Source organism: Pseudosulfitobacter pseudonitzschiae (assembly GCF_900129395.1).
Taxonomy (GTDB): Bacteria; Pseudomonadota; Alphaproteobacteria; order Rhodobacterales; family Rhodobacteraceae; genus Pseudosulfitobacter; species Pseudosulfitobacter pseudonitzschiae.
Genome location: NZ_FQVP01000003.1, coordinates 109,816 through 162,986, shown reverse-complemented (window position 1 = coordinate 162,986; position 53,171 = coordinate 109,816). Strand labels below are relative to the sequence as shown.

Sequence of the window (53,171 nt, the reverse complement as noted above, 5' to 3'; positions counted from 1 at the left end):
GGTCAGATGCTGACGTGCATCTCCAGGCTGGAATCCATCGAATTGATGTACTCGGGCGGCAGCTCATCGATTTCCAGCGCATTGGTGCGCTCGATGATATTCACCAGCGCAAAGCTGTCATCGGGAAACCGTGCCCCCAGCAACAACCGCGTGTAGCTGAGCGGGACAAGTGGCGTGCCTGCCTTGCGCGCGACCGTGGTGTGGATGTGATCAAAGCGCAGCCCGTGGTTGGCGGCGATCTCGTGAAAGGTGCCTTCCATGATGTCACCGACCAACGGCCCGCCCGGCAACGCTTCGAGCGTGCGCCCGATCGAACTGCTTTGCCATTCCCAGCCGAACCATGTCGCAAATGACGATTCACGTCCCACATCGACGCAAACCCATTGCCGGTCGTTCGGGCGAAACACCATCGCATAGGGACGCACGGGCTGAAAGGCGGGGTGTTCGATGTTGCCGCCGGACTCGGCCCAGCATCGCACGCTGTTGCGCAAAAAGTCCGACCCTTGTACCCAGATTTCGGACAGGGGCCGCTGCTGCAGGAAAAACCGCCAGTCGCCCTCGGACTTGGCGATCCTCAGCATCCCGTATTCAAAACCAACCTCAGAGCTGAGCCACGCATTCCCGCGCGACAGCAAAGTTTGGGCTTCGGTCAGTGCGCTGGCACCGCGTTCGGTCAGTTCGTAACGCCGGTCCCTGATTCGAAACAGCTCGAATCCCTTGGCTTGCTCTAGATAGGTTATGTGCCGCCGCACCGTTTGACGGGTGCTACCCAGTTCTTCCACAGCCCGAGTCAGATTTAAATGGCGCGCCAAAGTTGTAAATGAGCGCAGCATTTCAAACAGTAGTGGTTGATGCTCGTGCAGAAAATTCGTAGGCCTGCGTGTGATTTGAGGGCTCCCTATCCATCACTTTCACCATCAATGGTGCATAAATCACTCATTGGTGCAATATAAATATACCACAAATGTAAAAATCTAGGCACTTGATTATGAGCAATAATTCTTGGATCACTGCCCAAGTTACAACCGGAGGTACTAAGACAGATGTCTCATCCTGTAGATATTCATGTTGGCCGTAAGCTAAAACAGGCTCGTACGTTGCGCCGTATGTCGCAAACTGATGTCGCTCGCCACCTGAAACTTTCATTTCAACAAATTCAAAAATACGAAATTGGTTCCAACCGCATCGCAGCAAGCCGTCTTTATGACCTGTCGCGTATCCTCGACGTCCCCACATCCTATTTCTTCGAAGGCCTGCAAGATTTCAACGACACTGCAGTCCGCGATCCTGGACTGGATATCGTAAGCGCGGTTGCCTCGATTGACGACGAACAGATCAAATCGCGGATCGTCACCTTTATCGAAGACGTTTCCGGGCGCACTGTGGCCAAGTCTGCCTGAAGATCACCCAACCAACGCGCGGCGCATCAGGTTCAGCCCTGCCACAAGCAGCACGAACAGCGTCGCGCGACGGAACACCACCTGGTCAATCCGGTCCATGACCTGACGCCCACAGAACATACCGATCAGCGCCGGCACGATCATCACCGCACTCAGCGGCCAGGTCGCCGCGTTCAGCACGCCCGACCCGATGTGCGCCCCCACCAATGACACAGCCCCCAACCCATAGATCACGCCCTGTGCGCGCATCTGGTCGTGTTTCTGCGTGCCAAGTGCCGTCAGATACATCACCGTCGGCGGCCCCCAGATCCCGGAGATGCCGCCAAGAAACCCCGCCACCACGCCAATGATCACCTCGAACGTGGTGCTTTGCCCGTTCAACGTCAGCGTCCAGCCAACAATCTGCATCAGCGCAAAGCACGTGACCGGCACGCCAATGATCAGCAACATCACCTGCATGGACAATACGCTGACCAGCTGCGCACTGAGGATCAGCACAACAGCGCCAACCATCAGATAGACTTTGAACTTGGCAATCGACTCCCACGCCGCACGCGGCCCCTGCCGCAGCGCCTGAATGCCATTGGTCGCCAGCGTTGGCAGCATCAGCATCGCAAGCGCCAGATCCGGGGCCAGGAACGTCGATAACCCCGACACAAAGATCATCGGCATCGCAAAGCCCACAACGCCTTTGACAAAGCCCGCCAGGATCGCGATGGCCACGGCAAGGCCCAGTTGGGTCGGTGTCAGCAGTGTCAAAAAAATGTCCATGGGGACGCTATACCATCCTCATTTTCCGCTGCACCCGCAAAAACATCGCGTAACTTTCGATCAAATTGACGCACGCACACGCAAATAAGTTGCGCTGCACCTGCGAAGGAACTATCTCATCCGGCAAGCAAGCAAGGGGATATGAGCCATGGCGCACGATGGACAAGACATGACTTCGGCCACTTCGGTGATTCTGGACGATCTTTTGAAAAAGACCGCCGACGCAATCGCACCGGTCGATGCGATTCTGGAAACGGCCAAGGACAAGCTGCGCGGCCTGCTGAGCAAGGACGGCCGCGTGTCCGCTGCCCTTGTCGAACAGAACCAGACCGCCGCACATGGCCTGGCCTGGTTGGCCACATATGTTCAGGCCCTGCACCAGATGCAGAAATGGGCGACGGCCCTGACTGAAAATGGCCAGTTCGGCGAGGTGGAAAAGCTGATCCTGCAAATCGGGGTGGGCGAATATCTGGGCCAAATCCAGGGCGGCATCCCGATGAACCAGGGCGAAATCCTGCGCCCGCATGATCTGGGTCTGACCGCGAATGACATGGCGGACCTGTCCGCGCCTGCCACCATGGCGTTGATCCAGCACGGCAACACCCAGGCCGCACGCCTGCGCCTGGTCGCACTCATGCAGGAACGCAACGCCGAGATCACCGTCGGCGTCACCGGTCTGGATGACGAACTGGAAATGATCCGTGAACAGTTCCGCCGCTATGCGCTGGAAAAGGTCGAACCCTTTGCCCATGACTGGCACCTCAAGGACGAGCTGATCCCCATCGAGGTCATCAACGAACTGGCGGAAATGGGCGTCTTTGGCCTGACTATCCCCGAAGAACATGGCGGCCTTGGCCTGTCCAAAGCATCGATGTGCGTGGTCTCGGAAGAGCTCTCGCGCGGCTATATCGGCGTCGGTTCGCTGGGCACCCGCTCGGAAATTGCCGCCGAGCTGATCATCGCGGGTGGCACTGATGCGCAAAAGGCCAAATGGCTGCCTGCCATCGCCTCGGGCGAGACGCTGCCGACGGCCGTGTTCACCGAACCCAACACCGGATCGGACCTTGGCTCCCTGCGCACCCGCGCCGTCAAGGACGGGGACGACTACAGGATCACCGGCAACAAGACGTGGATCACCCACGCGGCCCGCACGCACGTGATGACCTTGCTGGCGCGGACCGACCCGAACACGACCGACTACAAAGGCCTGTCGATGTTCCTGGCCGAGAAAACGCCCGGCGACGATGCCAACCCCTTCCCCACCGAGGGCATGACCGGCGGCGAGATCGAGGTGCTGGGCTATCGCGGCATGAAGGAATACGAGCTGGGCTTTGACGGGTTCCACGTCAAAGGCGAGAACCTGTTGGGCGGCGAAGAGGGCAAAGGCTTCAAACAGCTGATGGAGACCTTTGAATCCGCCCGCATCCAGACCGCCGCGCGTGCCATCGGCGTGGCGCAATCTGCGCTGGATATCTCGATGCAATATGCCCAGGACCGCAAACAATTCGGCAAATCGCTGATCGAATTCCCACGCGTTGCCAACAAGCTGGCGATGATGGCCGTCGAGATCATGATCGCGCGTCAGCTGACCTATTTCAGCGCCTTTGAAAAAGACCAGGGACGCCGCTGTGACGTCGAGGCCGGCATGGCCAAGCTGCTGGGGGCCCGCGTGGCATGGGCGGCGGCCGACAATGGCCTGCAAATCCACGGCGGCAACGGCTTTGCGCTGGAATACAAGATCAGCCGCGTGCTGTGCGATGCGCGAATCCTCAACATTTTCGAGGGGGCCGGCGAAATTCAGGCACAGGTCATCGCGCGGCGTTTGCTGGGATAAGCCCCGTCAGACAGCCCGTTTAACGGGCACAGCGCCCAAATGCACCGCAAGCTTCCGCGCATATGCTGCACTTGCAGCATATGTCGCTTGTGAGGTGCCCCGCGACCCTCTACACCCGTTGGCATGAAACATGCCCGTCTCAATCGCGAGAAATGGATCAACGCAGGCATCACCGCCCTGCGCAGCGATGGTCCACCGGCATTGCGCGCCGAACCACTGGCGCGTCGTCTGGGCACGACCAAGGGCTCGTTCTACTGGCACTTTACCGATGTCCCGGCCTTTCACGAGGCCCTGCTGGATCACTGGAAGACCCAGGCCTTTGCCGATGTGGTCGCCCTGCTCGAAGCTGACGGCAACGCCGCGACCCGCCTGCAAGACTTTGGTGCCCATGTTCTGGACGACACCACAGCCCCTGCAATCCGGTCCTGGGCGCAGGAAAACAAAGACGCGGCAGACGCGCTGGCACAGGTGGATGCCGAACGGCTGACCTATATGGCGACCCTGTTGTTGCAACTGGGCCTCAAGAACCCCGATTTTGCCCGCGCCGCCTATGGCGCGCTGATCGGGATGCCGATGCTGCCCAAATCCAAACGGCACGATTCCGCCAATGCCTATACCGCCTTGATCGACCTCGTGCTGGCATTGCGCTAGTCAGCGCCATGCGCATTGCCCTGATACTCGCCCTGACCTTCGCCGTGTCCTGCAAAGCAGATGAAACCGCCCGCGCCTACGGTGCCGGTGGCAAGACATGGACCCTGACCGAAATCGACGGCCAACCGTTCAATGCGATGGCCTCGCTCAGCTTTCCCGAGGTCGACAAAATCGCCGGGCGCGGCCCCTGCAACGGCTTCTCTGGCACGATGTCGGTGCCCTACCCGTGGTTCAAGACCGGCCCGCTGCGCAGCACCCGCCGCGCCTGCCCGGCACTGGGTGACGAGACGCGCTATTTCACAGCCCTTCAGGACATGACCCTGATCGAAGTGTTGGGCGACGTGATGATCCTGAAGAACGAAAAAGGCCGCGAAATGATGTTCAGAGCCGCCGACTGAACGCCTCGACAAACCGTGCACGGGCCACAGGCAAGGCGCGGTTGCCCTGATCGGCAGCCAGATGCGTCTCCAGGAAATATCCGGTGGTCCGCAGCCCCTGGACAATCTCTGCGTCCGGCGCATCGCCACGGCCACGCAGCACCTCGGGCAGGGGCAGCATCCGGTCCACCCATTCACCCGCCCCCTCTGCCGACACCGCCCGCCCTGACCGGGGCGAGACATAGACCAGCCCCTCGGTCGCGCCAGTGACCGCGCAGGCCGACAGGTCCAGCCCGTATCCCATCTCTTCCAACAGCGCCAATTCCCACCGCAAATAGGCCAGCGGCCAGATCTCGTTCTGCCCCATCAGATCCAGCAAGGCTTCGGTCCGCCGGTACAGCGGCGCGTGCACCTCGCGCTCTGGCAGGCAAAAACACAACAGTGACGTCACCGCGTTCAGCCCCGCCAGCGACAACCGGTCGCCCATCGCCTGCGCGGCGCGGCTGCGCACGGGTTCTACTGTAAAGCTGCCGATGTGATCCTCAAGCCGCGCACGCCATGCCACGTCAAGCTGTGCGCCCGGTTGCAGGATCGGTGCAATCTTGCGGCTGGTCCCTCCGCGCACCACGCCCGCGTGGCGGCCGCGATCTTCGGTGAACACCTCGATGATCACCGATGTCTCGCCGTGTTTGCGCGCGGCCAGCAATATGCCTGTCCCCCGCCAGTCCACGCTCAGGCCAGCCCGTCGTGATCCAGCAGATGCCGCCCCGCGCGGTCCTCGACCTCGACCACCCACAGGTCAGGATCGAAACCGCGCTGCCGCGTCACCACCGCGTCAACCTCGGCCTCGGCGCCGCGCGCCAACTCCGCCCAGACGCGCGCATCGCTTTGCAAGTCAAAACTGCGGTGAAACACCACCGCCTGCCCGTCCAGCGTGTTCAGCTTGACCAGAACCGCGCCGCCCGTGTCATCGCCATGCGACACGACAAAACCCGGTATATCGAACAACCGCAGCCGCGTCAGATAGGCATCAACCCAGAACCGTGCAGTCAAACGGCTCATGGCTTCATCTTGCCCGATAAACTCCCCCCGGAGGGTCGGTTGGCCAAGAGATCAGGCGTTGCCATCTTTGAAATCCAGCCCCATCTGCGAATACCGCTCGGCCTCTTCCTGCCACTTCTCGCGCACCTTGACCTGAAGGAACAGGTGCACGCGACGGCCCAGAAACTCTTCCAGCTCGGCGCGGCTGGCCTTGCTGACAGATTTGATCGTCTCGCCCTTGTTGCCCAGAATGATGCCCTTGTGCCCCTCGCGGCTCACATAGACCACCTGATCAATCCGTGCGGTGCCGTCCTTGCGCTCTTCCCAGTTCTCGGTCTCGACCGTCAACTGATAGGGCAATTCCTGATGCAGCCGCAGGGTCAGCTTTTCACGGGTCATCTCGGCGGCGATCATGCGCATGGGCAGATCGGCAATCTGGTCCTCGGGGTACAGCCACGGGCCTTCGGGCAATTGACCGCCCAGCCACGTGCGCAGCGCATCGACGCCAAAGCCCTTCTCGGCCGAAATCATGAAGGTTTCGACAAAGGCGTAGCGGTCATTCAACTCCTTGGTCAGCCCCAGCAGAACCTGCGATTCCACGCGGTCGATCTTGTTGATCGCCAGCGCGACCTTGCGGCCTTCGCCAACGGTCGCCAGCCCCTCCAGGATGCGCTCCACGCCCTCTGTGACGCCACGGTGCGCCTCGACCATCAGGACCACCACATCGGCGTCCGCAGCCCCGCCCCATGCGGCCGCAACCATAGCGCGGTCCAACCGGCGGCGCGGCTGGAACAAGCCCGGCGTGTCCACGAACACGATCTGCGCGTCACCCTCGATGGCGACACCGCGAATACGCGCGCGAGTGGTCTGGACCTTGTGGGTGACGATCGACACCTTGGCCCCGACCATGCGGTTCAACAGGGTGGATTTGCCGGCGTTCGGCTCTCCGATCAGGGCGACGAAACCGGCGCGGGTGCTCATTTGGTTTTCTCCATTTGCGCCAGCAATGCGGCGGCGGCGGCCTGTTCGGCCTGACGTTTCGATTTGGCGGTGGCCTGCGCGCTGGCCCCGTTGGTCAGCTTTGCAGCAATCGTGAAAACGGGCGCATGATCCGGCCCTTCGCGGTGCACTTCGACATAGCGTGGCGGCTGCAACCCTTTGGCCTGCGCCCATTCCTGCATCGCAGTCTTGGCGTCGCGGGCGTCGGCGTCGACATCGTTGATACGCTTGCCCCAGAGCCGGATGATCATCGCCTGCGCCACGTCAAAGCCCGCGTCCAGATAGACGGCGGCAATCACAGCCTCCATCGCGTCGCCCAGCAGCGCCTCTTTGCGGCGCCCACCTGACAGCATCTCCGACCGGCCCAGCCGCAGAACCGCACCCAGATCGATCTCGCGGGCCACATCGGCGCAGGTTTCCTTGCGCACCAGCGCGTTGAACCGCGGCGCCAGCTTGCCCTCGGCGGCGTCAGTGTCCGCCTCCAGCAGCGCCTGCGCCATCGCCAGCCCCAACACCCGGTCGCCCAGAAACTCAAGCCGCTGGTTGTCGCCGCGCGTGGGCGACGACATCGACGCATGTGTCACGGCCTCGGTCAGCAGCGTCGGATCGGCGAACTCGTGTCCGATACGGTGTTGAAAGTCTTTGAGCTCGCTCGAAATTTTCATCAATACGCCTAGTGAATACCCTTGAAGAACCGGTCGCCGCGCCAGGTCCAGAAGAACAGCATCGACCGCCCCGCGGACGAGAACATGATCCGGTCCGCGCGGCCAATAAGGTTCTCATATGGCACGAAACCGACGCCACCGGCCAGTTGCGAAAACCGACTGTCAAGCGAGTTGTCGCGGTTGTCACCCATGAAGAAATACTGTCCCTCGGGCACCTGGAACACATTCGTGTTGTCCGAACTCTGGTTGGCCGTATTCAAAACAGTATAGCTGACCCCGTTGGGCATTGTCTCGATATACGCCGACTTGGTGCAATCGCCACCTTCGCCGACGGGGCCGTTTTCACAGCGCGGCACCAGCCCCTGCGGTCCCTGACGCTCCATCGACTCGGTGAATGTCCCTGCAGGTTCTTGCGGCAAGGGTTCTCCGTTCAGGATCACGATGCCGTCCTTGACCTGCACCGTGTCACCCGGCACGCCAATCAACCGCTTGATATAATCGCGTCCCGACACAGGGTGACGGAACACCACCACATCACCATGTTTGGGCGTGCCGCCAAACAGGCGTGTGTTGTCGCCGTCAAAGACACCGCAAATGTCTTCGGCGTCCACGTCCAGACCGATCCTCGGTATCACGATGCTGGGGCAGGACGCGTAGGAATAGCCGTAAACCATCTTGTTCACGAACAGGAAATCCCCGATCAGCAGCGTCTCTTTCATCGAACCGGACGGAATCCAGAACGGCTGAAAGAAAAGGGTGCGGAAAACGCCTGCGATCAGCAGCGCATAGACGATTGTCTTGATCGTTTCGACGAATCCGTTGCCGGATTTTTCCTTGGCAGCCATGGGACGCTCCTGCTTGGGTCACGCTGCTACATGCGGGTGCAGCGTCAAGGTGTCAAGGCAGGCCACATGCGGCCAATGCGTCAACCTGCTATGGGCCGCGCCTCGATCAGCACAAAGGCCTGTGCCCAGGGGTGATCGTCGGTCAGCGTCACGTGAATGATCGCTTCGTGCCCGGCGGGGGTCATCGCGGCCAGCCGCTCGGCAGCCCAGCCGGTGACATGCATCACGGGTTGTCCGGTGCGCAGGTTGCTGACGGCCATGTCGCGCCATGAAATGCCCATGCGCAGGCCCGTGCCCAATGCCTTGGAACAAGCCTCTTTCGCAGCCCAGCGTTTGGCATAGGTGCCCGCCACGTCGCGGCGCCGCTCGGATTTGGCCTGTTCCACCTCGGTGAACACGCGGTTGCGAAATCGGTCACCGAACCGGTCCAGCGTGCCTTGGATACGCTCGATGTTGGCCAGATCGGTGCCAATGCCCAGGATCATCGTGCGGCAATCTCGCCGGTCGCCTGATTGATCGTGACGGTCACCGTTGTCGCGTGGTTGTTCACGCCGTCCACATAGGTCTCGACGGGAATGGTCACCGACAACCCTTTGACCGGATCATATCGCGCCTTGGCGCGTGACAGGAACATGTTCGCCCAGCCGCCGGCCTCGGTGCTGACCAGGCGGCATTGCGGGAACGGCTCGTCCTTTGACGGATAAACCACCATCACGCTCAGAACGCAGCACACCGGTTCCTGCGTGTCCAGCGCCACCAACCGGATCGCCCCATTGGCAAAGGTGCGCGTCGGATCTGTCCAATAGACGTTCTCGGCCGAGGCGCGAAAGCCTTCGCAGGCACTGACCTTCACCTGGGCCAGCGCCGGTGCCGCCGTCAGGCCCAGAACCAAAGCGGCGCGGATTAATGCAGACATCATTCGACCATACTCCAAAAGCTCACGGCAGCCGCTTCACTTCGCTGCGGGCGCCCAGGGCAAAGAACACCCGGGACACCAATATATAAACAATCGCCATCACCGCCACCATCGCGGCGACGAATCCGATCCCCAGGCTGGACAAATCACCCAGCAGTGCAGGCGCCACAACCAACACAACCGCCGCCAGCAACATCGAAAGCATGACACCAAACAGCGCAAACAGCCCCGCCATTTTCCACGCTTCACGATTTTCCGGCCGCCGCCCCGTCGCACGCACAAACCGCGCCCCCTCGTTCAGCGTGGTCAGCATGATCGGGATCAACGAAACCCCGCCCGAGCTTAAATCAAAGCCCAGATATTGGCGGATCAGATAGAGCAGCACCGGAAGGCCGATGCTCAGCCCTAGGTAAAACGTGGCAAAGCGCGGAATGTTGAAACGATACTCACCCACGGGCTTCGTCCATCAGGCGGCGCATCTCGGCGATGGCCGGCTGCAATCCGCGAAAGATCGCCTCGCCGATCAGGAAATGCCCGATGTTCAATTCCATTACCTCGGGAAAGGCCGCCACCGGCTGCACGGTATCATAGGTCAACCCGTGCCCCACATGCACCTCCAGCCCCAGCCCGTGTGCAAAGGTGGACATCTCGCGCAGCGCCTCAAGCTCACGGTCGCGGTCGTCAAAGCGTCCCTCGTGGTGGGCATCGCAATAAGCCCCGGAATGCAGCTCGATCACCTGTGCGCCGATACGGTGTGCCGCTTCGATCTGGCGCTGGTCCGCGCCGATAAAGATCGACACGCGGCAGCCGGCATCGCGCAAGGGGGCGATGAAATGTGCCAGCTTGTTCTCTTCGCGTGCCACTTCCAGCCCGCCCTCGGTGGTGCGCTCCTCGCGCTTTTCCGGCACGATGCACACGGCGTGGGGGCGGTGGCGCAGGGCAATCTGCTGCATCTCTTCGGTTGCGGCCATCTCAAAGTTCAGCGGCACCGTCAGCACCTCCATCAACCCCTCGATGTCCGCGTCCGAAATATGCCTGCGGTCCTCGCGCAAATGCGCCGTGATGCCGTCACAGCCCGCCTCTTGCGCGATCCGCGCGGCCCGCAGCGGGTCAGGCGTGTCGCCGCCGCGTGCATTGCGCACCGTGGCCACGTGATCAATGTTCACCCCCAGACGAAGGGACCCAAGCGGTTTCATAAGCTACTCCAGATCGTATTTTGCGCCGCAGCCTAATGCCCGACGCGCCCAAGCGCGAGGGCTTCTTTGTACCGATACACCGGCCTTCATCTTGCCAGGTAAACTCCGGGGGCGCGCCGCAAGGCGCGGGGGCAGAGCCCCCTATTCCTGCTCCGAGCGCGCCTCGGACTTGCTGGCCGCCTTGGCTGCAGCCTTTTCCGCAGCCTTGGCCTTCAGCGCCTCGAACTTGGCCTTGATCGCGCCCTTGCGCCGTTTTTGATAGGCGCGCAACAGCGGCACAGAGATATAATAGGCAATTGTCCCGCAAATGATCCCCGGAATGATCCCCCCCACCAGATAGGGGAAAAACACATCATGGAAGAACCGGTCCAACCCGGTCCAGTTCGTCGGATTGCCCTGCACGACCGCAATCAGGTTGTCCCACAGATCCGCCGCCGCGTCATAGAACTTGCCCCCGAACGACCGGTGTTCTTCGGGGTCCATGCGGGTGCCCAGCAGCCAGTGACCGGTTTTCAACGACGCGATGCCGATGGGCACATAGGTCAGCGGATTGCCAAAGAACGTGGCCATCAACGCCGCCAGCAGATTGCCGCGCATGGCCTTGCCGACAAGAGCCGCCACCACGAAATGCAGGCCGTAAAACGGTGTAAACGTCGTGAACACACCGGCCCAGATGCCCCGCGCAATGCGTTCGGGCGTATCGGGCAGCCGCCGCACCCGGTGTTTGACATAGTGAAACGCACGGGTCCAACCCCCGCGCGGCCACAAGGCCTCGGCCAATGCGCGCAGGAACGGTTTGGGATCTCGACGTTTGAAGATCACCGTATCAGGGTCCTTCCCGTTCGGATTCAGGCGGTACGCGCCGGATCGGCTGCACCTTTTGTGACATCGCGGAAGCGCTCGATCGACGCAACCTCGCTCTCGGCTTCAAGTGTCAGCATCAGCGAATGCAAATGCTCCACATCGCGCAGTTCAACATTTATCAGCAGGCGGTAAAAGTCCGGTTTCCGGTCCAGGAACTCTAAATCCGAAATATTTGCGCTGCTGTCGCCGATCAAGGTGCAGATCCGGCCCAACACCCCCGCATCGTTGCCAATCGTCATATCCAGCGTGGCCCCGTAAACCGCCGGGTGGCTGCCGTCATGCCAATGCAGGTCCAGCCAGCGGTCGGGCTGATCGTCGAAATCCACCAGCCGCTGACAGTCGATCGAATGCACGACCACGCCCTGTCCGCGATAGGTGATCCCAACGATACGTTCCCCCGGCAAAGGCTGGCAACAGGTGGCCCGGTCAAAGCTTTGCCCCGGCGACAGGCCGATCACTGCGCGGCGCTTGTCGACCTTCTTGCCGGTTTTGGGCGCAAGATCGGGATAGACCGACTGCACCACTTCACGACCCGTCAGTTCGGCGCTGCCCAGGCGCGCCAGAACCTCGTCACCGTCCGAAAGCCGCAGGTGTTTGGCCGCGGTGTCCAATACCTTGTCCGTCGCCTTGCGTCCGACATTGGAGAACGCCGAGCGGGCCAGCTCGTGCCCCAGCTTGATAAACCGTTCGCGATCCGCTTCGCGCAGCGACCGGCGCACGGCCGACTTGGCCTTGCCGGTTGTGGCGATCTCAAGCCATGTGGCCTGCGGCGTCTGACCCTCTGCAGTGATAATCTCGACCGACTGGCCGTTTTTCACCCGCGTCCACAGCGGCACCCGCATTCCGTCGACCTTGGCGCCCACACAGGCGTTGCCGATCCGCGTATGGATGGCATAGGCGAAATCAATCGGCGTCGCCCCACGGGGCAGCTTCACCACGTCGCCCTTGGGCGTAAAGCAGAACACCTGATCCGAATACATCTCAAGCTTGACCGCTTCGAGAAAATCGTCGTGATCGTCTTCGTCGTTGAACTGTTCGGTCAGCCCCGCAATCCACTTGACCGGATCAACCGCAAAGGGGTTCTGCGACCGCACACCGTCGCGATAGGACCAATGCGCCGCCACGCCGCTTTCGGCCACATCATGCATCTGGCGGGTGCGGATCTGCACCTCGACCCGCTTGCCGTCCCGGCCCGACACGGTGGTGTGAATCGAACGATATCCGTTGCTCTTGGGCTGGCTGATGTAATCCTTGAACCGGCCCGGCACCGCGCGCCACCGCTGATGGATCGCGCCCAGCGCGCGATAGCAGTCTTCTTCGCTTTCAGTGATCAGGCGAAAGCCGTAGATGTCCGACAGCCGCGAAAAGCTCAGGTCCTTTTCCTGCATCTTGCGCCAGATCGAAAACGGCTTTTTCGCGCGGCCAAAAACATCCGCCTCGATATCGGCCTTTTCCAGCTCGTGCCGCATGTCGTTGGTGATCCGCTGGATCACGTCACCGGTTTCCCGTTGCAAGGTGACAAAACGGCGGATGATCGACGCGCGCGCCTCGGGGTTAAGCACCCGAAACGCCAGATCTTCCAGCTCTTCGCGCATCCATTGCATACCCATGCGACCCGCCAGTGGCGCAAAGATATCCATCGTCTCGCGGGCTTTTTGCACCTGCTTGTCGACGCGCATCGACTTGATCGTACGCATGTTGTGCAAACGGTCCGCCAACTTGACCAGAATCACCCGCATGTCCTTGGACATTGCCATGAACAGCTTGCGGAAATTCTCGGCCTGCTTGGTTTCCAGCGAACTGAGTTGCAGGTTGGTCAGCTTGGTCACGCCATCAACCAGCGTGGCAACATCGTCGCCGAACAATTCCGATACGGTCTTATAAGAGGCTTTGGTGTCTTCGATCGTGTCGTGCAACAGCGCGGTGATGATCGTGGCATCATCCAGTTGCTGTTCGGTCAGGATCGCGGCGACGGCCACGGGGTGCGTGAAATACGGCTCGCCCGAGTGGCGAAACTGCCCCTCGTGCATCTTCGCGCCGTAATCATAGGCGGCGCGAATAAGATCTTCATGTGTCTTGGGGTTATAATTGCGGACCAGCGCGATCAGGTCGTCGGCAGAGATCATTTGGTCCGCACCTTAAGGCGTTAGCCTTGCCCCTGAGCCGCCATCAACTGACGCAGCAGCATTTCTTCGGTCATGCTGTCTTCGTCGGGCTTGTCAGCTGTTTCCTGACCCATCAAAAGCGCCATTGCGTCTTCTTCCGGCTCGTCGATTTCGATCTGGTTCTGGTTGCTTTCGATCATCCGCTCGCGCAGGTCATCGGCACCTTGGGTTTCCTCTGCGATCTCGCGCAGGGACACGACAGGGTTCTTGTCGTTGTCACGGTCGACAGTGACAGCGGAGCCCGCCGAAATTTCGCGCGCCCGGTGTGCGGCAAGCATCACCAGTTCAAAGCGGTTTGGAACCTTATCTACGCAGTCTTCGACTGTTACGCGGGCCATTTGGGTGCTCCTGCATCGGACAATAACATCAGAAGACGTGTATTTAGGCGCTTCCGGCCCTGATGACAAGGCGAAAACAAGCGCCAAAGCGACGCAGCGCCGCGTGTTACAACGGCACGACCTCGGCCCGAAGCGCAGGGTCCAGCGCGTCGCGCATCTGTACCACAGTCTGCCCTGTCACCGGATGCACCCAGTCGGGTGCCACATCCGCCAGCGGCACCAGCACAAAGGCGCGTTCATGCATTCGCGGATGCGGCAGGATCAGCTGGTCAGGGGTCTCTTTCATCTGCTGCGCAAGCGGCAGTTCGCGCCAGCGGGCATAGGTTTCACGGTCCGGCAACACCTGATCCCCGACGGCAATCAGGTCCAGGTCGACCGTGCGCTGCCCCCATCGTTGCACCCGCTCCCGCCCCAGCTCGGCCTCGATCCGATGTAACGCTGAGATAATATCACCTGGGGTAGAATTCCACTTTAAGGAGAGTGCCGCATTGACATAATCCGGCCCGGCGCCTGCAGGAAAGCACGGCGTCGCATAAAACGGGCTGGCGTTGCGAATCACCCCGCCCGCCTTTTCCAGCTGCACATAGGCAGTTTTCAGCGTTTCTTCCGGCGTTCCGGCGAAAGACCGCTGATTTGACCCCACGGCAATCAGTATATCTGACCGGAATTGCATCAACTCAACGTCCCTTTTGACCGCCTGCATGGCTTGCAGCATAATTAAAAATACATATTTTCGCCCGGTACGCTCTGTCTTAATTCACCAACACACTCACGGAAACAGGCAGGCGGGGCGTTTTCGAAAGGACGTTTCATGTTTTATAAGGACGAACGGCTCGCGCTGTTCATCGACGGATCCAATTTGTATGCCGCAGCGAAAGCATTAGGTTTCGACATCGACTACAAATTGTTACGTCAAGAGTTCATGCGTCGCGGCAAGCTCCTCCGCGCATTTTACTACACTGCGCTTCTGGAAAATGACGAATACTCGCCAATTCGCCCTCTGGTTGATTGGCTGAACTACAACGGCTTCACCATGGTCACGAAGCCAGCCAAGGAATACACCGATTCCATGGGCCGCCGTAAGGTCAAGGGCAACATGGACATCGAATTGGCAGTCGACGCAATGGAGCTTGCTCCGCGTGTGGATCACATCGTTCTGTTTTCGGGCGACGGGGATTTTCGCCCGCTGATCGAAAGCTTGCAACGTCAAGGCGTACGAGTCTCGGTTGTGTCCACGATCCGCAGCCAGCCCCCGATGATCTCGGACGACCTGCGGCGTCAGGCCGACAACTTTATCGAGTTGGAGGAACTGAAGGACGTGATCGGCCGTCCGCCCCGCGAAGAGGACATGGCACAGCGTCCCAGCGCGGTTGCGAACGAACGCTAACCCCGACGGGCTGCACATCCCAGGCGCATTGCGCAGCCCCAGCAAACCATCAAACCGGGCCTTCCCTCTCGAAGGCCCGGTTTTTTTTGGTGACAGACCTCTGCCGGACTCAGACAGATTTGATCGGCCGAAACGCCATGTGTGGAGGCCCACAGGGTTTACGCCGCCCGCCTGACGACCTACCTGTCACATATCACCACCCCGGAGCCTGTCATGCCGTCCAAACCGCCCCTGACCCTGTATCTTGCCGCCCCGCGCGGGTTCTGCGCAGGCGTGGACCGCGCCATCAAGATTGTCGAAATGGCCCTCGAGAAGTGGGGCGCGCCGGTCTATGTGCGCCACGAAATCGTGCACAACCGCTTTGTCGTCGACGGGCTGCGCGACAAGGGTGCGGTTTTTGTCGAGGAACTGGACGAATGCCCCGACGACCGTCCCGTGATCTTTTCCGCCCATGGCGTGCCCAAGGCGATCCCCGCCGCCGCCGAGGGTCGCCAAATGGTCTACGTCGATGCCACCTGCCCGCTGGTCAGCAAGGTCCACATCGAGGCGCAGCGCCATTCCGAGGCTGGCCTGCAGATGATCATGATCGGTCATGCCGGGCACCCCGAAACGATCGGTACCATGGGCCAATTGCCCGAAGGCGAAGTGTTGTTGGTCGAAACGCCCGATGACGTCGCGCAGGTCGAAGTCCGCGACCCCACGCAACTGGCCTACGTCACCCAGACAACGCTGAGCGTGGATGACACCGCCGACATCGTGGCCGCACTCAAGGCACGGTTTCCGGGCATCGTGGGTCCGCACAAGGAAGATATCTGTTACGCCACCACCAACCGCCAGGAAGCGGTGAAAGCCATCGCGCCCAAATGCGACGCCATGCTGGTGGTGGGCGCGCCGAACTCGTCCAACTCGCGCCGTCTGGTCGAGGTGGGCGCACGTGCCGGCTGCGACTATGCCCAACTGGTCCAGCGCGCCGCCGACATCGACTGGCGCAGCCTGGAAGGCATCACCTCGATCGGCGTGACCGCTGGGGCCTCCGCCCCCGAGGTGCTGATCAACGAAGTCATCGACGCGCTCAAAGCCCGCTTCGACGTGACCACGGAACTGGTCGAAACCGCCGTGGAACACGTCGAATTCAAAGTGCCCCGCGTGCTACGCGCCACCGCCTGAGGAGGTTCCCATGACAAAGACCACCGGCCTGAACCATCTTGGCCTGACCGTACGCGATCTGGACACCACCACCGGCTTTTTCGTCAAATGCCTGGGCTGGCTGCAAACCGCCCAGGACTTTTCCTATCCGCGCACAACCGTGACCGATGGCAACTTGCGCCTGACCCTGTGGCAGGCCGATGCAGAGGCCCGCGACTTTGACCGGCACACCCAGATCGGCCTGCATCATCTGGCGCTGTCGGTTCAGGATCAGACACACCTGCAGGACACCGCCGAACTGGTCGCCGGCTGGCCGGGTGTGAACGTCGAGTTCATGCCCGAACAGATGGGCGACGGCCCCCGCCAGCACATGATGTTCACCGAACCGGGTGGCCTGCGCATGGAATTGGTCTGGGACGGCCACTAAGACGACCACCTGACAGGACACGCCCACCATGAACACGATCCCCCGCGCACCTCTGGTCCTGGGCCTTCTGGGCCTGCTGCCCTTTGTCTGGGGCGCCGCCACGGTTCTCAGCCCCGATCTGGCCGACTGGTGCATCCGCACCTTGGGCTCTCGCTTTGTCGGCCCTTACGTGCAGCTGTTTTACGGCGCGGTGATCCTGTCGTTCATGTCCGGCGTGTTGTGGGGTTTCGCCACCAAGACCCAAGGGGCGCAGGCCGCCACCGGCTATGCGCTGTCTGTGATCCCGGCCCTCTGGGCCTTTGTCATGACCGGCAACGGACCCGAGGCGGCGGGGTTGAACCTGATGGTGGGTTTTGCGGGCCTGTTGCTGCTCGACTTTGCCTTCTGGCGCTGGGGCCTCGCACCGGTCTGGTGGATGCACCTGAGGGTGCTTCTGACCGCTGTCGTGCTGATCTGTCTGGCCATCGGAATATTTGCATGAGCGACAAGGCCACACTGGATGTCTACGCGGCCAAGGCTGCCGATTATGCCATCATGACTGATTACGATGACCCGCAGCTAAGCGACTTCATGGTCGCCCTTGGCACGGGCCGCGTGCTGGATCTGGGCTGTGGGCCGGGACGGGCTGCGGGACGCATCGCACGCGCAGGCTTCGACGTGACGGCCATGGATGCCGTGCCCGAAATGGTGGCAATGGCCGCCCGCCACCCCGGCGTGACCGCCCGACTTGGCACCTTTGACGACATCAGCGGCACCTACGACGGCATCTGGGCCAACTTCAGCCTGCTGCACGCCCCGCGAGCCGACATGCCGCGCCACCTGTCCGCGATCAAGGCGGCTTTGCGCCCGGGCGGCCTGTTCCACATCGGCATGAAACTGGGCACCGGCGCCGCCCGCGACAGCATCGGCAGGCTCTACACCTATTATTCCGAACCCGAACTGGCCCGCCTACTGACCGACGCGGGGTTTAGCATCGATGCCCGCGCATATGGGCGCGACAAGGGGCTGGACGGCACCTATGCTGACTGGCTATGTCTGCGCGCTCATGGCTGATTTATTTGCATATACCGATGGCGCGTGCAGCGGCAATCCCGGCCCGGGCGGCTGGGGCGCGCTGATGCTCGCAATGGACAATGGCGCGGTCGTCAAACAGCGCGAGCTGAAAGGCGGCGAGGCGGCCACCACCAACAACCGCATGGAACTGCTGGCCGCGATCAACGCGCTTGAAGCGCTTGAGCGGCCCAGCAAGATCACCGTGGTGACCGACAGCAACTATGTCAAAAATGGCATCACCGCGTGGATCTTCGGCTGGAAGAAAAACGGCTGGAAGAACGCGGCAAAGAAACCCGTGGCCAATGCCGAACTGTGGCAGCGTCTGGATCAGGCACAGGCCCGCCACGACGTGACCTGGAAATGGGTCAAGGGCCACGCAGGCCACCCCGAGAACGAGCGCGCCGATGCGCTGGCGCGCGCGGGCATGGCCCCCTTCAAGACCAAGTCGAAATGAGGCTGGTCGCCTGCCCCGTCGCCCTGCACCCGGATGGGGCACCGCGCCGTCTGGCTATCGCAACCCACCCGCAAATTGCATTGGTTCACGCCGAAATCGCCCCCAATGCCCGCCCCGAGAACACAGCCGCACAGGCGCTTTATGCCATCGGCGGGCTGGAAACACGCGCCGCGCTGCTTCTTGGAACCTCTGACGACATCGTTGCGGGCGAACGCTGGCATTTCGCCCTGTGCCGCACGGTCCCGCCCGTGCGCGCCCAATGGCAGAACGCGGGCCCCGACGGCACCCTGCAACGCTTTGGCTGGCTGGCGCTGGACGACACATTGCCCGACGGCCTGACCGCGCCCCACGACCGCGCTATCGACTGGATCAGGGCCGCGCTATGAGCTGGCTGGCGCTTCTCGATTTCGGCTCGGTCATGATCTTTGCCCTGACCGGCGCGCTGGTTGCCAGCCGGGCCCAGATGGACCCCGTGGGGTTCCTGTTCATCGCCTGCCTGACCGCCATGGGCGGCGGCACCCTGCGTGACGTTCTGCTGGACCGCAATCCGGTCTTCTGGATCGCGCAACCCACCTATATCGCCGTCGCATGTGGGGCGGCCATCGTGGTGTTCTTCACCGCACACCTGCTGGAAAGCCGCCTGCGCACGTTGGTGTGGCTGGATAGTCTGGCACTGGCCATCGCGGTCCCTGCGGGCGCGGGCGTGGCGCTGGACCTTGGCGCACCCGCCCCGATCATCATCCTGATGGGCATGATCACCGGCTGCATGGGCGGCCTGATGCGCGATGTGGTGGTGGGCGACGTGCCCGTGGTGCTGAAACAGGGCGAACTTTACGTCTCGGCGGCCTTTGGCGGCGCTCTGGCGCTGTGGCTCACCTCGACCTACATCGCCACCGGCCTGCCCGCCCTTGTCGCAGGCGCAGGCGTCACATGGGCCTTGCGTGCCGGATCACTGGCCTTTGGCTGGCAATTGCCCACCTACCGGTCGACCCCGCCAAAATCCTGAACCCGGTCACATCTCTGGTTCAAGAACCTTCCCCAAAGGACCGGCCTGCTACCTGCGCCAATGCGTCGGGACAATGATCAACGCCCCGATGCTGGCCGCGATGGCGTTCAGCCCCGGACTGGAAAACCCGAAGCCGAACATCAGCCGCACAAAGTAGAACAAGAACGCCCCACCCACGCAGATGATGATGCTTTGCGCGATGCCGTTGCGGGTAAACCCCGTGCGTTCAGAGACATAGCCAACGATCCCCGCAATCACCACGGTGCCGATCATCACGGGAAACATCGCGCGCTCCTAAAGCTGGCTGCCTGCGGGCAAGGCGGTGCCGCGCAGGAATTCCGTTGCATCCTGCGCCCCGCGCCCGGCCTTTTGCAAGCGGGTCAGCTGCACAGCGCCCACGCCACAGGCAACGGTCAGCGCATCATCCAGCACCACACCCGCAGCCCCCTGCCCCTTGGCCAGACGGCTGCCCAGCACCTTGATCCGCACGCCATCCCGCTCGAACCACGCGCCGGGAAAAGGCGAAAGCCCGCGAATTTGCCGGTCCACCTCGACCGCATCGCGTGACCAGTCCAGCGCCGCCTCGGCCTTGTCGATCTTGTGGGCATAGGTAACGCCGTCCTCGGGCTGCACCTGCGGCGTCAGCTCATCCAGCTGGCCCAGCGCCCGAACAACCGCCGCAGCGCCCAGCGCGCTCAGCCGGTCGTGCAATTGCGCCGTGGTCTCGGTCGCACCAATCGGCGTGGCCTCGCGCAGCAGCACCGGACCGGTGTCCAGCCCCGCCTCCATCTGCATGATGCACACGCCGGTTTCCGCATCCCCCGCCATGATCGCGCGATGAATGGGTGCCGCACCCCGCCAGCGCGGCAACAGGCTGGCGTGAATGTTCAGACACCCGCGCGCGGGCGCGTCCAGGATCGCTTGCGGCAGGATCAGGCCATAGGCCACGACCACCGCCACATCCGCCTGCAACGCCGCGAACTCCGCCTGCGCCTCGGCGGATTTCAACGACACCGGATGGCGCACCTGCAACCCCAGCGCCTCGACGCGGGCGTGAACCGGCGTCGGGCGGTCCTTCTTGCCCCGCCCCGCAGGACGCGGCGGCTGGCAATAGACGGCGGCAATCTCGTGACCGGCGTCAACCAGCGCGTCCAGCACCGGCACCGAGAAATCAGGCGTGCCCATAAAGATGATGCGCATAGGGTGTCCTTTCCTGACAGGCAGGCGCTAACGCAATTTGCGTGCCCTGCGGATCAGCATATCGCGTTTCACGCGGCCCAGATTGTCGAAATACATCCGCCCGGCCAGATGGTCGATCTGATGCTGCGCCGACCGCGCCTCAAGCCCTTCGAAATCACGCCGGTCTATCACGCCCTGGGCGTTCAGAAACCGCACGGTCACCGCCTTGGGGCGGACGATCTCGGCGTGCACACCGGGCAGGTTGGGCGAGGCTTCGGTCCCCGCCTCGACCTCGTCCGAGGCCATCAGAACTGTGGGATTCGCCAAAAGGATACGGCGGCTGCGGTCCGGCGTGGCATCAACCACCGCCACTTGCAGCATCACCCCGATCTGTGGCGCAGCCAGCCCGACTCCGGGCATCGCGTCCATCGTCTCGACCATGTCGGCCCACAAGGCGTGGATCTCGTCAGTAATCTCGTCCACCGGCGCCGCCGCCGTGCGCAGGCGTTTGTCAGGCCATGGCACGAACGGGCGCAGGGTCATGTGGCGGCCGCGTCATAGTCGGCCAGCAAGGCCGCGCGGGCATCCGCGTCGAGACGGTCAAAGGTCAGCACCCCGTCCAGATGGTCATACTCATGCTGCGCACACACCGCGTCAAATCCGGTCAGGTCACGAGAATGCCGCGCGCCGTCAAGACCGGTATAGTGCAGCCGTACACTCGCAGGGCGCGCCACACGGGCCGACACGCCGGGAATCGACAGGCATCCTTCATCATTCTCCACAGGGGTGTCGTCCAGCACATCAATCTGCGGGTCGATACACACCAACGGATCGGGCGCGCCGTCTTTCCAGGCGGTGTCCATCACGAAAATCCGCAACATCTCGCCAATCTGCGGCCCGGCCAGCCCGCGCCCGGGGGCCGCGTACATGGTTTCCAGCATATCCGCCGCCAGTATCTGAACCTGCGCGGTCACCTCGCCCACCTCAGCGCAAGGCTGGGTCAGGCGCGCGTCCGGCCAGGTCAGGATCGGGCGGATGCTCATGATTTCTCGCGGGCCAGTTCGCGCTTCAGCTTGGTCATCTTGCGCGTGATCATCTGCCGCCGCAGCGGCTTGAGATAGTCGATGAACAACTTACCGTCCAAATGGTCGATCTCGTGCTGCACGCAAGTGGCCCACAGCCCGCCCATTTCTTCCGTGTGTTCCTTGCCGTCCCGGTCGATCCAGCGCACCTGCACCTCGGCGGGGCGAGTCACGTCGGCGAAATGCTCGGGGATCGACAGACAGCCCTCTTCATAGACGTTCGTCTCTTCCGAGGACGCAATGATTTCGGGATTGAACATGATCAACGGACGGGGCGCCTCACCCTCGGCCTTGACGCAATCCAGCACGATCAACCGCTCCAGCACCCCCACCTGGGGTGCTGCGAGTCCGATGCCCGGCGCATCGTACATAGTGGCCAGCATATCATCGCCAAGGCTGCGCAATTCGTCCGTCATGTCGGTGACGGGCGTGCACAGCTTCTTGAGCCGGGGGTCGGGGTGCAACAGGATCGGGCGTTTCATGGCAGGTCATGTAGGACAACACGGGCGGCGGTGCAACGGCCCCTTGCGCCTGACTGTCAGCGCGTTAGCAATACGGTCGCAAATCACAGGAGAGAGCCACATGAGCTTTGACGACATCGTAGACCGCCGCGGCACCCATTGCGCAAAATGGGACATGATGGACAAGCTCTATGGTGTCTCTGCCGACGACGGGCTGGCGATGTGGGTGGCGGACATGGATTTCAAACCGCCCCAATGTGTTCTCGATGCGCTACAGGCGCGGGTCGATCACGGCATGTTCGGCTATTTCGGGGACGACAGCGAATACCACGCGGCAATCCAGTGGTGGATGAAAGAACGCCACGGCTGGGACATCCAGCCCGAGTGGATCTTTACCACCCACGGGTTGGTGAACGGTGCCGCCATGTGCGTCGACGCCTATACCCAGCCCGGCGATGGTGTGGTGATGTTCACGCCGATCTACCATGCCTTTGCCCGCGTCATCAATGCCGCCGACCGGCGCGTGGTTGAATGCCAGATGGCCCTGAACGACGGGCGGTACGAACTGGATTTCGACGCATGGGACGCGCAGATGGACGGCAGCGAAAAACTGCTGATCCTGTGCAGCCCGCACAACCCCGGTGGCCGCGTTTGGACCAAAGCCGAGCTGGAAGGCGTCGCAGCCTTTGCCAAGCGGCACGACCTGATCATCGTTTCGGACGAAATTCACCACGATCTGGTGATGCCCGGCAACACCCACATCCCGATGGCCAAGATCGAAGGCGTCACCGACCGTCTGGTGATGATGTCGGCCACGACCAAAACCTTCTCCATCGCGGGCGCCCACGTGGGCAACGTCATCATTCAGGACGAGACCCTGCGCGCGAAATTTGCCAAACGCATGGGCGCGCTGGGGCTGTCGCCCAACGCTTTTGGCCTGTTCATGGCAACCGCGGCCTATTCGCCCGAAGGGGCGCAATGGGTCGATGACGTGATGGAATACATCGCGGGCAACGCCCGGATTTTCGACGCCGGCGTCAACGCGATCCCGGGGCTGAAAGCGATGCCGTTGCAGGCGACATACCTCAGCTGGGTCGACTTCGCAGGCACCGGCATGAGCCGCGAGGAAGTCACCCGCCGCATCGAAAAAGACGCGCAGATTGCCGCCAACTACGGCCCGACCTTCGGCAAGGGCGGCGAGACGTTCATGCGCTTTAACATCGCCACCCAGCGCAGCCGCGTCGAAGAAGCAGTCGCGCGTCTGACAAAAGCGTTCGGCGACTTGCAGTAATCCGCGCACCCGGGGCGTCGTGACAGGTCGGGCCGCAACAGCCCGACCTTTTTCGTTTCACCCGCGCCTGCGCCACAGCACCGACACCGTCAGCCCCAGCACCAGACACTCGGCCACCGGACCTGCCAGCCATATCCCGACCTCGCCCCAGATCAGCGGCAACAACAGCGTCAGCGGCAGCCCGAACAGATAGGTGCGCGACAGGCCCAACAGTCCCGCACGCGGCGCGTCTCCGATGGCCTGGAAATGCGTCGCCACCATCATCAGCGGCCCGAACATGAACATCGTTGCAGTCGTGATCGGCAGAATGCGCGCCACCTGCGCCACGATCTGCGGATCATCGACAAACACCGCGCCCAACCGTGGCGCGCCCAGCAGGTACACCACCTGCACGCACAGCCCGTAAGCCAGGCCAATGCCGACCGCCACGCGCAGGGCGGCCCGCACCCGCGCGTCCTGCCCTGCGCCGTAAACATTCGCCGTGATCGTCTGGAACGCCATCGACAATCCCAACAGCGGCAGAAACGCAAAGGTCATCAACCGCGAGATAATGCCAAAGGCCCCCGCAATCGCATTGAACTGCGCCCCACCCCAAAGCTGGATCGCAACCAAGGTCACAGCCGCCGACAACGACAGACCGACATACCCAAGACTTGAGGGCGCGCCCAAGGCCAGCAACCGCCCCCAATGCGCGGGCCGCATGGGCCACACCACAGGACGCGGCTGCCCACGCCGCACCGCGATAACCGCCAGCCCCGCGCAAAGCTGCGAGAGCAACGTGCCAATGGCCGACCCCGCCACCCCTTGGCCCAGTCCCACCACCAGCAGCGCGTCAAAGCCGATGTTCAGCACCGCCGCCATCAGCATGATCGCCGCCATCGGCCCCATGCGCCCCTGCGCCCGCAGCGCATCGACGCCAATCGCCACCAGGAACCCCAGCGGCGACCCGAATACCAGTATCGCCAGATACAAATGCCCGGTGTCCGCCAATCCGACATCCCCCGCCGCCACACGTATCGCCATGGGCGCGCCAAACAGCACGAACAGTCCCATCAGAACAAAACTGACCACCAGCGCCAGTTGCAGCGCACTGCCCAGCAACGCGTGCGCCCGCGGACCATCGCCCGCGCCCAGCGCCTGCGCGTACAGGGCGGAAAACCCGTTCGACACCAGCGTCGAAAGCGCCACCAGCATCATGTACAGCGGGAACATCAGCGTCACGGCAATCACCGCCCGCGCGCCCACATAGACACCCAGGAAATAGGCATCGACAACAGCAAAGGCACCGTTGACCCCCATCACCAGAATGATGGGTGCCGCAGTGCGCAAAAACAGCGGCAACAACGGGCCGCTGGTAAACATATTGAAAACGGGCGCATCGCTCATGGCGCACCCGCAAAGGACAGATAAAACATCCAAAGCCTCTTTCGGTCTCAGATGCGGTATCGGGAAGGGGCTCGCGTTGCCGTCGGACCGCATGTGTACCAAGAAAGGGACCAGATGCCGGTTCCCGAACTTCACCATCCATGCGAGCGGCAGGGGTCGGGCCCATGCAACGCGATTACACGCGGCCCGAAAGGTCGTCAAGCGTGACGCAATTTACATCTCGGCGGCAGGCCGATCCGACAGCAGGGCCACAGGCGCGTCCGGCGATTTTTCAAAGTCCAGCGCAGGTTTGTCCGCAACCGCAGTCGCGCGCTTGAACTCATAGTTCATCTCGCCCGCCTCTTCGTCCGAGGCAACAATCAGGCACTGAAACAGGTGAATGGCGCCATCGTACAGATCGACATAGCCGCGCAGATAGGGCGCGGTGGACGCCTCCACCGAAAACCCGGTTTTCCACATGCGCAGCACGGGATACGTCACCCCGTCGATGTTCACACGCAGGCGCGACGCCTTTTTCAGTCCGTTCAAACGGGCGCTGTCCAGACCGGCTTGTACTTCTTTGGGCAGAAATGTCGTCATGATCGTCCCCAGTGCTGTCGCATTGAAACTTGGCGCTTCTTTACCCCGCTTCAAGTGAATTTCTGATGAATTCCAAATTGCTGCGCTGCGGCTGTTGCAGAAATGTGCACCTGCGCAGGGGACCTGCGCGGTGGCACCGCTGTGCCTTTGCCCCCCTGCGCCCTAGGTATGTCCCAAGCAGAAAGGGAGATGACGCATGGGATTGCTCGTAGACGGCAAATGGCAGGACAAATGGTATGACACGGACTCTTCGGGCGGCAAGTTCGAACGCTCTGAGTCGAAGTTCCGCAACTGGATCACCGCGGACGGATCAGCGGGCCCTTCCGGCGAAGACGGGTTTGCCGCCGAATCGGGGCGCTACCATCTCTATGTGTCCTACGCCTGCCCCTGGGCCCACCGCGCATTGATCTTTCGCAGCCTCAAGGGGCTGACAGATCACATCGGCCTGTCGGTCGTTCACCCCGAAATGCTGGGCGACGGCTGGACCTTTGACACCGATTATGACGGGGCCACCGGCGACAGGCTGTTCGACCTGCCCTTTGCCCGCGACATTTACACCCGCGCCAACCCGACCTTCACGGGGCGTGTGACCGTGCCGATCCTCTGGGACAAACAGCGCGAAACCATCGTGAACAACGAAAGCGCAGAGATCATTCGCATGCTCAACAGCGCATTCAACGACATCACGGGCAACACCGACGACTATTGGCCGCAAGAGCTGCGCGACGCCATCGCACCGGTGAACGACCGCATCTACGACACGCTGAACAACGGCGTTTACAAATCTGGCTTTGCCACCTCGCAAAAGGCATATGACGAGGCGGTGCACCCGCTGTTCGACACGCTGGACTGGCTTGAGGACCGCCTGAGCCGGAACCGCTACCTGATGGGCGACCAGATCACCGAGGCCGACTGGCGGCTGTTCACCACGCTGGTGCGCTTTGACAAGGTTTATCACACCCACTTCAAGTGCAACCGCGCGCGGATTACCGACTATCCCAACCTGTGGGCCTATACGCGCGAGCTGTATCAATGGGATGGCGTGGCTGAAACGGTCAACTTCGACCACATCGTGCATCACTATTACTACAGCCACGACAACATCAATCCGAACCGGATCATCCCGATCAACCCCGACCCCGATTTCAACGCGCCACACGGGCGCGGCTGAGGTCAGGCAGTCTTGGGGCGCCGCCGGCAATAATGTTCGACCATCGCCGCCAGGTCTTCTGGCGGCGTCCCGCTTTGCACAAAGGCACAGGCGTTCTGGGCGTGGGCAAAGATCGACCCGTCGGAAAAGAACGATGTGTTGGTGACAAAGATGACCTGCGCCTGGGGGCAACGATAGCTGGCAAAGTCCGAAACGGCCAGCGCGCTGCCCTCGACCTGCACCAGGTCCAGGATAATGATCCCCGGTTCATCCTCGACAATCTGCCGGATGGCGTCCTCTTGCGTGGTCGCCACCCGCACCGCCATTCCGGAACGTTCCAGGTGCTTGCGCCAGAGATCAGCCAGCGCAGGCTCACTCTCTACGATCAGCACATTCATCAGCTTCATGGCCCTCGTCTGCGCTCAGCCCTATCTCAAGCAGTCTGCCCAAAGTGTTAACAAAGGGTTAATTGCTTCGTTCAATTCCTAACAAGTCGGAAAACGCGCCTAAAACGGCTTGTTTCCGCCAATCGCACGGTGTGAATAGGGCAATATTCGACAAAATCGCGGCAAAGGACATCTGCGTGGCACAAAAAAGAGATCATGGCGGCGATCTGGATCAGGCAATGGCCCGCTTTGGCGGCGTTCGCGACGATTGGGTGGACCTTTCGACGGGAATCAACCCGGTCCCCTACCCGGTGCCTGCCATGCCCGTCACCGCATGGACCGCCCTGCCCGATGCCACCGCCACCGCTGAACTGGAAGCTGCCGCGCGCCGGTTCTGGAACGTCTCCGACACCGCCGACGTGCTGGCCGCCCCCGGCGCATCAGCCCTGATCGCACAGATGCCACGGCTGGCACATCCGGCCAGTGTCGCCATCGCGGGGCCAACCTATAATGAACACGCCGCGGCCTTTCAGGCCCATGGCTGGGACGTGGGGCTGAGCGGTATCGCACAGGTGCTGGTCAATCCCAACAACCCGGACGGGCGGTTGTGGACGGCGCAGGATCTGACCGGCGACCTGCAGGTGATCGACGAAAGCTTTTGCGAGGTCACGCCCAATGCTTCGCTGATCGCACAAGCGGCCCGGCCCGGCACCGTGATCCTGAAAAGTTTTGGCAAGTTCTGGGGACTGGCGGGCCTGCGTCTGGGCTTTGCCATTGGCGATCCTGCTCTGATCGGCGCGCTTCGCGCCATGCTGGGGCCATGGCCCGTGTCCGGCGTGGCGCTGGCCACCGGCACCGCGGCCCTGTCAGACCCGGACTGGGCCACTCAGACCCGCACGCGTCTTGCGCAGGACGCCACGCGGCTGGACGACATCATGACCGCCAAAGGGGCCACCGTGGTGGGCGGCACCGACCTGTTCCGCCTGTACGATGTTGACGATGCCACCGCATGGCGCGACCGTCTGGCCGCCGCCCATATTTGGAGCCGCGTCTTTCCCTATTCCAACACATGGCTGCGCCTTGGCCTGCCCGCCCCCGACCGCTGGGCACAGATCGAGGCCGCCTGATGGATACGGCCCCCTTGCTGCTGTGCGCCTTGCTTCTGGATGCCGCACTGGGCGAACCGAAGTGGCTGTGGGCGCGTCTACCGCATCCTGCGGTGCTGATGGGGCGCGCGGTCAGCGCGCTCGACCAGCGACTGAACACCGGTTCCAACCGCAAAGGGCGGGGCATCGTTGCTGTCGCTGTGCTGGTGCTGGGCGGCGGCGCCATCGGTACGGGCCTGTCCCTGTTCGGCCCCGTCATCGTCACCATCGCCGCCGCGGTCCTGCTGGCACAGCGGTCGCTGGTGCAACATGTCGGCGCCGTGGCTGACGGCCTGCGCATGTCGCTGCAACAGGGACGCCGCAACGTGGCAATGATCGTCAGCCGCGACACCCGCGACATGGACACCAGCGCCACCGCCCGCGCCGCCATCGAAAGTGCTGCCGAAAACCTCAGCGACGGGGTCATCGCCCCGGCCTTCTGGTTCCTGATCGGCGGTCTGCCGGGGCTGGTGATCTACAAGGCGGTGAACACTGCCGACAGCATGATCGGCTACCGCACCGACAAATACCTGCACTTCGGCTGGGCCGCCGCGCGTCTGGACGATGTGCTGAACTGGATACCCGCCCGCCTGACCGCCCTAATGATCGCGGCGCTGTCCGGCGGTTTGCACCAGTGGCAGGCCATCACCGCCGACGCCCGCCGCCACCGCAGCCCCAACGCAGGCTGGCCCGAGGCCGCCATGGCCCGCGCGCTGAACATCGCGCTGGCAGGTCCGCGCAGCTACGACGGCACGATTCAGCCGCTGGCATGGGTCAACGCAGGCGGACGTGTGCCGCTGACAGCGGCAGACATTGACGCCGCCTGTGCGATACTGTGGAAGACATGGGGAGTTTTTCTGGGCCTTGCGGTCCTTCTTTCGTTGTTCTGAACTGGACCCGACATGCTGCGCTTTGCTTCTCTCGCCCTTGCCCTCACATTGCCCGTGACCGCCTTTGCCCAATGCGGCGGCTCTTTCGCCGACTTCAAGGCGGGGCTGAAAACCGAAGCGGTCAGCATGGGCATCCCCGCCGCCTCTGCCGATGCGTTCCTGTCCGGCGTCACCCAGGACCCGGCGGTGCTGAAAGCGGATCAGGCCCAGGGCGTGTTCCAGAAACCGTTCATCGAGTTTTCGCGCCACCTGATCTCATCGCAGCGGCTGGACAAGGGAAAACAACTTGCCCAGCAATACGACAGCGTCTTTGACAACATCGAAGCAACCTATGGCGTCGACCGCACCGTGCTCTTGGCCTTCTGGGCGTTCGAGACGGACTATGGCGCGTTCCAGGGCGACTTTAACACCGCCAACGCGCTGGCCACCCTGGCCCACGACTGCCGCCGCCCCGACCTGTTCCGCCCCCAGGTGCTGGCCGCGATGCAACTGCACGCCGCCGACGACTTTGACCCGCGCACCACCACGGGCGCATGGGCCGGCGAGATCGGCATGGTCCAGATGCTGCCCATGGACATCATCGAAAACGGTGTCGATGCCGACGGCGACGGCCATGTCAGCCTGAAAACATCCGCCCCCGACGCGCTGACCTCGGGCGGCAAGATGCTGCAACACCTGGGCTGGCAGGCCGGACAGCCATGGCTGCAAGAGGTCAGCGTGCCGGCCTCTATGGACTGGTCGCAAAGCGGGCTGGAAACGGTGAAATCGACGGCAGACTGGCAGGCGCTTGGCGTCGAGGCACGCAACGGCACACTGGCCGACCTGCCTGCGTCGCTGATCCTGCCGCAGGGCCACAAGGGCCCGGCCTTCCTCGCCTATCCCAACTTCAACGTCTATTTCGAATGGAACCAGTCGTTTACCTACGTGCTGACAGCCGCTTATTTCGCCACCCGGCTGGGCGGCGCACCCGTCTATGATGCGGGCAACCCCGATGCCGGACTGGACAGCAACCAGATGAAACAGTTGCAACAGCGTCTGTCAGACAAGGGCTATGACGTGGGCAAGATTGACGGCATTCTGGGGTCGGGCACCCGCACCGCCGTACAGGCCGAGCAGAAACGTCTGGGCCTGCCCGCCGACGCATGGCCAACGCCCGAGCTGCTGAACCAACTGTAAAGGACACCGCCATGGCTCTCAAGAAATCCAGCGCCCAGATGGTCGCCGACGCCCGCGCCCGCATCGAGGAAATCGAAACCGCCGACCTGATTGCCATGGTCGATGACCCGAACGTGCAAATCGTCGACCTGCGCGACCCGCGCGAACGCGAGCGCACCGGCTTTATCCCCGGCAGCTTTCACTGCCCGCGCGGCATGCTGGAATTCTGGGTCGACCCCGACAGCCCCTACTTCAAGGATATCTTCGCCGAGGATCGCAAATTCGTGTTCCACTGCGCTTCGGGTTGGCGGTCGGCGATTTCGGTCGATACGTTAAATGACATGGGATTCAAGGCAGCCCACCTCAAGAACGGTTTCTCGGAATGGGTGAAAATGGGCGGACCTGTTGAATCCAAGGATTGAATCCTGATTCCGCCCGCATCTCGGCGGAAATCTGCCATATGTCACCAGACATAAGGAACCGAAATTAGTCAAAAAGACCCGGAACAACCAACGATCCACCCGTGTTCTGCTGACATCAAGTCATCATGATCAGGAGGATCACATGAAACATTTTCTTGCTACGACCGCAGCCGCAGCACTTCTGGCGACAACGGCCTATGCGCAAACCGCAGAAACACAATCGCCCTTCGTCGATCCAACATCCGAAGCCGTGGCCGGTGCTCAGACCGTGCGCGCCTCGGACCTGATGGGCAAAGCCGTTTACGTTACCGAGACTGACGTATCCGGGACCGAGATCGACACCGATGCCATCGAATGGGAACGTGTCGGCGAAGTGAACGACCTTGTCATGAGCCCCGACGGCGAAGTGAACGCTGTCCTGCTGGACATCGGTGGCTTCCTGGGGATCGGCGAACGCAGCGTTGCGCTGAGCATGGACCAACTGCAACTGGTCAGCGGCATGAACGACGGCAATGACTACTACGTCGTGTTCAACGGCACGCAAGCCTCGCTGGAAAACGCTCCGGAATATGATGCCACCGCCATCGGCGCCTGGGCAGAAGACTCCCAGGCTGAGGCCGCAGACGCAGGCGCTGTAGCGACCGATCCGGCCGCAACAGAGACCGACGTGGCCGCAACCGACATGGACAAATCGGCTGATCCCGCAATGTCCAACGAAACGGCCGAGGCCGCTGATCCGGCCATGACCGACACGGATAACGCCGCCACGGACCCTGCGATGGCCGACGCCGACAGCACGGCCACAGACCCGGCCATGACTGACACGGACACCGCGGCCACCGATGCCGACAATGCGGCTGATCCGGCGATGACCGATACGGACACCGCAGCAACCGAGCCCGCAGCCGACCCGGCGATGGACACGGCCGCAGCGGACAACGCCATGGCTGACGACAACCAGAGCGTCTATTCCGCCGCACCTCCCGCCGTCACCGTTGACGGTTGGTCGCAAGTGGAACTGTCCGAGCTGACCACCGAAGATCTGACTGGCGCCGTTGTGTTCGACGCACAGATGAAAGACATCGGTGAAGTGGGCGAGCTCTACGTCTCGAACGACGGTCAGCTGACCGGCGCGGAACTGGACATCGGTGGTTTCCTGGGCATTGGTGAAGACCACGTTCGCGTGGACATGGAAAGCCTGAACATTCAGCGCGACGCTGAAGCTGGTGAAGTGCGCGTCTATGTCGACCTGACCGAAGAAGGTCTGAAAGCGATGAAAGAAACCAAGTAAGGTTTCCTTTCTGGCGCAGCCTTTCGCCCGTCCCTTCGGGGGCGGGCGTTTTCGTGCGCGCAGGTTGGGGTGTCTCTCACAGCGTTTCGATCTGATCATCCCGGATATGCCGCTCAGGGGTTTGGACAAACCGTCGGTCCCCGGATAGGTTCGGGCTACGGATGCCCAAACAAGGACCGGCGCAATCGTGGAACAGTTCGGCGCAGAGTTGTGGTTGTCTGACGGCCCCATCGTCACAGGTGCGGCGGGTTTCCGGTTTCCGACACGCATGGCCGTGATCCGGCTGCCGAACGAGGGCGGGCTTTGGGTTTGGTCACCGGTGGCCCTGACACAGGACCAGCGCCATGCGGTCGATGCGCTTGGCCCGGTTCGTCACATCATCGCCCCGAACAGCCTGCACCACACGTACCTTGCCGACTGGGCGACAGGCTATCCTGATGCGGTGGTTCACGCGGCCCCCGGCCTGGAGGAACAGATTGCCGGAACATCGATCCATTCCACGCTGGGTGATCCGCCCGATCCCGCTTGGGCAAATACGATTGAACAGGTCATCGTGCCCGGCAACCGGATCACGACCGAAGTGGTGTTCTTTCACCGGCCATCCGCCACGGTTCTGGTGACCGACCTTGTGCAGCAGATCCCGCAGGGCTGGTATCGCGGCTGGCGTGCGGTGGTGGCCCGACTGGACCTGATGACGGCCCCCGTCCCTTCCGTGCCACGCAAGTTCCGCATGGCAACCACCGACAAAACCGCAAGCCGTGACGCGGTGCGGCGCATCCTGGAATGGCCCGCCGAACGCCTTGTGATGGCGCATGGCGCCCCGCTTGGCTCGGGTGGACAGCAAGCGCTGCGGCACGCGTTCCGATGGCTGATGCGATAGCCGGTCCACCGGGCACCGCGCCACAGCCGGATGCACCTCAAACCGGCCTCAGGCCACCAGCTTCGCCGCCTTTTTCAGATCGACCGAGACAAGCTGGCTGACGCCCTGTTCGCCCATAGTCACCCCGAACAGCCGGTCCATGCGCGCCATCGTCACCGCGTGGTGCGTGATGATCAGGAACCGCGTGTCGGTCTGGCGGCACATCTCGTCCAGCAGGTCACAGAACCGCGTCACGTTGGCATCATCCAGCGGCGCGTCGACCTCGTCCAGCACACAGATCGGAGCGGGGTTCGCCAGGAAGACCGCAAAGATCAGCGCCATCGCCGTCAGCGTCTGCTCGCCCCCCGACAACAGGCTCAGCGTCGACAGCTTCTTGCCCGGCGGCTGACACATGATCTCCAGACCGGCCTCCAGCGGATCATCCGATTCCACCATCACCAGGTTGGCCTCGCCGCCGCCGAACAGATGCGTGAACAACAACGAAAAGTTGCTGTTCACCTGCTCGAACGCCGTCAGCAACCGTTCACGCCCCTCGCGGTTCAGGCTGGCAATGCCCGAGCGCAACGTCTTGATCGCCTCTTCCAGATCGGCCTTTTCACTGACCAGCGTGTCATGCTCTTCCTGCACCTCGCGCGCGTCTTCCTCGGCGCGCAGGTTCACCGCGCCCAGGGCTTCGCGCTGGCGTTTCAGACGGTTCACGTCCGCTTCCAATGCGTCCGACCGGGGCATCTGGCCGGGGTCCACATCCAGCGCGGTCAGCAATTGGTTCGGCGTTTGCTGCTGCTCTTCGGCGATGCGTTCGGCTGCGGCCTGCACGGTTTCGCGCGCGGCTTCGGCGCGGGCCTCGCTGGCCGCACGCGCCTCGCGCGCTTCGGATGCGGCGCGCTCTGCCTCGCGCTCGGCCACTGTCGCCTCGCGCAGCACGCCCTCGGCCACGCTCAGCGCATCGGTGGCGGCGGCCTTGCGGTCCTCCGCCTCGGCCATCATCTCGGACAGGTCGGCGCGTTTGGCGGCCAGCTCGGTGGGCACGGCCTGCGCCGCCTTCAACTCGGCCTCGGATTGGGCCTTGCGCTCGACCAGTTCGGCGCTGCGTTTCTCGGCCGTTTCCAACCGGTGCCGCCAGCCGGACAGCTCCTTGGTCACCTCTTGCGACCGCCGTGTGCGGGCCTCGCCCTCGCGGCGCAATTCGTCCTGCGCCGACCGGCGCGACATCATGGTGATCCGCGCCGCCTCGACCGTCATGCGCAGGTCTTCGACAGCCGCGCGCGCCTCGTCCACGTCATCCAGCTCATCCAGCGCCCGTTGCGCCTCCTGCACGCGGGACCGGGCGGCCATCGCCTCTTCCTCGTGGCGTTTCACCGCCATCGACAACGATTCCAGCCGTCCCTCGGCCAGGTTCCGGTCGGCCTCGGCCCGGCTCAATGCACGGCCCGCATCGGCCACCAGTCGATCCGCCTCGCGCCGCGCCTCGCGCGCGGCCTTGTCGGCGTTCGACAACTCGGACAGCCGCGCCGTCAGCGCCTCATGCGCCGACCGCGCGCCTTCGGCCCGCTGGCTCGCGTGCTCAAGACCCTGTTTCAACTCCTCCAGCCGGTTCAGCTGTTGCAACCGCAACGCTGCTGCCGATGGCGCATCCTCGGCCCAGGCACGGAACCCGTCCCAGCGCCACAGATCCCCCTCGGGCGACACCAGCCGCTGACCCGGTTTCAACTGCTCTTGCAAGCGCGCGGCATCCTCGGAGTCACACAGCCCGATCTGCGACATGCGACGGGTCAGAACCTCGGGCACCGACACGTGCTGGGTGATGGGCGTAACCCCTGCGGGCAGCGGTTGATCGCTGTCATAGGCAGGCAACACAGCCCAGCCAGACGGGCCGTCGCCATCAACCTGAGGCGCGCGCAAATCGTCGGCCAGCGCGGCCCCCAATGCCTTTTCAAAGCCCTTCTGAACCTGCAACCGGTCCAGGATCTGCCCGCCCTCGGCCGTGTCCCGCTCGACCAGTTTCGCTAGGGCACCCACCTCGGCGCGCAGAGCGTTCATCTCGCCCTCGGCCTCCGAGCGTTCGGCGCGGGCATCGGCCTCGCGGGTCTGCGCATCGGCCCGGGCAATCTCGGCGGCGGTCAGGGCGGCATCGGCCCGCTGCGCGGTTTCCTCGGCCACGCGCGACGCCTGTTCGGCGGCCTCGAAATCGCTGCCCGCCTTGGTCAGCGCCGTCTGCGAGGCCGCAACCGCATCGCGCGCCTTGGCTGCCTCGCTTTCCGATCGGTCCTCGGTCTTGCGGCTGTCATCCAGCAGCCGCTGCGCCGAGCCATGGCGCGCCAACAGACGGGCAACATCCTCGGTCTGCGTGCCCAGATCCGCCTCGCGGTCCTGCAAGACCGATGCGGCCTCGTGCGCAGCGTCAACAGCCGCTTCCAGACGGTCCTCGTGCCCCTCGGAGGCCTTGCGCAGCTCGGTCTGTTCCCATTCCAGCCGCTCGATGGTCTCGCCCGCATCGCGGTTCAACCCGCCCTCGCGTTCGATGTCACGGCCAAGCTGGTCGATCCGGCCCACCAGCGTTTCAATCGTGCGCAGCGCCTGCGCTTCCTGATCCGTCAACGTGTCGCGCTGCACGATCAGGCGTTGCACCAAGGCGGCGGCAATTGCCTCTTCCTCGCGCAGGGCAGGCAGCCCGTCCTCGGCAGCCGCCCGCGCCTTGATCGCGGTCTGAACCCGCGCCTCGGCCTGCGCCGCTGCCGTCACACGGGCGCGCAACGCCTCGTCCGCAGTGGCGCGCGCATCGTCGGCCTCGCGCCAGCGGCGGTACAGCAACATGCCCTCGGTCCGGCGCAATTCCGTGCCAATCTCGCGATACCGCGCCGCTTGCCGCGCCTGCCGCGCCAGTTGCGCCAGTTGCGCCGCCAACTGTTCCACCACGTCATCGACGCGGGTCAGGTTGGCTTCGGCCCCCTTCAGCTTCAGCTCGGCCTCGTGGCGGCGCTGGTACAGGCCAGAAATGCCCGCCGCCTCTTCCAGAATGCGGCGGCGGCTTTTGGGTTTGGCGTTGATCAGCTCCGAGATTTGCCCCTGCCGCACCAGCGCGGGCGAATGCGCCCCGGTCGAGGCATCGGCAAACAGCATCTGCACGTCGCGGGCCCGCACGTCCTTGCCGCCCGCCTTATAAGCGCTGCCCACGTCGCGGGTGATGCGGCGGACGATGTCGATATGATCGTGGTCGTTGAACCCTGCCGGCGCCAGCCGGTCCGAGTTGTCGATGTGCAGGCTGACCTCGGCAAAGTTGCGGGCGGGCCGTGTCGCGGCACCCGCGAAAATCACGTCTTCCATTCCGCCGCCGCGCATCGCTGTGGGACGGTTTTCCCCCATCACCCAGCGCAGCGCCTCAAGCAGGTTCGACTTGCCACAGCCGTTCGGCCCCACGACGCCGGTCAGACCATCGGCGATGATCAGGTCGGTGGGGTCCACAAAGCTTTTGAAGCCCGTGAGTTTCAGCTTGGTAAAGCGCAAATGCCTGCCTTTGGTCCGATTCCAATGAGCACAAGGATGGCGGAGGCCACGCCAAGCTGTCAACGACAACCGCTAGGGAGGGCGGTGAACCGCGTAGTTATCCACAAGATATTGCGGTTTCGCGGCGAAATCATAGGGTTTGACAGAATCGCGGACCTCAGGCTTGATCCCAGCAACACAAAGCGGAGACTTGAAATGAAGCGAATCCCCCTGATCCTCGGTGCCATCTTGCTGGCCAGCCCCGTGTGGGCGCATCACCCACTGGGCGGAATGCCCATGGAAACCCTGGCTCACGGGGTGCTGTCCGGTCTGGCGCATCCGGTGCTCGGCTTTGACCATCTGTTTTTCGTGATTGCGGTCGGGCTGGCGGCTGGCGCACTCGGGCGTCCTTTCACCGCGCCATTGGCCTATGTGCTGGCGATGGCCGTGGGATGTGGCATCGGCGCACTTGACGGACCGCTGCCGCTGCAAGAGGTGGCGATTGCCCTGTCGCTGGTCGCACTTGGCGCTGTGCTTGTCCTGGGGCGGCTGCGGTACAGCCCGTTGCTTTTTGTCGGCTTTGGCCTGTTTCACGGCAGTGCCTTTGCCGGTGCCCTTGCCGGTGTGGAAGCGTCGGCGAGCATGACCGTCCTGACGGGCTACCTGGCCGGGCTGGTCGCGGTGCAGTTTGCCATTGCCAGCGGCATCGCCTTGATGACCCAGGGTCGCAAGATTTCCCTGGCCGGGGCAGCCGTGGCCGGTGTCGGCGTCTTCCTGACCCTAGAGCAGATCGAGACGCCATTGCTGGCGCTTGTCACAGGCTAGACCGGATCACAATGGTAGTCCCGCGAGGGACCAATCGTTCTCACCGTATAACACGCAAAGTGACCGTCCGCCTGAATGGGCTGTTTCGGCGGGCCGTCACCACAATCCAGCAATCCGGTGGCCAGCGCCTGATCGCCGCGCACCTCTGTCACCTTGCACCCGGACACCTGTTCCATCGCCACGCGCGCCCGGTCGCGGATCGGACCAAAGCGGGGCGCGTATTCGGGATTGACCCGCAACGCCTCGGCCAGCCGGTCGCGCACGCGCACGTCAAAGGTCGAGCCATCCACCGTGACCCGCGTGGCCGGAAGGCCACGGAAATGCGGGCCGGGGGTGTTGCAGGCGGTCAGAGCCACGCCAATCAGGATCAGAATATATGTACGCATTCAGTCAAATTACGTACAACTTCCTTAACAACTGGTGAAAGCCTGCACAGCCTGCCCTTTACCCCGGCGGGGTGGTGGTCATATGATTTGACCAATTCCAAAAGGAGCCCGGATGCCCTTTCGCCCCGTTACCCCCGAAAAGCTGTCTTCAGCCGTGGTGCGCCAGATTGAAAAGCTGATCCTGCGCGGCATCCTGCGCCCCGGCGAACGCCTGCCGTCCGAACGTGAACTGGCCGACCGGATGGGCGTGTCGCGCCCCTCGCTGCGCGAGGCGATCGGCAGCTTGCAGGACACCGGCCTGCTGACCGCCCGCCCCGGTGCCGGGGTCTTTGTCGCCGATGTGCTGGGCTCGGCCTTTGCGCCTGCGCTGACGCAACTGTTTGCGCGCCACGACGAGGCAGTGTTCGACTACCTGTCCTTTCGCCGTGACATGGAGGGGCTGGCGGCAGAGCGGGCGGCGCGGTTGGGATCGGACACCGACCTGCAAGTCGTGCAGACCATCTTTGACAAGATGGTCGCAGCACACCCGGCCCGCAATGCAGATGCCGAAAGCGCGCTGGACGCACAGTTTCACATGGCCATCGTCGAAGCGTCCCATAACGTCATCATGCTGCATATGATGCGGTCCATGTACGACCTGCTGCGCAACGGCGTGTTCTACAACCGTCAGGTCATGTTCAAACAGCGCACCACCCGAAGTGCCCTGCTGGACCAGCACCGCGCCATCAACGACGCCCTGCAGGCCCGCGACCCGGACGCCGCCCGCGCAGCGGTCGAGGCGCATCTGGACTACGTCGAACGCGCCCTGCGCGACCAGCAAAAGGCGCAGCGCAACGAAGACGTGGCGCGGCAACGGCTGGATCATGAAACGCAGGGCTGATGTTTGTCGCGCATTTGCCCGCCGCCTATCTGGCCGTGCGCGCGATACGTCCCGATGCATCCCGCACAGTGATGGCCGCCATTCTGGCAGGCTCGGTGCTGCCGGACCTGGACCTGCTGTGGTTCTACCTTGTGGACGCCCGCCAGCACCACCATCACGACTATCTCACACACAAACCTCTGGTTTGGGCATTGCTTGCGCTGGCCGGATGGGCACGCGGCAGCGCGATTGCCGTCGGTGTTGCAGCCGGAGCCTTGTTGCACATGATGCTGGACAGCATCGCGGGCCAGATCACATGGGGCTGGCCTTTCACGACCTGGGCCGCAACTCTGGTCGTTGTGCCCGCGACGCGCGATTGGTGGGTCGCATCGTTCCTGCTGCACTGGACCTTTGCCGTTGAAATCGCGATTTGCACGGCGGCATCTGTCGTCTGGTTCGTGTCAGGCAAACGCATCTAACCGCCCAAAACGAAAAAACCCGAGGCACAGGCCCCGGGTTCTAAATCTCATGCAATCCGGTCAGGGATCAGTGCAGCTTGGCATCCACCTGGCCGATGGCCTCGTCGATCAGCTTGTTGGCCTCGGTCGCGGTCATCTGCTTGGCGATCACGTCACGGGCCGCCTGAATGGCGATGGTCACAGCCTGATCACGCACTTCTTTCACGGCCGAAGCTTCTGCCGACGCGATCTGACCCTCGGCTGCCGCGATGCGACGGGCGATGGATTTTTTCAGATCTTCGCGGGCTTCTTCCGCCGCGACTGTGGCTTCTTCCTTGGCAGCGGCGACGATCCGGTCCGCTTGCTCCTGAACTTCTTTCTGCTTGCGCTCATAGCTGGCCAGCAGGGTTTGGGCCTCTTCGCGCAGGGCGCGGGCTTCTTCCAGTTCGGATTTGATACCTGACGCGCGCTTGTCCAGCATCCCCATCAGCGTACCGGGCACCTTGAGGTACAGCAGAACGCCAACAAAGATCAGGAACGCGATCAGCACCACAAAGTCGGTGTTGCGCAGCGAGAAGAACGGGCCGCTGGCCGCAAAGGCAGGCGAGGCCGACAGGACGAGGGACAGGGCGATCAGTTTTTTCATCGTCTTATCCTTTCATCCGTGCGTTGACCGCAGCCGTCACGGTGCGGGCATCCGCCGTGCCACCCAACGCCACGATCAGTTCCTTGGCGGTGTCCTTGGCGACATCCTTGACAGCGGCAAGCGCGCCTTCGCGGATTTCGGCAATGGCTTTTTCGCCTTCGGCTGTGCGTTCGGCAATCTCGGCGTCAGCTTTCTTGATGGCAACATCAAGATCGGCTTTCATCTCGGCCTTGGCGGCGTCGATGATACGGCCGGCTTCGGCACGGGCATCGGCCAGCGCCTGATCATAGGCTGCTTCGGCTTCGAGAGCCTTGGCTTTCAGATCTTCGGCTGCCGCGATGTTGTTTGTGATCGTGCCCTGACGTTCGGCCAGAATGGCGGCGATCCGGGGCAGAGCGATGCGTGACAGAATAAAATAGATCACGACCAGGGTGACAAGCAGCCAGAAGATCTGGTTGCCGAACCATGCGTCACACAGCTGCGGCATGCCGATGGCGCTGCCAGCTGCATCCGTGCAGGTTCCTGCGACCTCTAGGTCAATAGGTTCAGTTGCCATCATGGCCTCCAGTCAAACAATCAGTCCAATGGGCGGCACGGCTGACCGCGCCGCCCAATGCGTAAGGAATAATCGTCAGACGCTTAGACGGCGAACATCAGCAGCAGAGCGACGAGGAACGAGAAGATCCCCAGGGCTTCTGCGAACGCGATGCCGATGAACATGGTTGCGGTCTGGCCTGCGGCAGCCGACGGGTTGCGCAGGGCGCCCGCCAGGAAGTTGCCAACAACGTTGCCCACACCGATGGCTGCGCCACCCATGCCGACGGAGGCCAGGCCTGCGCCGATGAATTGACCCATTTGTGCGATATCGCCTTCCATGATTTTCTCCTTACGATGGAATTTTGATTTGCGTAGTAGACCGAACCTTAGTGCGCAGGGTGCAGAGCATCCTTCAGGTACACGCAGGTCAGAATGGTAAAGACGTAGGCCTGGATAAAGGACACCAGAACCTCAAGCCCGTAGATTGCGGCAATGGCTGCGATCGAAATCGGCGCGATGGCCGTGACCGCGGCAAATGCTGCGAAAACTTTGATAACAGCGTGGCCCGCCATCATGTTGCCCGCCAAACGAATGGAGTGGCTGACAGGGCGCACGAAGTACGAGATGATTTCGATAACGGCCAGGATCGGGCGCAGCGGCAGCGGCGCGGCCGAAACCCAGAACAGGCCCAGAAACTTGAACCCGTGCAGGACAAAGCCCAAGATCGTCACCGCCAGGAACACCGCCATGGCCAGCAGAGCCGTCACCGCGATGTGCGACGTGGGCGTGAAAGCGGTGGGCAGCAGGCCCAGGAAGTTGGCGACAACGATGAACATGAACAGCGTCATGATGTAGGGGAAGTATTTCACCCCGTCCTTGCCGGTCACGTCTTCGACCATCTTGTAGATAAAGCCATAGGCCAGCTCGGCCACCGACTGACCGCGCGAGGGGATCACGGCGCGGCGCGACGTGGTCAGCACCATGATCGCAAAGATCGCCAGAACGGCCAGACCCAGCCAAAGCGTCACGTTCGTGGGCGTGTACCAGAACACCGGATCACCGGCGTGGCCGAACAGCGGCTTGACCAGGAACTGGTCCATAGGGTGAAAGACCAGACCACCGTCCGCACCGTGTGCGGCATCGGCACCATGTGCCATGTCTGCGCCGGTTGTGGCTGCTGCGCTGTGTGCTTCGTCTGCCATTCTCAGGGCCCTTCGTCTGTGCCCCGCGGGGCGTCGTCACTGTCGGCCGCTTTGGCCATTCCGTCTCTCTGCATTTCGCGGGCGCTGCGTATCATCACGTTCACGCCGGCCGCGAAGCCGAGAAGTATGAACAGGATCATCAGCCAGGGCTTGGTGCCCAAAAGGCTGTCGAGCCCGTATCCGATCCCGAAACCGATCCCCAGACCGGTCACAAGTTCGATCACCATCCGCCAGGCCATCTGGGCCTGAGAGTGGTGGTCGTCGTAGTGGTGGGCCTCGGGCTTGTCTTCACCCTTCAGGGCTTTGATCTTGGCCTCGAGATCCCGCATACGCTGCTGTTCTTCTGGCCCCGCCACGCGGTGTCCCCCACTTGGAAACTTGAGGGGATAGCTACGGTGATGCGGGTTTTGAGTCAATGGCGGGGTGCGCCGGAAAGAAATCACTCTAACCGACTGATTTCAAATGGTATATCAGGTTTCATTTTCGCGCTTTGCGAGTCCGCCCTTGGCCCCGAACCCGAACGATGGGCCGTTTTCCATATTCAACCGTTTGGTTGATCTTCCTGCCCAGCGCCACCGCGCCAGGGTGCGGCCTGCTCCAGCATCCAGTCGGAAAAGATGCGGATCGCCCTGCGCCGCGCGCCACCCTGGGCCTGCACCAGATAGAACCCGCCATCGTGGAAACCGATATCGGACACCCGGTGCAACCGCCCCGCGGCCACGTCGTTGGCCACCACGTCGGAGGACACCATGTAAACGCCCTGCCCCGCCACCGCAGCCTCGATCGCCAGATGCGCCCGCATCCGCCATGTGGCATCAGTCTCGGGCGGCGGCAGGCCGGCAAGCCCGGCCCAGATCGCCCAGGTGTCCTTGAAACGGTCGCGCAAACGCGGATAGCGCAGCAGGTCCGCTGGGTCATCGGGGGCCACCGGGACCAGGGCGGGCGCGGCATAGGGATAGATCGGCGCGTCGCTCAGCAGGATCGCCTGCGGGTCGGACCCCGCAACCGCAAGGAAACGGATCGCGATATCCGCCTCGTAGCGTGCCACATCGGCCAGACCGGTCGACGCCTCAAGCCGGATTTCAATCTCAGGGTGGGCGGCGTGGAACAGCCCAAGACGCGGGACCAGCCATTTGGTTGCAAAAAGCGGCTCGGAATTCACCACAAGAACACCCGAAGGCCGCGCGGTCAGCCGGTCGGTTGCGGTGCTGATCCTTTCCAGCGCGCCAGACACATCCGCGAGGTACGCCGCCCCGTCCGGCGTCAGTGCCACGCCGCGCGGCAGGTCGCGGAACAGTTGCGCGCCCAGCCAATCCTCAAGTCCGCGCACATGGCGGCTGATTGACGAATGGCTGACGCGCAGCTCGTCTGCGGCACGGGAAAAGCTTTGATGACGGCCCGCCGCCTCGAAGGCGCGCAGGGCGTTGAGTGGGGGAAGCGGGCGTTGCATGGCATATATGTGCAGTTATTGCACATGTGCTGTCAAACTTATCTGGATTGAGCGGGCGGGAAATACGGCGCATCAACGTGGAAACCAGCTAATAACCGGGTGTTTCATGAAATGCTTTCGCACGGAAACCGCTGTGGGCGGACGGTACATTGTTGCCCAACCATCACGGATGAAACGGATCATCACGCTTTTCAGGCCCAAGCGTGAGCCACATATCACGCCGCATCTGGCCCGCGACATGGGGCTGGACGCCACCACGCACGCGCGCCTGACGCACCGCTGGCCGTCGCAGGGGCCGGTGCATCCGCGCTGGTGACGCTTCTATTCGGCTCCGCGTCCCGCTATGACAGGCCATGACACATGATCTGGACCAGATTTTCGCAGCACTGGCCGACCCGACGCGGCGGGCGATCCTGACGATGTTGCTTGAGGATGATATGGCCGTCACCGACGTGGCCGAGCCGTTCCAGATGTCGCTGGCTGCGATTTCAAAGCATTTGACGATCCTGACCCGCGCCGGCCTGATTGCCCAGGAAAAACGCGGTCGGGTCAAATGGTGCAAGCTGGAGCCGGACGCGATGCGCACCGCGTCGATCTGGATGCAGGGTTTCGGGCAATTCGAGCCCGTAAATCTGGAAGCATTCGAACGTTTCTTGGCAATCGAGCTGGACAATGATGTCCAGCTCGATCCTTCAGAACGTTAATTTTGGTCGCGGTTCAGGAGCGGTTCAGACCAGGCCTGCCAGACGCAAAATGGCCAGAACGACGACAACGACGCCGATGATGTAAAAAATACCACGCATGACAGATCCTTCAGTTATTCGATTTGTGAAGGGTTAACGTTGCATCGATCTGAAAAGTTCCCGCGCCGATCACTTTCCGCTCACGGCACTGTCATCACGCAGCAGCAGGTAAAGCGCCAGTATCGTCAGCGCCACGCCGATCAGGATCATTCCCCCCGGCACACCGTTGCCCAGCAGGATCTCCCACACGATCACCCACGACGGGGTCAGGTAGGTATAGGCCATCACCTTGGCCGAGGGCAGGCGCAGGGTTGCGAATTGCAGCAACACAAAGGTCGCGGCACTGGCAAAGACCGCGATATAGACCAGCGTAATCCACACGATCGCAGGCAGGTTCAGCCAGTCGGTCGCCATGATGTCGGACCAGCCGTAAAGGGTCAGCAGCAAACACCCCGCGATCAGCGTGCCCAAGGTGAACACCACCGCAGGCTCGCCCCGGTTCAGCTTGCGCACCATCGGTGTGTAAAGCGCGTGACTGACGCAGCCGACGAAATAAATCGCCTCGCCCCGCCCGATCTCGAAACGCGTCAGCGCCTGTATGTCGGCGCGAAAGATCACCCAGACCGCGCCCACGGCACCAATCGCCAGCGCCAGCGCCATCCTTGGTGTGGTGACCTGCCGCAACAGCAACCAGCCGAACCCGCCCGCCAGGACCGGGGTCAGGGTGAACACCGCCGCAGCACTGACGGCGGGCGCGGTTTTCAGCCCTTCGAACATCAGTACAAAATAGATGCCAAACAGCCCGCCCAGCACCAGATAGCGCCAGGGTGCCTGCCAATGGACCGCCCGCGCCTTGCCCGTGGCGGCAACCACCGCACCGATGACGGCGGCCGCCAGCGCGAACCGCGCCGCGTTCAGGGCCGCGGGTTCAATCGCATTGGCGGCCTGAACCCCCAGTGAAAACGATCCCGCCACCAATGCCGAAAAGGCCAGCATCGCCAGATGCCCCTGCGCACCTGCGCCAAGCTTTGACGTCACAGGTCCCAACCTTTGGCCTCGGCCTTGAGAAAGGTCAGGAACGCCTGAACCTTGGTCGTGCGGTGCAGATCGACATGGGTCACCAGCCAAAGCGCCGCGGACCATTCATCGCCCTCGGGCGGGAACACCTCGACCAGATCGGGGTTTGCCCGGGCTTCCAGAATCGAAGCGAAACCGATGCCCGCACCGCTGAGGATGGCCTGTTCAATGGCGCGGTCCTCGTCGCTGCGAAAGCTGAAGGTGGCCTCGGGCACCTTTTCCCGTATCCAATTGTTAAACGGTGCGCGGCTTTGGTCGTCGCTGGTGCCGACAAAGCGATGGCCGACACAATCGGCCCAGGTTTTTGGCAAGCCATAGTCATCAACATAGCGGCGCGACGCAAAAAGCCCCATGCGCTGGCGGGACAGCGCCTGGACCACGTTGTCGGGTTGCGAGGGCGGCGACCCTGTGCGGATGGCCACATGTGCCTCGCCGTATTCCAGCCGGAACAGGCGCGTGCCTGTCAGATAGCGGATAACAACTTCAGGGTTCTTGCGTTGGAATTCGGTCAAAAGCGGCACCATGCGCGGGACCAGTGACGTCAAAGACGTGATCACCAGATCGCCCGAAACTCCGGCACCGCGCCCCTTGATACGTCCGACCAGCTGGCTGAACTGGTCATCCGTTGCCTTGGCCACGCGCAGCAGGTCCTCACCGGCTTCGGTCGCGGTATAACCCCGCGCGTGCCGCTGGAACAGCCTGACCCCCAACCGCTGCTCTAACGCATCGATGTGACGGATCACCGTGGCATGGTGCACGCCCAGCACCTCGGCCGCGCCGCTGACGGTGCCGATGCGTGCAACCTGATAGGCGGTTTTGATTTCGTCCCAATTTTCCATGCGAAGACCATCCAGCTAAATATGTGCGTTTTTCAACATGCGCTGTGAGTTTTGGCCAATTGCGTGTAAATTTACAATGCCTAGTTTCTGGTCAGAACACGCCTCCTGAAAGGACCTGAAAATGACCAAATCGATTCTGCACATTGATGCCTCTGCCCGCCGCGCCAGCTCGGTCACCCGTGACCTGAGCAAGGATGTCGTTGCCCGTCTGGACGGCGACGTCGTCACACGTGACCTGTTCGACGCCCCACCCCACATGAGCGAAAGCTGGATCGGCGCCAACTTCACCCCCGAAGCCGACCGCACCGACGCCCAGAAAGAACTGTTGGCCCTGTCCGACAAGCTGATCGAGGAAGTCAAAGCTGCGGACGTGCTGGTTATCGGCATTCCCGTCTACAACTTCACGATTCCGACCAACCTCAAGGCCTGGGTCGACATGATCTGCCGCGCGGGCATCACGTTCCGCTACACCGAAGCTGGCCCCGAAGGTCTGCTCACCGGCAAACGCGCCATTCTGGTCGCCGCCACCGGCGGCACGCCCGTGGGCTCGGAAATTGATTTCGCCACAACCTACATGCGTCACATCCTGGGCTTTGTCGGCATCACCGATGTTCAGGTTGTCGCCGCTGACCGCCTGTCGGTCGATGCCGAAGGTTCGATTGCCGCGGCCAAGGAACAAGTGGCCAAACTGGCCGCCTAAGCGTTGGCCTGCGCCAAACGCAGGCTTTGACATCATGGGGTGCCCACCCCTAGCATCCGGCGCATTGATTTTCAGTGCGCCGGATTTTTTTATGCCCCGTTCCGTTTTCACACCCCCCGCGCGGGCTGTTCCATGAAGGTGCTGCAAGACAGCCCTGACCGCCTGCTGCTGGACGAAACACCGTGGGTTCTGGCGCTGATGCTGACCGGGTTCATCCTGATCTTTGCGGGCAGCGGCCTGTTCATCATGTCGGCAGAACCGATGTTCGGGCTGGTCTTTGCCGTCTTTGGCAGCGGCATAGGTGTCGTTGTGCTGATTGCATTGGTGCAACGGTTGCAGGTTGTCCTTGATCGCACCGCCGGCACGGTCACGATCCGCCGCAAGTCCATGTTGCGGTATGATCAGGTCGTTCACGCGCTGGCGGATGTCAGCCATGCCGAACTGGAAACCACCGTCGGGTCCAAAGGCACGACGCTGGCGCGGCCCGTTCTGGTCCTGTCGCGCGGGATGAGCGCGGGACGGCATCCGCTGATATCGGCCTATTCCAACCTGTCCGGCCCGCCGAAGATGGTCGAGGCCATCAACCGCTGGCTCGACCAACAGCCCCGGCCCGCATCCGCCGGTGTTGACTCGGGCCGTCCCGCGCCGTAAACGCGCACCCAACATCCGGGAGCATCAGCCTTCCGGTCCCTGACAGATCAGGGATCGCCCTCCGTCAGCGCGTTGCGCCCACGGGGGCGCTCTTGGTTTGAACTTGGGAAATTCCTCACCGCTTCCTACATAGGGGGCAGATCGAAACGGGCACGAAAGGCGCTTGGCATGTTTGAAAATCTATCCGAACGGCTTGGCGGGGTCTTTGACCGTCTGACCAAACAGGGTTCGCTGTCCGACGAGGATGTGAAAACCGCCCTGCGCGAAGTGCGCGTCGCCCTGCTGGAAGCGGACGTTTCGCTGCCCGTGGCACGCGATTTCGTCAAGGCCGTGCAGGAAAAGGCCACAGGCCAGGCGGTGACCAAGTCGATCACCCCCGGCCAGCAGGTCGTCAAGATCGTGCACGACGCGCTGATCGACACGCTGCGCGGCGAGGGCGAACCCGGCGCGCTGAAAATCGACAACCCGCCCGCGCCGATCCTGATGGTCGGCCTGCAGGGTGGCGGTAAAACGACCACCACGGCAAAGCTGGCCAAACGCCTGAAAGAGCGCGACGGCAAGAAGGTCCTGATGGCCTCGCTGGACGTCAACCGTCCGGCGGCTATGGAACAGCTGGCCATTCTGGGTGTGCAGATCGGTGTCGACACCCTGCCCATCGTCAAGGGCGAAGACCCCGTCGCCATCGCCAAACGCGCCAAGACACAGGCCAGCATGGGCGGCTATGACGTCTATATGCTGGACACCGCGGGCCGTCTGTCGATCGACGAAGAGCTGATGCAACAGGTCGAAGCGGTGCGCAATGTCGCCAACCCGCGCGAAACGCTGCTGGTGGTCGATGGCCTGACCGGTCAGGACGCCGTGCACACCGCCCAGAACTTTGACGACCGTATCGGCATCACCGGCGTTGTCCTGACACGGATGGACGGCGACGGGCGCGGCGGTGCGGCGCTTTCGATGCGTGCGGTGACCGGCAAGCCGATCAAGTTCGTCGGTCTGGGCGAGAAGATGGACGCGCTGGAGACCTTCGAGCCGGAGCGGATCGCGGGCCGTATCCTGGGCATGGGCGACATCGTGGCCCTGGTCGAAAAGGCGCAGGAAACCATCGAGGCCGAACAGGCCGAAAAGATGATGAAGCGCATGGCCAAGGGTCAGTTCAACATGAACGACCTGCGCATGCAGCTGGAACAGATGATCAAGATGGGCGGCATGCAAGGCATGATGGGCATGATGCCCGGCATGGGCAAAATGGCCAAACAGGTCGAGGCGTCGGGCTTTGACGACAAGATATTGAAACAGCAGATCGCGCTGATCCAGTCGATGACCAAGAAAGAGCGCGCCAACCCTGCCCTGCTTCAGGCCAGCCGCAAAAAGCGCATCGCGCGCGGCGCGGGCATGGAAGTGTCGGAACTGAACAAGCTGCTGAAAATGCACCGCCAGATGTCCGACATGATGAAGAAAATGGGCAAGATGGGCAAAGGCGGGATGCTGAAACAGGCCATGAAAGGCATGTTCGGCAAGGGCGGCCCCAGCCCCGAAGAGATGGCCGCAGGCATGGACCCCAAGGCGCTGGAAGCCGCCGCCAAACAGATGGGCGGCAAACTGCCCGCCGGTCTGGGTGGCATGGGCGGCGGCATGGGCCTGCCGTCGGGTCTGTCCGGCTTTGGGAAGAAGAAATAGATGACCGACACTGTGAAACTTGCCGCCGAACTCCTCAAAGGCCACCGCGCCAGCATCGACCGGCTGGACGCCATCCTGGTCTACACCTTGGGCGAGCGGTTCAAACACACTCAGGCTGTGGGGAAACTCAAAGCCGAACACGACCTTCCCCCGTCCGACCCTGCGCGCGAAGCCACGCAGATCGCACGGCTTGAAGATTTGGCGACCGAGGCCGACCTCGACCCCGAATTCGCCAAGAAGTTCCTGAACTTCATCATCGCTGAAGTCATTCAGCACCACAAACAGCACCAATCCTGAAACGGGGTTAGCCCCGTCAAAGCCATCACTTAGGAGATACCAACCATGGCCATGAAAATTCGTCTCGCCCGCGGCGGTTCCAAGAAACGCCCCTTCTACCGTATCGTAGCCGCCGACAGCCGCATGCCGCGCGACGGCCGTTTCATCGAGAAACTGGGCACATATAACCCGCTGCTGGCCAAAGACAGCGAAGACCGCGTGAAAATGGACATCGAGCGCATCCAGCACTGGATCGCCCAAGGCGCGCAGCCCACAGACCGTGTGGCCCGTATGCTGGAAGCCGCTGGCGTGAAAGAGAAAACCGAGCGTAACAACCCCAACAAGGGCACACCCGGCAAGAAAGCCCAGGCGCGCGTCGAAGAGAAAGCGGCCAAGAAAGCTGCCCTCGAAGAAGCCGCCAACGCACCGGCAGAAGAAGCAGCCGCAGAAGAGTAACTCTGGCTGTTATCTGATTTCAGGCCCGGTCCACGCAGGTGGGGCGGGTCTTTTTCGTGTGGGGTCAGAAGTGTGCGGATGTCGGTCGCCAAGCAAAACCGGCTTTTTGTGAGAGCTTGCTGACCTAGGGCGCGACGCTGCGTCTGTAGGGCGGGGCAAAGCGGTCATTCGTGAGAATTGCAGCGAACGGCAGGTTTGAGCCCAGTGAGACCAATGCTGCAGTTTGCACGAATGTCGACTTCATTAGGTACGGAAAAAACGTGAAAAAATCAAAGCGGGTTTTGCCAAGGGTTTGTGTCACAAGAACTATCATTGATTTCGCTGAGCAGGAGACCAATGATTAAAACGACCGTTTCTGGAATGCTTTGTGCCGGACTACCCTGTAAAGCCTTTTGCGCGGGCTTCTTCAATTGTAGGCAACTGATTTCCGCTATGATGTTGTTTGGCGTATTGAGTAGCTCTCACAATAATTCTGTTATCGGCATCTGGGTCTGACCATGCCTCGAACAGGCTGGACGCTACAGTGTTTGCGGTTTCGGGTGGGTCGCCGTGATTTTCTAAGGATTCAAGGTAGTAGTACGCGCGGACAAAGGTTTTGCCTCGTTCCACGTTGCCATTCAGGTCTTTTTGAGCCGCCATAGGCCCGGTGGAAAAAGGCTGTGTTATCGTTCTGAATGTTGCAGTCAGAACCAAGTACACCAACTGCACAAACCAGATAATAATGCCTAATAATAATTTTATCACCGAGCCGCCTTTTCTTGCAAACAGAGCGGACACTTAACACGAGCGCGCAGCGAAGTAACTGCTCAAGAAACCACCGTTTTTTGGCACGCTCCCGAAGCAGCCATTGGCGCAGCCGCAGCGAATGCACACTTTGTCCGCTTAATGGACATCGGCTGATTATGCAGCGAACGACCGCTTCGAGCCCACCTTGACGTTACCACACAGGGCAGCGCCTGACCGCGGGTGGGCATCGGAGACGTTGGTGTGTGCCACTTTATTTCTATGCTTTGGCGTGGGGATGATGAACCGCAAGACGGTGAGAAAGCGCCCGCCCATGGGGCGGTCGGGCGCTGCCCGGCGGTGCTTCGCACCTTGACTCCGGGCTTTGGTGGACGTCCGCTAGGTCCGCTCACCGACGCTGATGCAGATTGGCCCGAAGGTCCGGTTTGGGTCAGACATGCTTGGCACGGATCAACGACCCGATTTAGAAAGTCTGTCGCCTGGCGCCGAATTTGAACGACGTTCAAGGATGGCTCAGTCCTTGCGGTGACCGTCCTGCGCCTTGATCAGCGCCTCGATCTCCAGCAGGCGCTGCAACACCTCGTCGCGGTAGGTGTCTGTCTTTTCGTTGGTTTCTTCGTTGTGGGCGTCCTGCATCGAATTCACGATCAGACCGACCAGCAAGTTCACTACGGCAAAGGTCGTGACCATGATGAACGGGATGAAGAAGGTCCACGAATAGGGGTAAACCTCCATCACCGGGCGCACGATGCCCATCGACCAGCTTTCCAGCGTCATGATCTGGAACAGCGAATAGCCCGACCGCGCCAGCGTGCCGAACCAGTCGGGAAAAGCCGCGCCAAACAGTTTGGTCGCCATCACCGCGCCGATGTAGAAAATCACGCCCATCAGCAGGAACACCGACCCCACCCCCGGCAGCGCATTGACCAGCCCGTCCACCACGCGGCGCAAGGACGGCGCCACCGAAATCACCCGGAGCAACCGCAAGATCCGCATCGCCCGCAGCACGCTGAGGCCCTGGGTTGCGGGGATCAGCGAAATCGCCACGATCACGAAATCGAACACGCTCCAGCCGCGCCGGAAAAAGTCGAGGCCGCGCCCGTAGATCTTGAGCGCGATCTCGACCACGAAGATCGCCAGACACAGCGTATCCAGCGTCTTGATCAACGGACCGGCCGCCGCCATCGCCTGATCCGAGGTTTCAAGCCCGAGGATCACGGCATTGAACAGGATCACGCCCAGAATGAAATTCTGAACCGCGGGCTGGTCGGTGAAACGGGCCACGCGGGCGCGCAGGCCGGGCTGGGAGAGAGCGGGTGAATCAGTCATAGCAGCACATATCGGATGCGGCCCCAGACTGTGCAAGGGGCGTCGCACACAGATAGCTGGCGAAATGCAGGGCAAGTGCCGCGTTGGCGAAAAACCCCGCTTCCTGGGTCCACCATGCGCATGAAACGCCTTGTACCCCTGCCCTGCCAGCGGCCTTGCGGAACACGGCCCGCGGGATTTTCCGCAGCGAACAGAAACGCAGTGGGCGGCACTGGACACTCGGCAATGCCCGCGACAGGGTGCATAAGGTTTAGTAGGGTTTTGTAAGCGTGTTCAAACTCTTTCGGATGATTGTCCTGTTGCCGGTCGCTTTCGCCGCCGGTTGGATTTATGAAAGCCAGGCAGCCGCGCAACGGTGTACCGATGCAGGTGGCATCATGCGCGACGGGATTTGCAGAGGTGTGAAGTGAGCAAGGATGAACTGGTTTGCGTGGGCGCCATCAGCGGCGCCTATGGGGTGAAGGGCGAAGTGCGGATCAAATCGTTCTGCGCAACCCCCGAGGACATCGAGGCCTATAGCCCGCTGACCGACGAAACCGGCAAGCGGTCGTTTTCGCTGGCCATCGTGCATTCCGTCAAGAACGGCTTTGTCGTGCGCATTGCCGAAGTGGCGACCAAGGAAGAGGCCGACGCGCTGAAGGGCGTGACCCTGCATGCACACCGCGACCAGCTGCCGTCGTTGCCTGATGATGAATTCTACCACGCCGACCTGGTCGGCCTGACGGTCGTGGACACCGGCGGCACCGAACTGGGCCGTGTCAAATCGGTGCAGAACCACGGGGCGGCAGACCTGCTTGAGGTTGCCCTGCCCGACAGCAGCGCCACGGTGTTGCTGCCCTTCACAAAGGTGGCCGTGCCGACGGTCGATCTGGCGTCGGGGCGCATCGTGGCCGACCCGCCCGAAGGGCTGTGGCCGTGATCACGGAACCGCGAGCGGATTTGGGTGTTGCTATCACAGACAGGCGGTTGGCGCCTGCCTGTGAAAGGATACCCCATGTTAAAGCTTATTCTGATCCTGTTGGTGGTGGCCGCCGTGGCCGGTCTGTTCGGCTTTGGCCGCCTGTCAGGGGCCGCGCTGAGCGGCGCGAAGTTCCTGATTTTCATCGCGCTGGTTCTGTTCCTGCTGGTCATTCTGGGCGTTGTCGCCATCGCCTGACCCGTTCCCTGATCGCGCATGGCGGCTGAACGGACGCCTGCCATGCGCATCATCATCCACGCAGGGTTTCACAAGACCGGCACGACCACCGTGCAAAAGACCCTGCGGGCCAACCGCGAGGTTTTGCGCCCGCATTGCCGCATCATCCTGCGCCCCGGCATGGTGGCCCTGTGCGAGGCGGCGCGCGCCTATTCCATCAGCCGCAGCCAGACCGACCTGGCCATGATCGGCTACGAGGCGGCGGCGCTGGCCGACGGCTGGGCCACGCGGGGCAAGGATATTGTCATCAATTCCGAGGATCTGGCGGGACATATGCCCGGACGGCATGGGCTGACCGCTTACGACGCGACGCCGCGCATCATGAAGGCGCTTGTTCAGGCCTTTGCCGCCGCCGCACCGGTTGCGGAACAGGTGCTGTATTTCACCACCCGCGCCGCATCGCCGTGGTTGCGCAGTTGCTATGTTCAGCATTTGCGGGCCACGCGGATCACACTGGATGCCGAGGCCTATGCGACCGACATGGCAGGCTCTGCCAATCTGGATCAGATCGTTGCAGAGGTCGCCGCCGCAGTGCCGGACATTCGGGTGGTGTCGCAACCGCTTGAGGCCTGCAAGACCCCGCTTGGCCCGCTTGCGCCCCTGCTGGATCTTCTGGGCGGCATCGACCCCGCCACGCTGACGCCCCGCCCCCCCGACAACACCGCGCCGCCCCAGGGCAAGATCGACGCGATGCTGGCGATGAACCGCTCTGATCTCTCCAATGCCGACTGGCGCGTCGCCAAGGACACGCTGAAGCGCGAGGATTTCTGATGCCTGCAAAGGTCGTCCTGCACGTTGGCTTTCAC

The 53,171-nt window shown here is 62.4% G+C and carries 69 protein-coding genes (1 of these 69 running past the window's edge); 34 read left to right on the top strand and 35 right to left on the bottom strand.

Annotation, left to right across the window (positions count from 1 at the left end):
• Positions 1-2: 2 nt before the first annotated feature.
• Positions 3-833 carry a LysR family transcriptional regulator gene (locus BUC08_RS08840; protein ID WP_073194188.1) on the bottom strand — a complete coding sequence of 277 codons (831 nt, stop codon included), beginning with the start codon at positions 831-833 and terminating at the stop codon, positions 3-5.
• A 210-nt stretch (positions 834-1,043) separates the two neighbouring features.
• Here BUC08_RS08840 and BUC08_RS08835 point away from each other — a divergent pair, with 210 nt between their 5' ends.
• Positions 1,044-1,400 carry a helix-turn-helix domain-containing protein gene (locus tag BUC08_RS08835; RefSeq protein ID WP_028957209.1) on the top strand — a complete coding sequence of 119 codons (357 nt, stop codon included), beginning with the start codon at positions 1,044-1,046 and terminating at the stop codon, positions 1,398-1,400.
• 3 nt (positions 1,401-1,403) lie between these two features.
• Here BUC08_RS08835 and BUC08_RS08830 read toward each other — a convergent pair whose 3' ends face one another.
• A complete protein-coding gene (locus BUC08_RS08830; protein WP_037928113.1) occupies positions 1,404-2,171 on the bottom strand; it encodes a sulfite exporter TauE/SafE family protein in 768 nt (255 codons plus the stop codon).
• Between the two features lie 148 nt (positions 2,172-2,319).
• On the opposite strand from BUC08_RS08830, the gene BUC08_RS08825 reads away from it, so the two are divergent.
• The 3 genes from BUC08_RS08825 (at position 2,320) to BUC08_RS08815 (ending at position 5,054) form a co-directional block, all read left to right on the top strand.
• Positions 2,320-4,005 (top strand): acyl-CoA dehydrogenase family protein, encoded by a 1,686-nt coding sequence (locus BUC08_RS08825; protein WP_037928110.1) that lies wholly within the window; start codon positions 2,320-2,322, stop codon positions 4,003-4,005.
• Between the two features lie 123 nt (positions 4,006-4,128).
• Entirely contained in the window at positions 4,129-4,656 is a 528-nt protein-coding gene (locus tag BUC08_RS08820; RefSeq protein WP_037928107.1) for a TetR/AcrR family transcriptional regulator, read from the top strand.
• 8 nt (positions 4,657-4,664) lie between these two features.
• A complete protein-coding gene (locus tag BUC08_RS08815) occupies positions 4,665-5,054 on the top strand; it encodes an META domain-containing protein (protein ID WP_028957205.1) in 390 nt (129 codons plus the stop codon).
• Here the strand turns inward: BUC08_RS08815 and recO are convergent.
• The 13 genes from recO to folK all read right to left on the bottom strand — a co-directional run bounded on the left by recO (position 5,038) and on the right by folK (position 14,735).
• Complete coding sequence (gene recO, locus BUC08_RS08810; RefSeq protein WP_037928105.1) at positions 5,038-5,763, bottom strand: DNA repair protein RecO; 726 nt, start codon at positions 5,761-5,763, stop codon at positions 5,038-5,040. The two genes, BUC08_RS08815 and recO, sit on opposite strands and share 17 nt — an antisense overlap.
• A 2-nt stretch (positions 5,764-5,765) precedes the next feature.
• Complete coding sequence (locus BUC08_RS08805; protein WP_037928104.1) at positions 5,766-6,095, bottom strand: DUF1491 family protein; 330 nt, start codon at positions 6,093-6,095, stop codon at positions 5,766-5,768.
• A 51-nt stretch (positions 6,096-6,146) separates the two neighbouring features.
• Positions 6,147-7,055, bottom strand: coding sequence for a GTPase Era (gene era, locus BUC08_RS08800; RefSeq protein WP_037928101.1), 909 nt, complete (start codon positions 7,053-7,055; stop codon positions 6,147-6,149).
• Positions 7,052-7,738 (bottom strand): ribonuclease III, encoded by a 687-nt coding sequence (rnc, locus tag BUC08_RS08795; RefSeq protein ID WP_037928098.1) that lies wholly within the window; start codon positions 7,736-7,738, stop codon positions 7,052-7,054. Before rnc ends, era begins: the two co-directional genes overlap by 4 nt.
• An 8-nt stretch (positions 7,739-7,746) precedes the next feature.
• Positions 7,747-8,583 (bottom strand): signal peptidase I, encoded by an 837-nt coding sequence (gene lepB, locus BUC08_RS08790; RefSeq protein WP_037928095.1) that lies wholly within the window; start codon positions 8,581-8,583, stop codon positions 7,747-7,749.
• Positions 8,584-8,663: 80 nt separating this feature from the next.
• Positions 8,664-9,068: a holo-ACP synthase gene (acpS, locus tag BUC08_RS08785; RefSeq protein ID WP_028957199.1), complete on the bottom strand. Its 405-nt coding sequence runs from the start codon at positions 9,066-9,068 to the stop codon at positions 8,664-8,666.
• A complete protein-coding gene (locus BUC08_RS08780; protein ID WP_143186707.1) occupies positions 9,065-9,502 on the bottom strand; it encodes a hypothetical protein in 438 nt (145 codons plus the stop codon). The genes acpS and BUC08_RS08780 overlap by 4 nt, the downstream gene beginning before the upstream one ends.
• A 19-nt stretch (positions 9,503-9,521) precedes the next feature.
• The gene (locus BUC08_RS08775) at positions 9,522-9,953 is read right to left on the bottom strand and encodes an ABZJ_00895 family protein (RefSeq protein ID WP_037928090.1); all 432 of its coding nucleotides are present in this window, start codon (positions 9,951-9,953) and stop codon (positions 9,522-9,524) included.
• Positions 9,946-10,695, bottom strand: coding sequence for a pyridoxine 5'-phosphate synthase (locus BUC08_RS08770; RefSeq protein ID WP_037928088.1), 750 nt, complete (start codon positions 10,693-10,695; stop codon positions 9,946-9,948). The genes BUC08_RS08775 and BUC08_RS08770 overlap by 8 nt, the downstream gene beginning before the upstream one ends.
• 141 nt (positions 10,696-10,836) lie before the next feature.
• A complete protein-coding gene (locus BUC08_RS08765) occupies positions 10,837-11,517 on the bottom strand; it encodes a DUF2062 domain-containing protein (RefSeq protein WP_037928086.1) in 681 nt (226 codons plus the stop codon).
• Positions 11,518-11,543: 26 nt separating this feature from the next.
• Entirely contained in the window at positions 11,544-13,685 is a 2,142-nt protein-coding gene (locus BUC08_RS08760) for a RelA/SpoT family protein (protein WP_037928084.1), read from the bottom strand.
• Positions 13,686-13,705: 20 nt separating this feature from the next.
• Positions 13,706-14,062, bottom strand: coding sequence for a DNA-directed RNA polymerase subunit omega (gene rpoZ / locus BUC08_RS08755; RefSeq protein WP_028957193.1), 357 nt, complete (start codon positions 14,060-14,062; stop codon positions 13,706-13,708).
• A 106-nt stretch (positions 14,063-14,168) separates the two neighbouring features.
• Positions 14,169-14,735 carry a 2-amino-4-hydroxy-6-hydroxymethyldihydropteridine diphosphokinase gene (gene folK, locus BUC08_RS08750; protein ID WP_037928208.1) on the bottom strand — a complete coding sequence of 189 codons (567 nt, stop codon included), beginning with the start codon at positions 14,733-14,735 and terminating at the stop codon, positions 14,169-14,171.
• Positions 14,736-14,873: 138 nt separating this feature from the next.
• Between folK and BUC08_RS08745 the strand changes: the two genes are divergently transcribed.
• From BUC08_RS08745 to BUC08_RS08710, 8 genes are all read left to right on the top strand, one after another.
• Positions 14,874-15,449: a LabA-like NYN domain-containing protein gene (locus BUC08_RS08745; RefSeq protein WP_037928081.1), complete on the top strand. Its 576-nt coding sequence runs from the start codon at positions 14,874-14,876 to the stop codon at positions 15,447-15,449.
• Between the two features lie 213 nt (positions 15,450-15,662).
• Entirely contained in the window at positions 15,663-16,616 is a 954-nt protein-coding gene (gene ispH / locus BUC08_RS08740; protein ID WP_037928206.1) for a 4-hydroxy-3-methylbut-2-enyl diphosphate reductase, read from the top strand.
• Positions 16,617-16,626: 10 nt separating this feature from the next.
• Positions 16,627-17,022 carry a VOC family protein gene (locus tag BUC08_RS08735; protein WP_037928077.1) on the top strand — a complete coding sequence of 132 codons (396 nt, stop codon included), beginning with the start codon at positions 16,627-16,629 and terminating at the stop codon, positions 17,020-17,022.
• A gap of 28 nt (positions 17,023-17,050) precedes the next feature.
• Positions 17,051-17,503: a DUF3429 domain-containing protein gene (locus BUC08_RS08730; protein WP_037928074.1), complete on the top strand. Its 453-nt coding sequence runs from the start codon at positions 17,051-17,053 to the stop codon at positions 17,501-17,503.
• The gene (locus BUC08_RS08725) at positions 17,500-18,075 is read left to right on the top strand and encodes a class I SAM-dependent methyltransferase (protein WP_037928071.1); all 576 of its coding nucleotides are present in this window, start codon (positions 17,500-17,502) and stop codon (positions 18,073-18,075) included. The genes BUC08_RS08730 and BUC08_RS08725 overlap by 4 nt, the downstream gene beginning before the upstream one ends.
• Complete coding sequence (gene rnhA, locus BUC08_RS08720; protein ID WP_037928204.1) at positions 18,068-18,529, top strand: ribonuclease HI; 462 nt, start codon at positions 18,068-18,070, stop codon at positions 18,527-18,529. The genes BUC08_RS08725 and rnhA overlap by 8 nt, the downstream gene beginning before the upstream one ends.
• Positions 18,526-18,915, top strand: a complete 390-nt coding sequence (locus BUC08_RS08715) for an NUDIX hydrolase (RefSeq protein ID WP_037928069.1) — start codon at positions 18,526-18,528, stop codon at positions 18,913-18,915. The genes rnhA and BUC08_RS08715 overlap by 4 nt, the downstream gene beginning before the upstream one ends.
• Positions 18,912-19,535, top strand: a complete 624-nt coding sequence (locus BUC08_RS08710) for a trimeric intracellular cation channel family protein (protein WP_037928067.1) — start codon at positions 18,912-18,914, stop codon at positions 19,533-19,535. The genes BUC08_RS08715 and BUC08_RS08710 overlap by 4 nt, the downstream gene beginning before the upstream one ends.
• A 48-nt stretch (positions 19,536-19,583) precedes the next feature.
• Here the strand turns inward: BUC08_RS08710 and BUC08_RS08705 are convergent, their stop codons facing one another.
• Genes BUC08_RS08705 through def (BUC08_RS08685) form a run of 5 tightly spaced genes read right to left on the bottom strand, consistent with a single transcriptional unit; the run spans position 19,584 to position 22,278 of the window.
• Positions 19,584-19,820: a hypothetical protein gene (locus tag BUC08_RS08705; RefSeq protein ID WP_037928065.1), complete on the bottom strand. Its 237-nt coding sequence runs from the start codon at positions 19,818-19,820 to the stop codon at positions 19,584-19,586.
• Positions 19,821-19,829: 9 nt separating this feature from the next.
• Positions 19,830-20,735: a methionyl-tRNA formyltransferase gene (fmt, locus tag BUC08_RS08700; RefSeq protein WP_037928063.1), complete on the bottom strand. Its 906-nt coding sequence runs from the start codon at positions 20,733-20,735 to the stop codon at positions 19,830-19,832.
• Between the two features lie 27 nt (positions 20,736-20,762).
• Positions 20,763-21,257 (bottom strand): peptide deformylase, encoded by a 495-nt coding sequence (gene def, locus BUC08_RS08695; RefSeq protein WP_037928060.1) that lies wholly within the window; start codon positions 21,255-21,257, stop codon positions 20,763-20,765.
• On the bottom strand, positions 21,254-21,757 hold the full coding sequence (def, locus tag BUC08_RS08690; protein WP_037928058.1) for a peptide deformylase: 504 nt from the start codon (positions 21,755-21,757) through the stop codon (positions 21,254-21,256). The genes def (BUC08_RS08695) and def (BUC08_RS08690) overlap by 4 nt, the downstream gene beginning before the upstream one ends.
• The gene (def, locus tag BUC08_RS08685; RefSeq protein WP_037928056.1) at positions 21,754-22,278 is read right to left on the bottom strand and encodes a peptide deformylase; all 525 of its coding nucleotides are present in this window, start codon (positions 22,276-22,278) and stop codon (positions 21,754-21,756) included. The genes def (BUC08_RS08690) and def (BUC08_RS08685) overlap by 4 nt, the downstream gene beginning before the upstream one ends.
• Before the next feature lie 100 nt (positions 22,279-22,378).
• On the opposite strand from def (BUC08_RS08685), the gene BUC08_RS08680 reads away from it, so the two are divergent.
• Positions 22,379-23,548, top strand: a complete 1,170-nt coding sequence (locus BUC08_RS08680) for a MalY/PatB family protein (protein WP_037928054.1) — start codon at positions 22,379-22,381, stop codon at positions 23,546-23,548.
• Positions 23,549-23,605: 57 nt separating this feature from the next.
• Here BUC08_RS08680 and BUC08_RS08675 read toward each other — a convergent pair whose 3' ends face one another.
• Complete coding sequence (locus BUC08_RS08675; RefSeq protein ID WP_037928052.1) at positions 23,606-24,934, bottom strand: MATE family efflux transporter; 1,329 nt, start codon at positions 24,932-24,934, stop codon at positions 23,606-23,608.
• A gap of 213 nt (positions 24,935-25,147) precedes the next feature.
• Complete coding sequence (locus tag BUC08_RS08670) at positions 25,148-25,513, bottom strand: hypothetical protein (RefSeq protein ID WP_037928050.1); 366 nt, start codon at positions 25,511-25,513, stop codon at positions 25,148-25,150.
• 196 nt (positions 25,514-25,709) lie between these two features.
• Here BUC08_RS08670 and BUC08_RS08665 point away from each other — a divergent pair, with 196 nt between their 5' ends.
• Positions 25,710-26,684, top strand: a complete 975-nt coding sequence (locus BUC08_RS08665; protein ID WP_037928048.1) for a glutathione S-transferase family protein — start codon at positions 25,710-25,712, stop codon at positions 26,682-26,684.
• Positions 26,685-26,686: 2 nt separating this feature from the next.
• Here BUC08_RS08665 and BUC08_RS08660 read toward each other — a convergent pair whose 3' ends face one another.
• Positions 26,687-27,061 carry a response regulator gene (locus BUC08_RS08660; RefSeq protein ID WP_037928199.1) on the bottom strand — a complete coding sequence of 125 codons (375 nt, stop codon included), beginning with the start codon at positions 27,059-27,061 and terminating at the stop codon, positions 26,687-26,689.
• 185 nt (positions 27,062-27,246) lie between these two features.
• Here BUC08_RS08660 and BUC08_RS08655 point away from each other — a divergent pair, with 185 nt between their 5' ends.
• The 6 genes from BUC08_RS08655 to BUC08_RS08630 all read left to right on the top strand — a co-directional run bounded on the left by BUC08_RS08655 (position 27,247) and on the right by BUC08_RS08630 (position 32,832).
• The gene (locus tag BUC08_RS08655; protein ID WP_037928046.1) at positions 27,247-28,176 is read left to right on the top strand and encodes a threonine-phosphate decarboxylase; all 930 of its coding nucleotides are present in this window, start codon (positions 27,247-27,249) and stop codon (positions 28,174-28,176) included.
• On the top strand, positions 28,176-29,084 hold the full coding sequence (cbiB, locus tag BUC08_RS08650) for an adenosylcobinamide-phosphate synthase CbiB (RefSeq protein WP_037928043.1): 909 nt from the start codon (positions 28,176-28,178) through the stop codon (positions 29,082-29,084). Before BUC08_RS08655 ends, cbiB begins: the two co-directional genes overlap by 1 nt.
• A gap of 12 nt (positions 29,085-29,096) precedes the next feature.
• Entirely contained in the window at positions 29,097-30,260 is a 1,164-nt protein-coding gene (locus BUC08_RS08645; protein WP_037928042.1) for a lytic murein transglycosylase, read from the top strand.
• 11 nt (positions 30,261-30,271) lie between these two features.
• Positions 30,272-30,661: a rhodanese-like domain-containing protein gene (locus tag BUC08_RS08640; protein ID WP_037928040.1), complete on the top strand. Its 390-nt coding sequence runs from the start codon at positions 30,272-30,274 to the stop codon at positions 30,659-30,661.
• Between the two features lie 142 nt (positions 30,662-30,803).
• A complete protein-coding gene (locus tag BUC08_RS08635) occupies positions 30,804-31,952 on the top strand; it encodes a PRC-barrel domain-containing protein (RefSeq protein ID WP_037928037.1) in 1,149 nt (382 codons plus the stop codon).
• A 187-nt stretch (positions 31,953-32,139) separates the two neighbouring features.
• On the top strand, positions 32,140-32,832 hold the full coding sequence (locus BUC08_RS08630; RefSeq protein WP_234973751.1) for a DUF4336 domain-containing protein: 693 nt from the start codon (positions 32,140-32,142) through the stop codon (positions 32,830-32,832).
• Positions 32,833-32,880: 48 nt separating this feature from the next.
• On the opposite strand, the gene smc is transcribed toward BUC08_RS08630, so the two are convergent.
• Complete coding sequence (gene smc / locus BUC08_RS08625; protein WP_037928032.1) at positions 32,881-36,336, bottom strand: chromosome segregation protein SMC; 3,456 nt, start codon at positions 36,334-36,336, stop codon at positions 32,881-32,883.
• 195 nt (positions 36,337-36,531) lie between these two features.
• On the opposite strand from smc, the gene BUC08_RS08620 reads away from it, so the two are divergent.
• Positions 36,532-37,140, top strand: coding sequence for a HupE/UreJ family protein (locus tag BUC08_RS08620; protein ID WP_037928030.1), 609 nt, complete (start codon positions 36,532-36,534; stop codon positions 37,138-37,140).
• Here BUC08_RS08620 and BUC08_RS08615 read toward each other — a convergent pair.
• On the bottom strand, positions 37,137-37,526 hold the full coding sequence (locus tag BUC08_RS08615; protein ID WP_073194186.1) for a hypothetical protein: 390 nt from the start codon (positions 37,524-37,526) through the stop codon (positions 37,137-37,139). The two genes, BUC08_RS08620 and BUC08_RS08615, sit on opposite strands and share 4 nt — an antisense overlap.
• A 112-nt stretch (positions 37,527-37,638) precedes the next feature.
• Between BUC08_RS08615 and BUC08_RS08610 the strand changes: the two genes are divergently transcribed.
• Complete coding sequence (locus BUC08_RS08610; RefSeq protein WP_037928028.1) at positions 37,639-38,406, top strand: FadR/GntR family transcriptional regulator; 768 nt, start codon at positions 37,639-37,641, stop codon at positions 38,404-38,406.
• Complete coding sequence (locus BUC08_RS08605) at positions 38,406-38,864, top strand: metal-dependent hydrolase (protein WP_037928026.1); 459 nt, start codon at positions 38,406-38,408, stop codon at positions 38,862-38,864. Before BUC08_RS08610 ends, BUC08_RS08605 begins: the two co-directional genes overlap by 1 nt.
• Positions 38,865-38,931: 67 nt before the next feature.
• Here the strand turns inward: BUC08_RS08605 and BUC08_RS08600 are convergent, their stop codons facing one another.
• The 6 genes from BUC08_RS08600 to BUC08_RS08575 form a co-directional block, all read right to left on the bottom strand.
• A complete protein-coding gene (locus BUC08_RS08600) occupies positions 38,932-39,489 on the bottom strand; it encodes a F0F1 ATP synthase subunit B (RefSeq protein WP_037928023.1) in 558 nt (185 codons plus the stop codon).
• A gap of 4 nt (positions 39,490-39,493) precedes the next feature.
• The gene (locus tag BUC08_RS08595) at positions 39,494-40,045 is read right to left on the bottom strand and encodes a F0F1 ATP synthase subunit B' (RefSeq protein WP_037928193.1); all 552 of its coding nucleotides are present in this window, start codon (positions 40,043-40,045) and stop codon (positions 39,494-39,496) included.
• An 83-nt stretch (positions 40,046-40,128) separates the two neighbouring features.
• Complete coding sequence (locus BUC08_RS08590) at positions 40,129-40,365, bottom strand: F0F1 ATP synthase subunit C (protein WP_028957161.1); 237 nt, start codon at positions 40,363-40,365, stop codon at positions 40,129-40,131.
• A 47-nt stretch (positions 40,366-40,412) separates the two neighbouring features.
• The gene (locus BUC08_RS08585) at positions 40,413-41,183 is read right to left on the bottom strand and encodes a F0F1 ATP synthase subunit A (protein ID WP_028957160.1); all 771 of its coding nucleotides are present in this window, start codon (positions 41,181-41,183) and stop codon (positions 40,413-40,415) included.
• Positions 41,184-41,230: 47 nt separating this feature from the next.
• Positions 41,231-41,557, bottom strand: a complete 327-nt coding sequence (locus BUC08_RS08580; protein ID WP_073194184.1) for an AtpZ/AtpI family protein — start codon at positions 41,555-41,557, stop codon at positions 41,231-41,233.
• A gap of 212 nt (positions 41,558-41,769) precedes the next feature.
• Positions 41,770-42,678, bottom strand: coding sequence for a LysR substrate-binding domain-containing protein (locus BUC08_RS08575; protein WP_037928020.1), 909 nt, complete (start codon positions 42,676-42,678; stop codon positions 41,770-41,772).
• Between the two features lie 106 nt (positions 42,679-42,784).
• Between BUC08_RS08575 and BUC08_RS08570 the strand changes: the two genes are divergently transcribed.
• Positions 42,785-42,994 carry a hypothetical protein gene (locus BUC08_RS08570; RefSeq protein ID WP_037928018.1) on the top strand — a complete coding sequence of 70 codons (210 nt, stop codon included), beginning with the start codon at positions 42,785-42,787 and terminating at the stop codon, positions 42,992-42,994.
• 37 nt (positions 42,995-43,031) lie between these two features.
• Entirely contained in the window at positions 43,032-43,382 is a 351-nt protein-coding gene (locus tag BUC08_RS08565; protein ID WP_037928015.1) for an ArsR/SmtB family transcription factor, read from the top strand.
• Between the two features lie 168 nt (positions 43,383-43,550).
• On the opposite strand, the gene BUC08_RS08560 is transcribed toward BUC08_RS08565, so the two are convergent.
• Together BUC08_RS08560 and BUC08_RS08555 are read right to left on the bottom strand one after the other, a co-directional pair.
• Entirely contained in the window at positions 43,551-44,417 is an 867-nt protein-coding gene (locus tag BUC08_RS08560; RefSeq protein WP_037928190.1) for a DMT family transporter, read from the bottom strand.
• 38 nt (positions 44,418-44,455) lie between these two features.
• Positions 44,456-45,337, bottom strand: a complete 882-nt coding sequence (locus BUC08_RS08555; RefSeq protein WP_037928012.1) for a LysR family transcriptional regulator — start codon at positions 45,335-45,337, stop codon at positions 44,456-44,458.
• A gap of 121 nt (positions 45,338-45,458) precedes the next feature.
• On the opposite strand from BUC08_RS08555, the gene BUC08_RS08550 reads away from it, so the two are divergent.
• The 5 genes from BUC08_RS08550 to rpsP all read left to right on the top strand — a co-directional run bounded on the left by BUC08_RS08550 (position 45,459) and on the right by rpsP (position 49,097).
• On the top strand, positions 45,459-46,037 hold the full coding sequence (locus BUC08_RS08550) for an FMN-dependent NADH-azoreductase (protein ID WP_037928009.1): 579 nt from the start codon (positions 45,459-45,461) through the stop codon (positions 46,035-46,037).
• Positions 46,038-46,169: 132 nt separating this feature from the next.
• Positions 46,170-46,688, top strand: a complete 519-nt coding sequence (locus tag BUC08_RS08545) for a hypothetical protein (protein WP_051694522.1) — start codon at positions 46,170-46,172, stop codon at positions 46,686-46,688.
• A gap of 168 nt (positions 46,689-46,856) precedes the next feature.
• On the top strand, positions 46,857-48,365 hold the full coding sequence (ffh, locus tag BUC08_RS08540) for a signal recognition particle protein (protein ID WP_037928006.1): 1,509 nt from the start codon (positions 46,857-46,859) through the stop codon (positions 48,363-48,365).
• The gene (locus BUC08_RS08535; RefSeq protein WP_037928003.1) at positions 48,366-48,662 is read left to right on the top strand and encodes a chorismate mutase; all 297 of its coding nucleotides are present in this window, start codon (positions 48,366-48,368) and stop codon (positions 48,660-48,662) included.
• Positions 48,663-48,707: 45 nt separating this feature from the next.
• The gene (rpsP, locus tag BUC08_RS08530; protein WP_028957151.1) at positions 48,708-49,097 is read left to right on the top strand and encodes a 30S ribosomal protein S16; all 390 of its coding nucleotides are present in this window, start codon (positions 48,708-48,710) and stop codon (positions 49,095-49,097) included.
• A gap of 375 nt (positions 49,098-49,472) precedes the next feature.
• Here rpsP and BUC08_RS24305 read toward each other — a convergent pair whose 3' ends face one another.
• Positions 49,473-49,841, bottom strand: coding sequence for a hypothetical protein (locus tag BUC08_RS24305; RefSeq protein WP_143186706.1), 369 nt, complete (start codon positions 49,839-49,841; stop codon positions 49,473-49,475).
• A 513-nt stretch (positions 49,842-50,354) separates the two neighbouring features.
• On the bottom strand, positions 50,355-51,170 hold the full coding sequence (locus BUC08_RS08525) for an ion transporter (protein WP_051694519.1): 816 nt from the start codon (positions 51,168-51,170) through the stop codon (positions 50,355-50,357).
• 406 nt (positions 51,171-51,576) lie between these two features.
• Between BUC08_RS08525 and rimM the strand changes: the two genes are divergently transcribed.
• The 4 genes from rimM to BUC08_RS08505 form a co-directional block, all read left to right on the top strand.
• Positions 51,577-52,089, top strand: coding sequence for a ribosome maturation factor RimM (gene rimM, locus BUC08_RS08520; protein WP_037928000.1), 513 nt, complete (start codon positions 51,577-51,579; stop codon positions 52,087-52,089).
• Between the two features lie 75 nt (positions 52,090-52,164).
• Positions 52,165-52,326 carry a DUF1328 family protein gene (locus BUC08_RS08515; protein ID WP_037927997.1) on the top strand — a complete coding sequence of 54 codons (162 nt, stop codon included), beginning with the start codon at positions 52,165-52,167 and terminating at the stop codon, positions 52,324-52,326.
• Positions 52,327-52,368: 42 nt separating this feature from the next.
• Positions 52,369-53,136 carry a hypothetical protein gene (locus tag BUC08_RS08510; RefSeq protein WP_037927994.1) on the top strand — a complete coding sequence of 256 codons (768 nt, stop codon included), beginning with the start codon at positions 52,369-52,371 and terminating at the stop codon, positions 53,134-53,136.
• Positions 53,136-53,171, top strand: partial view of a hypothetical protein gene (locus BUC08_RS08505; RefSeq protein ID WP_037927991.1) — the beginning only. Its footprint extends 759 nt past the window's final position; the window shows 36 of its 795 coding nt (coding positions 1-36); it begins with the start codon at positions 53,136-53,138; its stop codon lies beyond the right edge, outside the window. Before BUC08_RS08510 ends, BUC08_RS08505 begins: the two co-directional genes overlap by 1 nt.

What these genes read in the sequence shown, in the direction of transcription:
- BUC08_RS08780 (WP_143186707.1), bottom strand. Translation starts at nt 9,502, where the DNA reads ATGATGTCTGCATTAATCCGCGCCGCTTTGGTTCTGGGCCTGACGGCG.
- BUC08_RS08580 (WP_073194184.1), bottom strand. Translation starts at nt 41,557, where the DNA reads ATGCGGGATCTCGAGGCCAAGATCAAAGCCCTGAAGGGTGAAGACAAG.
- BUC08_RS08565 (WP_037928015.1), top strand. Translation starts at nt 43,032, where the DNA reads ATGACACATGATCTGGACCAGATTTTCGCAGCACTGGCCGACCCGACG.
- BUC08_RS08680 (WP_037928054.1), top strand. Translation starts at nt 22,379, where the DNA reads ATGAGCTTTGACGACATCGTAGACCGCCGCGGCACCCATTGCGCAAAA.
- BUC08_RS08560 (WP_037928190.1), bottom strand. Translation starts at nt 44,417, where the DNA reads ATGCTGGCCTTTTCGGCATTGGTGGCGGGATCGTTTTCACTGGGGGTT.
- BUC08_RS08805 (WP_037928104.1), bottom strand. Translation starts at nt 6,095, where the DNA reads ATGAGCCGTTTGACTGCACGGTTCTGGGTTGATGCCTATCTGACGCGG.
- BUC08_RS08820 (WP_037928107.1), top strand. Translation starts at nt 4,129, where the DNA reads ATGAAACATGCCCGTCTCAATCGCGAGAAATGGATCAACGCAGGCATC.
- BUC08_RS08570 (WP_037928018.1), top strand. Translation starts at nt 42,785, where the DNA reads ATGAAATGCTTTCGCACGGAAACCGCTGTGGGCGGACGGTACATTGTT.
- fmt (WP_037928063.1), bottom strand. Translation starts at nt 20,735, where the DNA reads ATGCGCATCATCTTTATGGGCACGCCTGATTTCTCGGTGCCGGTGCTG.
- BUC08_RS08535 (WP_037928003.1), top strand. Translation starts at nt 48,366, where the DNA reads ATGACCGACACTGTGAAACTTGCCGCCGAACTCCTCAAAGGCCACCGC.
- BUC08_RS08830 (WP_037928113.1), bottom strand. Translation starts at nt 2,171, where the DNA reads ATGGACATTTTTTTGACACTGCTGACACCGACCCAACTGGGCCTTGCC.
- BUC08_RS08515 (WP_037927997.1), top strand. Translation starts at nt 52,165, where the DNA reads ATGTTAAAGCTTATTCTGATCCTGTTGGTGGTGGCCGCCGTGGCCGGT.
- BUC08_RS08635 (WP_037928037.1), top strand. Translation starts at nt 30,804, where the DNA reads ATGAAACATTTTCTTGCTACGACCGCAGCCGCAGCACTTCTGGCGACA.
- BUC08_RS08645 (WP_037928042.1), top strand. Translation starts at nt 29,097, where the DNA reads ATGCTGCGCTTTGCTTCTCTCGCCCTTGCCCTCACATTGCCCGTGACC.
- BUC08_RS08525 (WP_051694519.1), bottom strand. Translation starts at nt 51,170, where the DNA reads ATGACTGATTCACCCGCTCTCTCCCAGCCCGGCCTGCGCGCCCGCGTG.
- BUC08_RS08575 (WP_037928020.1), bottom strand. Translation starts at nt 42,678, where the DNA reads ATGCAACGCCCGCTTCCCCCACTCAACGCCCTGCGCGCCTTCGAGGCG.
- BUC08_RS08615 (WP_073194186.1), bottom strand. Translation starts at nt 37,526, where the DNA reads ATGCGTACATATATTCTGATCCTGATTGGCGTGGCTCTGACCGCCTGC.
- def (WP_037928060.1), bottom strand. Translation starts at nt 21,257, where the DNA reads ATGACCCTGCGCCCGTTCGTGCCATGGCCTGACAAACGCCTGCGCACG.
- BUC08_RS08730 (WP_037928074.1), top strand. Translation starts at nt 17,051, where the DNA reads ATGAACACGATCCCCCGCGCACCTCTGGTCCTGGGCCTTCTGGGCCTG.
- BUC08_RS08555 (WP_037928012.1), bottom strand. Translation starts at nt 45,337, where the DNA reads ATGGAAAATTGGGACGAAATCAAAACCGCCTATCAGGTTGCACGCATC.
- BUC08_RS08705 (WP_037928065.1), bottom strand. Translation starts at nt 19,820, where the DNA reads ATGTTTCCCGTGATGATCGGCACCGTGGTGATTGCGGGGATCGTTGGC.
- BUC08_RS08640 (WP_037928040.1), top strand. Translation starts at nt 30,272, where the DNA reads ATGGCTCTCAAGAAATCCAGCGCCCAGATGGTCGCCGACGCCCGCGCC.
- BUC08_RS08605 (WP_037928026.1), top strand. Translation starts at nt 38,406, where the DNA reads ATGTTTGTCGCGCATTTGCCCGCCGCCTATCTGGCCGTGCGCGCGATA.
- BUC08_RS08770 (WP_037928088.1), bottom strand. Translation starts at nt 10,695, where the DNA reads ATGAAACCGCTTGGGTCCCTTCGTCTGGGGGTGAACATTGATCACGTG.
- BUC08_RS08595 (WP_037928193.1), bottom strand. Translation starts at nt 40,045, where the DNA reads ATGGCAACTGAACCTATTGACCTAGAGGTCGCAGGAACCTGCACGGAT.
- rpsP (WP_028957151.1), top strand. Translation starts at nt 48,708, where the DNA reads ATGGCCATGAAAATTCGTCTCGCCCGCGGCGGTTCCAAGAAACGCCCC.
- BUC08_RS08510 (WP_037927994.1), top strand. Translation starts at nt 52,369, where the DNA reads ATGCGCATCATCATCCACGCAGGGTTTCACAAGACCGGCACGACCACC.
- BUC08_RS08710 (WP_037928067.1), top strand. Translation starts at nt 18,912, where the DNA reads ATGAGCTGGCTGGCGCTTCTCGATTTCGGCTCGGTCATGATCTTTGCC.
- BUC08_RS08825 (WP_037928110.1), top strand. Translation starts at nt 2,320, where the DNA reads ATGGCGCACGATGGACAAGACATGACTTCGGCCACTTCGGTGATTCTG.
- ffh (WP_037928006.1), top strand. Translation starts at nt 46,857, where the DNA reads ATGTTTGAAAATCTATCCGAACGGCTTGGCGGGGTCTTTGACCGTCTG.
- BUC08_RS08600 (WP_037928023.1), bottom strand. Translation starts at nt 39,489, where the DNA reads ATGAAAAAACTGATCGCCCTGTCCCTCGTCCTGTCGGCCTCGCCTGCC.
- BUC08_RS08590 (WP_028957161.1), bottom strand. Translation starts at nt 40,365, where the DNA reads ATGGAAGGCGATATCGCACAAATGGGTCAATTCATCGGCGCAGGCCTG.
- BUC08_RS08620 (WP_037928030.1), top strand. Translation starts at nt 36,532, where the DNA reads ATGAAGCGAATCCCCCTGATCCTCGGTGCCATCTTGCTGGCCAGCCCC.
- BUC08_RS08585 (WP_028957160.1), bottom strand. Translation starts at nt 41,183, where the DNA reads ATGGCACATGGTGCCGATGCCGCACACGGTGCGGACGGTGGTCTGGTC.
- rpoZ (WP_028957193.1), bottom strand. Translation starts at nt 14,062, where the DNA reads ATGGCCCGCGTAACAGTCGAAGACTGCGTAGATAAGGTTCCAAACCGC.
- BUC08_RS08660 (WP_037928199.1), bottom strand. Translation starts at nt 27,061, where the DNA reads ATGAATGTGCTGATCGTAGAGAGTGAGCCTGCGCTGGCTGATCTCTGG.
- def (WP_037928056.1), bottom strand. Translation starts at nt 22,278, where the DNA reads ATGAAACGCCCGATCCTGTTGCACCCCGACCCCCGGCTCAAGAAGCTG.
- BUC08_RS08735 (WP_037928077.1), top strand. Translation starts at nt 16,627, where the DNA reads ATGACAAAGACCACCGGCCTGAACCATCTTGGCCTGACCGTACGCGAT.
- BUC08_RS08675 (WP_037928052.1), bottom strand. Translation starts at nt 24,934, where the DNA reads ATGAGCGATGCGCCCGTTTTCAATATGTTTACCAGCGGCCCGTTGTTG.
- BUC08_RS08840 (WP_073194188.1), bottom strand. Translation starts at nt 833, where the DNA reads ATGCTGCGCTCATTTACAACTTTGGCGCGCCATTTAAATCTGACTCGG.
- BUC08_RS08745 (WP_037928081.1), top strand. Translation starts at nt 14,874, where the DNA reads ATGTTTTATAAGGACGAACGGCTCGCGCTGTTCATCGACGGATCCAAT.
- lepB (WP_037928095.1), bottom strand. Translation starts at nt 8,583, where the DNA reads ATGGCTGCCAAGGAAAAATCCGGCAACGGATTCGTCGAAACGATCAAG.
- cbiB (WP_037928043.1), top strand. Translation starts at nt 28,176, where the DNA reads ATGGATACGGCCCCCTTGCTGCTGTGCGCCTTGCTTCTGGATGCCGCA.
- folK (WP_037928208.1), bottom strand. Translation starts at nt 14,735, where the DNA reads ATGCAATTCCGGTCAGATATACTGATTGCCGTGGGGTCAAATCAGCGG.
- rnc (WP_037928098.1), bottom strand. Translation starts at nt 7,738, where the DNA reads ATGAAAATTTCGAGCGAGCTCAAAGACTTTCAACACCGTATCGGACAC.
- rnhA (WP_037928204.1), top strand. Translation starts at nt 18,068, where the DNA reads ATGGCTGATTTATTTGCATATACCGATGGCGCGTGCAGCGGCAATCCC.
- acpS (WP_028957199.1), bottom strand. Translation starts at nt 9,068, where the DNA reads ATGATCCTGGGCATTGGCACCGATCTGGCCAACATCGAGCGTATCCAA.
- def (WP_037928058.1), bottom strand. Translation starts at nt 21,757, where the DNA reads ATGAGCATCCGCCCGATCCTGACCTGGCCGGACGCGCGCCTGACCCAG.
- BUC08_RS08610 (WP_037928028.1), top strand. Translation starts at nt 37,639, where the DNA reads ATGCCCTTTCGCCCCGTTACCCCCGAAAAGCTGTCTTCAGCCGTGGTG.
- BUC08_RS08760 (WP_037928084.1), bottom strand. Translation starts at nt 13,685, where the DNA reads ATGATCTCTGCCGACGACCTGATCGCGCTGGTCCGCAATTATAACCCC.
- BUC08_RS08835 (WP_028957209.1), top strand. Translation starts at nt 1,044, where the DNA reads ATGTCTCATCCTGTAGATATTCATGTTGGCCGTAAGCTAAAACAGGCT.
- era (WP_037928101.1), bottom strand. Translation starts at nt 7,055, where the DNA reads ATGAGCACCCGCGCCGGTTTCGTCGCCCTGATCGGAGAGCCGAACGCC.
- BUC08_RS08670 (WP_037928050.1), bottom strand. Translation starts at nt 25,513, where the DNA reads ATGACGACATTTCTGCCCAAAGAAGTACAAGCCGGTCTGGACAGCGCC.
- BUC08_RS08815 (WP_028957205.1), top strand. Translation starts at nt 4,665, where the DNA reads ATGCGCATTGCCCTGATACTCGCCCTGACCTTCGCCGTGTCCTGCAAA.
- BUC08_RS08665 (WP_037928048.1), top strand. Translation starts at nt 25,710, where the DNA reads ATGGGATTGCTCGTAGACGGCAAATGGCAGGACAAATGGTATGACACG.
- BUC08_RS08725 (WP_037928071.1), top strand. Translation starts at nt 17,500, where the DNA reads ATGAGCGACAAGGCCACACTGGATGTCTACGCGGCCAAGGCTGCCGAT.
- ispH (WP_037928206.1), top strand. Translation starts at nt 15,663, where the DNA reads ATGCCGTCCAAACCGCCCCTGACCCTGTATCTTGCCGCCCCGCGCGGG.
- BUC08_RS08545 (WP_051694522.1), top strand. Translation starts at nt 46,170, where the DNA reads ATGAAGGTGCTGCAAGACAGCCCTGACCGCCTGCTGCTGGACGAAACA.
- BUC08_RS08715 (WP_037928069.1), top strand. Translation starts at nt 18,526, where the DNA reads ATGAGGCTGGTCGCCTGCCCCGTCGCCCTGCACCCGGATGGGGCACCG.
- BUC08_RS08550 (WP_037928009.1), top strand. Translation starts at nt 45,459, where the DNA reads ATGACCAAATCGATTCTGCACATTGATGCCTCTGCCCGCCGCGCCAGC.